The 54,579-nt window shown below is 70.3% G+C and carries 57 protein-coding genes and 1 pseudogene (1 of these 58 only partly in view); 31 read left to right on the top strand and 27 right to left on the bottom strand.

Features of this window, described 5'->3' with window-relative positions; all coding sequences use genetic code 11:
- A protein-coding gene (locus tag EPA64_RS06920) for an NAD(P)(+) transhydrogenase (Re/Si-specific) subunit beta (RefSeq protein ID WP_134725756.1) crosses the window boundary here: on the top strand, window positions 1-1,128 show its 3' portion. It extends 330 nt beyond the left edge of the window; only the last 1,128 of its 1,458 coding nucleotides appear in the window; its start codon lies off the left edge, out of view; it ends in the stop codon at window positions 1,126-1,128.
- Window positions 1,129-1,230: 102 nt separating this feature from the next.
- Here the strand turns inward: EPA64_RS06920 and EPA64_RS06915 are convergent, their stop codons facing one another.
- Window positions 1,231-1,740, bottom strand: coding sequence for a L,D-transpeptidase family protein (locus EPA64_RS06915; protein WP_134725552.1), 510 nt, complete (start codon window positions 1,738-1,740; stop codon window positions 1,231-1,233).
- A 240-nt stretch (window positions 1,741-1,980) separates the two neighbouring features.
- Here EPA64_RS06915 and EPA64_RS06910 point away from each other — a divergent pair, with 240 nt between their 5' ends.
- Window positions 1,981-3,291 carry a DUF3422 family protein gene (locus EPA64_RS06910; RefSeq protein ID WP_134725755.1) on the top strand — a complete coding sequence of 437 codons (1,311 nt, stop codon included), beginning with the start codon at window positions 1,981-1,983 and terminating at the stop codon, window positions 3,289-3,291.
- Between the two features lie 141 nt (window positions 3,292-3,432).
- Entirely contained in the window at window positions 3,433-3,786 is a 354-nt protein-coding gene (locus tag EPA64_RS06905; RefSeq protein ID WP_246026656.1) for an arsenate reductase family protein, read from the top strand.
- A 14-nt stretch (window positions 3,787-3,800) separates the two neighbouring features.
- Here the strand turns inward: EPA64_RS06905 and EPA64_RS06900 are convergent, their stop codons facing one another.
- The 6 genes from EPA64_RS06900 to EPA64_RS16675 all read right to left on the bottom strand — a co-directional run bounded on the left by EPA64_RS06900 (window position 3,801) and on the right by EPA64_RS16675 (window position 7,680).
- Window positions 3,801-4,418, bottom strand: coding sequence for a YitT family protein (locus EPA64_RS06900; protein ID WP_134725551.1), 618 nt, complete (start codon window positions 4,416-4,418; stop codon window positions 3,801-3,803).
- Between the two features lie 117 nt (window positions 4,419-4,535).
- Window positions 4,536-4,691 carry a hypothetical protein gene (locus EPA64_RS16265; RefSeq protein WP_167626614.1) on the bottom strand — a complete coding sequence of 52 codons (156 nt, stop codon included), beginning with the start codon at window positions 4,689-4,691 and terminating at the stop codon, window positions 4,536-4,538.
- A gap of 234 nt (window positions 4,692-4,925) precedes the next feature.
- A complete protein-coding gene (locus EPA64_RS06895; protein WP_134725550.1) occupies window positions 4,926-5,870 on the bottom strand; it encodes a nucleoside hydrolase in 945 nt (314 codons plus the stop codon).
- A gap of 40 nt (window positions 5,871-5,910) precedes the next feature.
- On the bottom strand, window positions 5,911-6,192 hold the full coding sequence (locus EPA64_RS06890; protein WP_134725549.1) for a DUF2218 domain-containing protein: 282 nt from the start codon (window positions 6,190-6,192) through the stop codon (window positions 5,911-5,913).
- Window positions 6,185-7,186: a Fe(3+) ABC transporter substrate-binding protein gene (locus tag EPA64_RS06885; RefSeq protein ID WP_134725548.1), complete on the bottom strand. Its 1,002-nt coding sequence runs from the start codon at window positions 7,184-7,186 to the stop codon at window positions 6,185-6,187. The genes EPA64_RS06890 and EPA64_RS06885 overlap by 8 nt, the downstream gene beginning before the upstream one ends.
- 20 nt (window positions 7,187-7,206) lie before the next feature.
- Complete coding sequence (locus EPA64_RS16675) at window positions 7,207-7,680, bottom strand: hypothetical protein (RefSeq protein WP_246026655.1); 474 nt, start codon at window positions 7,678-7,680, stop codon at window positions 7,207-7,209.
- Between EPA64_RS16675 and EPA64_RS06880 the strand changes: the two genes are divergently transcribed.
- From EPA64_RS06880 to EPA64_RS06855, 6 genes are all read left to right on the top strand, one after another.
- Window positions 7,598-8,365, top strand: coding sequence for a serine hydrolase domain-containing protein (locus EPA64_RS06880; RefSeq protein ID WP_342773360.1), 768 nt, complete (start codon window positions 7,598-7,600; stop codon window positions 8,363-8,365). The two genes, EPA64_RS16675 and EPA64_RS06880, sit on opposite strands and share 83 nt — an antisense overlap.
- A 9-nt stretch (window positions 8,366-8,374) precedes the next feature.
- Window positions 8,375-10,183, top strand: coding sequence for an ABC-F family ATP-binding cassette domain-containing protein (locus EPA64_RS06875; protein ID WP_134725547.1), 1,809 nt, complete (start codon window positions 8,375-8,377; stop codon window positions 10,181-10,183).
- A gap of 101 nt (window positions 10,184-10,284) precedes the next feature.
- Entirely contained in the window at window positions 10,285-11,352 is a 1,068-nt protein-coding gene (locus EPA64_RS06870; RefSeq protein WP_134725546.1) for a CaiB/BaiF CoA transferase family protein, read from the top strand.
- A gap of 193 nt (window positions 11,353-11,545) precedes the next feature.
- Window positions 11,546-11,995, top strand: a complete 450-nt coding sequence (rplU, locus tag EPA64_RS06865; RefSeq protein WP_134725753.1) for a 50S ribosomal protein L21 — start codon at window positions 11,546-11,548, stop codon at window positions 11,993-11,995.
- A 3-nt stretch (window positions 11,996-11,998) separates the two neighbouring features.
- Complete coding sequence (gene rpmA / locus EPA64_RS06860; RefSeq protein ID WP_134725545.1) at window positions 11,999-12,268, top strand: 50S ribosomal protein L27; 270 nt, start codon at window positions 11,999-12,001, stop codon at window positions 12,266-12,268.
- Between the two features lie 112 nt (window positions 12,269-12,380).
- Complete coding sequence (locus EPA64_RS06855) at window positions 12,381-12,980, top strand: GNAT family N-acetyltransferase (protein ID WP_246026654.1); 600 nt, start codon at window positions 12,381-12,383, stop codon at window positions 12,978-12,980.
- 176 nt (window positions 12,981-13,156) lie between these two features.
- On the opposite strand, the gene EPA64_RS06850 is transcribed toward EPA64_RS06855, so the two are convergent.
- Complete coding sequence (locus tag EPA64_RS06850) at window positions 13,157-13,687, bottom strand: hypothetical protein (protein WP_246026653.1); 531 nt, start codon at window positions 13,685-13,687, stop codon at window positions 13,157-13,159.
- 140 nt (window positions 13,688-13,827) lie between these two features.
- Here EPA64_RS06850 and EPA64_RS06845 point away from each other — a divergent pair, with 140 nt between their 5' ends.
- Window positions 13,828-14,235 (top strand): SufE family protein, encoded by a 408-nt coding sequence (locus tag EPA64_RS06845; RefSeq protein ID WP_134725544.1) that lies wholly within the window; start codon window positions 13,828-13,830, stop codon window positions 14,233-14,235.
- A gap of 74 nt (window positions 14,236-14,309) precedes the next feature.
- Here EPA64_RS06845 and EPA64_RS06840 read toward each other — a convergent pair whose 3' ends face one another.
- A complete protein-coding gene (locus EPA64_RS06840; protein WP_134725543.1) occupies window positions 14,310-14,861 on the bottom strand; it encodes a glutathione peroxidase in 552 nt (183 codons plus the stop codon).
- Complete coding sequence (gene mnmA / locus EPA64_RS06835; RefSeq protein ID WP_167626613.1) at window positions 14,858-16,021, bottom strand: tRNA 2-thiouridine(34) synthase MnmA; 1,164 nt, start codon at window positions 16,019-16,021, stop codon at window positions 14,858-14,860. The genes EPA64_RS06840 and mnmA overlap by 4 nt, the downstream gene beginning before the upstream one ends.
- 166 nt (window positions 16,022-16,187) lie before the next feature.
- Here mnmA and sciP point away from each other — a divergent pair, with 166 nt between their 5' ends.
- The 4 genes from sciP to recG all read left to right on the top strand — a co-directional run bounded on the left by sciP (window position 16,188) and on the right by recG (window position 21,727).
- On the top strand, window positions 16,188-16,472 hold the full coding sequence (sciP, locus tag EPA64_RS06830; RefSeq protein ID WP_134725542.1) for a CtrA inhibitor SciP: 285 nt from the start codon (window positions 16,188-16,190) through the stop codon (window positions 16,470-16,472).
- A gap of 84 nt (window positions 16,473-16,556) precedes the next feature.
- Window positions 16,557-17,276, top strand: a complete 720-nt coding sequence (gene ctrA / locus EPA64_RS06825; RefSeq protein WP_134725541.1) for a response regulator transcription factor CtrA — start codon at window positions 16,557-16,559, stop codon at window positions 17,274-17,276.
- A 267-nt stretch (window positions 17,277-17,543) separates the two neighbouring features.
- Window positions 17,544-19,637, top strand: a complete 2,094-nt coding sequence (gene ligA, locus EPA64_RS06820; protein ID WP_134725749.1) for an NAD-dependent DNA ligase LigA — start codon at window positions 17,544-17,546, stop codon at window positions 19,635-19,637.
- On the top strand, window positions 19,613-21,727 hold the full coding sequence (gene recG, locus EPA64_RS06815; RefSeq protein ID WP_134725540.1) for an ATP-dependent DNA helicase RecG: 2,115 nt from the start codon (window positions 19,613-19,615) through the stop codon (window positions 21,725-21,727). Before ligA ends, recG begins: the two co-directional genes overlap by 25 nt.
- Before the next feature lie 298 nt (window positions 21,728-22,025).
- On the opposite strand, the gene EPA64_RS06810 is transcribed toward recG, so the two are convergent.
- Window positions 22,026-22,454, bottom strand: a complete 429-nt coding sequence (locus EPA64_RS06810; RefSeq protein ID WP_134725539.1) for an iron-sulfur cluster assembly scaffold protein — start codon at window positions 22,452-22,454, stop codon at window positions 22,026-22,028.
- An 87-nt stretch (window positions 22,455-22,541) separates the two neighbouring features.
- Between EPA64_RS06810 and hisI the strand changes: the two genes are divergently transcribed.
- Window positions 22,542-22,898, top strand: a complete 357-nt coding sequence (hisI, locus tag EPA64_RS06805) for a phosphoribosyl-AMP cyclohydrolase (protein ID WP_134725538.1) — start codon at window positions 22,542-22,544, stop codon at window positions 22,896-22,898.
- On the opposite strand, the gene gluQRS is transcribed toward hisI, so the two are convergent.
- From gluQRS to EPA64_RS06790, 3 genes are all read right to left on the bottom strand, one after another.
- Window positions 22,895-23,731 carry a tRNA glutamyl-Q(34) synthetase GluQRS gene (gene gluQRS / locus EPA64_RS06800; protein WP_134725537.1) on the bottom strand — a complete coding sequence of 279 codons (837 nt, stop codon included), beginning with the start codon at window positions 23,729-23,731 and terminating at the stop codon, window positions 22,895-22,897. The genes hisI and gluQRS overlap by 4 nt on opposite strands.
- Window positions 23,728-25,080, bottom strand: a complete 1,353-nt coding sequence (trmFO, locus tag EPA64_RS06795; protein ID WP_134725536.1) for a methylenetetrahydrofolate--tRNA-(uracil(54)-C(5))-methyltransferase (FADH(2)-oxidizing) TrmFO — start codon at window positions 25,078-25,080, stop codon at window positions 23,728-23,730. Before trmFO ends, gluQRS begins: the two co-directional genes overlap by 4 nt.
- A gap of 119 nt (window positions 25,081-25,199) precedes the next feature.
- Window positions 25,200-25,823, bottom strand: a complete 624-nt coding sequence (locus EPA64_RS06790) for a 50S ribosomal protein L25/general stress protein Ctc (RefSeq protein WP_134725535.1) — start codon at window positions 25,821-25,823, stop codon at window positions 25,200-25,202.
- A gap of 157 nt (window positions 25,824-25,980) precedes the next feature.
- Here EPA64_RS06790 and EPA64_RS06785 point away from each other — a divergent pair, with 157 nt between their 5' ends.
- A complete protein-coding gene (locus EPA64_RS06785) occupies window positions 25,981-26,802 on the top strand; it encodes an alpha/beta fold hydrolase (protein WP_134725534.1) in 822 nt (273 codons plus the stop codon).
- Window positions 26,803-26,805: 3 nt separating this feature from the next.
- Here the strand turns inward: EPA64_RS06785 and EPA64_RS06780 are convergent.
- Window positions 26,806-27,967, bottom strand: a pseudogene (locus tag EPA64_RS06780) (alpha-hydroxy acid oxidase).
- 12 nt (window positions 27,968-27,979) lie between these two features.
- Complete coding sequence (locus tag EPA64_RS06775; RefSeq protein ID WP_134725533.1) at window positions 27,980-28,525, bottom strand: hypothetical protein; 546 nt, start codon at window positions 28,523-28,525, stop codon at window positions 27,980-27,982.
- Between the two features lie 220 nt (window positions 28,526-28,745).
- Here EPA64_RS06775 and EPA64_RS06770 point away from each other — a divergent pair, with 220 nt between their 5' ends.
- The 8 genes from EPA64_RS06770 (at window position 28,746) to ribD (ending at window position 37,416) form a co-directional block, all read left to right on the top strand.
- Window positions 28,746-29,333: a TetR/AcrR family transcriptional regulator gene (locus EPA64_RS06770; RefSeq protein ID WP_134725532.1), complete on the top strand. Its 588-nt coding sequence runs from the start codon at window positions 28,746-28,748 to the stop codon at window positions 29,331-29,333.
- Window positions 29,334-29,340: 7 nt separating this feature from the next.
- Window positions 29,341-31,254, top strand: a complete 1,914-nt coding sequence (gene dnaG / locus EPA64_RS06765; RefSeq protein ID WP_134725531.1) for a DNA primase — start codon at window positions 29,341-29,343, stop codon at window positions 31,252-31,254.
- Window positions 31,255-31,416: 162 nt separating this feature from the next.
- Complete coding sequence (gene rpoD, locus EPA64_RS06760; RefSeq protein WP_134725530.1) at window positions 31,417-33,408, top strand: RNA polymerase sigma factor RpoD; 1,992 nt, start codon at window positions 31,417-31,419, stop codon at window positions 33,406-33,408.
- A gap of 89 nt (window positions 33,409-33,497) precedes the next feature.
- Window positions 33,498-33,914, top strand: coding sequence for a BLUF domain-containing protein (locus tag EPA64_RS06755; RefSeq protein ID WP_134725529.1), 417 nt, complete (start codon window positions 33,498-33,500; stop codon window positions 33,912-33,914).
- Window positions 33,915-34,029: 115 nt separating this feature from the next.
- Window positions 34,030-35,421, top strand: coding sequence for a DNA recombination protein RmuC (locus tag EPA64_RS06750; protein WP_134725528.1), 1,392 nt, complete (start codon window positions 34,030-34,032; stop codon window positions 35,419-35,421).
- Between the two features lie 50 nt (window positions 35,422-35,471).
- The gene (locus tag EPA64_RS06745; RefSeq protein ID WP_134725527.1) at window positions 35,472-35,810 is read left to right on the top strand and encodes a hypothetical protein; all 339 of its coding nucleotides are present in this window, start codon (window positions 35,472-35,474) and stop codon (window positions 35,808-35,810) included.
- A gap of 131 nt (window positions 35,811-35,941) precedes the next feature.
- Window positions 35,942-36,406 carry a transcriptional regulator NrdR gene (gene nrdR / locus EPA64_RS06740; RefSeq protein ID WP_134725526.1) on the top strand — a complete coding sequence of 155 codons (465 nt, stop codon included), beginning with the start codon at window positions 35,942-35,944 and terminating at the stop codon, window positions 36,404-36,406.
- A gap of 32 nt (window positions 36,407-36,438) precedes the next feature.
- Entirely contained in the window at window positions 36,439-37,416 is a 978-nt protein-coding gene (gene ribD / locus EPA64_RS06735; RefSeq protein ID WP_134725748.1) for a bifunctional diaminohydroxyphosphoribosylaminopyrimidine deaminase/5-amino-6-(5-phosphoribosylamino)uracil reductase RibD, read from the top strand.
- A gap of 66 nt (window positions 37,417-37,482) precedes the next feature.
- On the opposite strand, the gene EPA64_RS06730 is transcribed toward ribD, so the two are convergent.
- From EPA64_RS06730 to EPA64_RS06720, 3 genes are all read right to left on the bottom strand, one after another.
- Window positions 37,483-39,483 (bottom strand): capsular polysaccharide biosynthesis protein, encoded by a 2,001-nt coding sequence (locus tag EPA64_RS06730; RefSeq protein ID WP_134725525.1) that lies wholly within the window; start codon window positions 39,481-39,483, stop codon window positions 37,483-37,485.
- Between the two features lie 4 nt (window positions 39,484-39,487).
- Window positions 39,488-40,585: a polysaccharide biosynthesis/export family protein gene (locus tag EPA64_RS06725; RefSeq protein WP_134725747.1), complete on the bottom strand. Its 1,098-nt coding sequence runs from the start codon at window positions 40,583-40,585 to the stop codon at window positions 39,488-39,490.
- A 167-nt stretch (window positions 40,586-40,752) separates the two neighbouring features.
- Complete coding sequence (locus EPA64_RS06720; RefSeq protein ID WP_342773355.1) at window positions 40,753-42,237, bottom strand: capsule biosynthesis protein; 1,485 nt, start codon at window positions 42,235-42,237, stop codon at window positions 40,753-40,755.
- A gap of 221 nt (window positions 42,238-42,458) precedes the next feature.
- Here EPA64_RS06720 and EPA64_RS06715 point away from each other — a divergent pair, with 221 nt between their 5' ends.
- The 7 genes from EPA64_RS06715 (at window position 42,459) to EPA64_RS06685 (ending at window position 47,999) form a co-directional block, all read left to right on the top strand.
- Window positions 42,459-43,052, top strand: coding sequence for a riboflavin synthase (locus EPA64_RS06715; protein ID WP_134725524.1), 594 nt, complete (start codon window positions 42,459-42,461; stop codon window positions 43,050-43,052).
- Between the two features lie 238 nt (window positions 43,053-43,290).
- Window positions 43,291-44,409, top strand: a complete 1,119-nt coding sequence (gene ribB, locus EPA64_RS06710; RefSeq protein ID WP_134725523.1) for a 3,4-dihydroxy-2-butanone-4-phosphate synthase — start codon at window positions 43,291-43,293, stop codon at window positions 44,407-44,409.
- 6 nt (window positions 44,410-44,415) lie between these two features.
- Window positions 44,416-44,976 (top strand): 6,7-dimethyl-8-ribityllumazine synthase, encoded by a 561-nt coding sequence (locus tag EPA64_RS06705; RefSeq protein ID WP_134725522.1) that lies wholly within the window; start codon window positions 44,416-44,418, stop codon window positions 44,974-44,976.
- Entirely contained in the window at window positions 44,973-45,488 is a 516-nt protein-coding gene (gene nusB / locus EPA64_RS06700) for a transcription antitermination factor NusB (protein ID WP_134725521.1), read from the top strand. The genes EPA64_RS06705 and nusB overlap by 4 nt, the downstream gene beginning before the upstream one ends.
- 75 nt (window positions 45,489-45,563) lie before the next feature.
- Entirely contained in the window at window positions 45,564-45,884 is a 321-nt protein-coding gene (locus EPA64_RS06695; protein ID WP_134725520.1) for a hypothetical protein, read from the top strand.
- A gap of 339 nt (window positions 45,885-46,223) precedes the next feature.
- Window positions 46,224-47,150, top strand: coding sequence for a DUF481 domain-containing protein (locus tag EPA64_RS06690; protein ID WP_134725519.1), 927 nt, complete (start codon window positions 46,224-46,226; stop codon window positions 47,148-47,150).
- A gap of 384 nt (window positions 47,151-47,534) precedes the next feature.
- The gene (locus EPA64_RS06685) at window positions 47,535-47,999 is read left to right on the top strand and encodes an MmcB family DNA repair protein (RefSeq protein ID WP_167626611.1); all 465 of its coding nucleotides are present in this window, start codon (window positions 47,535-47,537) and stop codon (window positions 47,997-47,999) included.
- A 2-nt stretch (window positions 48,000-48,001) separates the two neighbouring features.
- Here the strand turns inward: EPA64_RS06685 and EPA64_RS06680 are convergent, their stop codons facing one another.
- From EPA64_RS06680 to EPA64_RS06645, 8 genes are all read right to left on the bottom strand, one after another.
- The gene (locus EPA64_RS06680) at window positions 48,002-48,241 is read right to left on the bottom strand and encodes a hypothetical protein (protein WP_246026652.1); all 240 of its coding nucleotides are present in this window, start codon (window positions 48,239-48,241) and stop codon (window positions 48,002-48,004) included.
- Window positions 48,225-49,799, bottom strand: coding sequence for a nitrite reductase (locus EPA64_RS06675; protein ID WP_134725517.1), 1,575 nt, complete (start codon window positions 49,797-49,799; stop codon window positions 48,225-48,227). Before EPA64_RS06675 ends, EPA64_RS06680 begins: the two co-directional genes overlap by 17 nt.
- An 18-nt stretch (window positions 49,800-49,817) precedes the next feature.
- Window positions 49,818-51,041, bottom strand: a complete 1,224-nt coding sequence (nirJ, locus tag EPA64_RS06670) for a heme d1 biosynthesis radical SAM protein NirJ (protein ID WP_134725516.1) — start codon at window positions 51,039-51,041, stop codon at window positions 49,818-49,820.
- 11 nt (window positions 51,042-51,052) lie between these two features.
- A complete protein-coding gene (gene ahbB, locus EPA64_RS06665; protein ID WP_134725515.1) occupies window positions 51,053-51,565 on the bottom strand; it encodes a siroheme decarboxylase subunit beta in 513 nt (170 codons plus the stop codon).
- On the bottom strand, window positions 51,562-52,044 hold the full coding sequence (locus EPA64_RS06660; protein ID WP_134725514.1) for an Lrp/AsnC family transcriptional regulator: 483 nt from the start codon (window positions 52,042-52,044) through the stop codon (window positions 51,562-51,564). Before EPA64_RS06660 ends, ahbB (EPA64_RS06665) begins: the two co-directional genes overlap by 4 nt.
- Complete coding sequence (gene ahbB, locus EPA64_RS06655) at window positions 52,041-53,027, bottom strand: siroheme decarboxylase subunit beta (RefSeq protein ID WP_134725513.1); 987 nt, start codon at window positions 53,025-53,027, stop codon at window positions 52,041-52,043. Before ahbB (EPA64_RS06655) ends, EPA64_RS06660 begins: the two co-directional genes overlap by 4 nt.
- Entirely contained in the window at window positions 53,024-54,205 is a 1,182-nt protein-coding gene (locus tag EPA64_RS06650; RefSeq protein ID WP_134725512.1) for a cytochrome D1 domain-containing protein, read from the bottom strand. The genes ahbB (EPA64_RS06655) and EPA64_RS06650 overlap by 4 nt, the downstream gene beginning before the upstream one ends.
- The coding region (locus EPA64_RS06645) for a c-type cytochrome (protein ID WP_425467018.1) at window positions 54,202-54,579 on the bottom strand (378 nt) is incomplete at its 5' end. The genes EPA64_RS06650 and EPA64_RS06645, both read right to left, overlap by 4 nt.

Genomic DNA, 54,579 nt, shown 5'->3' with positions numbered 1-54,579 from the left:
CAGATCGAACTGGGCCGCGTCATCCGCGCCCGGCTGAACGACGCGACCGACGTGCTGACCGGCTTTGCCGCCGTGCTGGCGCACAAGACCCCGGCCGAAATCGCCATGCTCAAGGTCGAGGTGGGCTTGGGCGTGTTCATCGGCGCCGTGACCTTCACCGGGTCGGTCGTGGCCTATGGCAAGCTGGCCGGCAAGATCGACGGCAAGCCAAAGAAACTGCCCGGCGGGCACATGCTGAACCTGGGCGCGGCGATCCTGTCGCTGCTGCTGCTGGTTCTTTACGTGGCGGGTTGGGGTCCGGCGATGCTGTGGCTGCTGGTCCTGTTCCTGGTCGCCTGCTTCATCGGCTGGCACCTGATCATGGGCATCGGCGGGGCCGACATGCCGGTCGTGGTGTCGATGCTGAACAGCTATTCCGGCTGGGCGGCGGCGATGATCGGCTTTACCCTGTCCAACGACCTGTTGATCGTGACCGGCGCGCTGGTCGGTTCCTCGGGTGCGATCCTGTCCTATATCATGTGCCGCGCGATGAACCGCAATTTCATCAGCGTGATCCTGGGCGGGTTCGGTGGCGAGACGGGACCGGCGATGGAAATCACCGGCGAACAGGTCGCCATCGACGCCGAGGGCGTCGCCGCGGCCCTGAACGAGGCCGACAGCGTCATCATCGTGCCGGGATACGGCATGGCCGTGGCGCAGGCGCAGCAGTCGGTCAGTGAACTGACCCGCAAGCTGCGCGCCGCGGGGAAAGAGGTGCGCTTCGCCATCCACCCCGTCGCCGGCCGTCTGCCGGGCCACATGAACGTGCTGCTGGCCGAGGCGCGGGTGCCCTATGACATCGTGATGGAGATGGACGAGATCAACGACGACTTCCCGTCCACCGACGTGGTGATCGTCATCGGCTCGAACGACATCGTGAACCCTGCCGCGCAGGAAGACCCCAACAGCCCCATCGCCGGGATGCCGGTGCTGGAGGTCTGGAAGGCCAAGCACGTCTTCGTCAGCAAGCGCGGCCAGGGCACCGGTTATTCCGGGATCGAGAACCCGCTGTTCTACAAGGACAACACCCGGATGTTCTATGGCGACGCGAAAAAGTCGCTGGACGCGCTGCTGCCGATGATCGAGTGACCGGACGCGGTTGAAACGCAAAACCCCCGCCTGACCGGCGGGGGTTTTTTCATGGGCAGGGCTGCCGGACGTGCGGTGGTCCAGCTCACCCGGCCGCCGGCCTCAGGGATTGATCCTGATGGGCGTGCCGTCCTGGACCATCGCATAGATGTCCTCGATCTCGGCATCGTTGACGGCGATGCAGCCGGCGGTCCAGTCATGCTTGATCGGGGCAAGGACGCGCCCTTCCGGGCCCTGGCCGTGGATGAAGATGTCGTTGCCCGGATGCTGGCCGACGGACGCGGCGAACGCCATGTCCTGCGGGTTGGGATACGAGATCCCGATGGACAGGTGATAGCGGCTGTCGGGGTTGCGCCGGTCGATGAAATAATTCCCCTCGGGCGTCTTGCCGTCGCCGGAAAACTGCTTGTGACCCTGCGGCTCGTTCCCCAGCCCGACGTTATAGGCGCCGATGATGGAACTGCCGCTGAACAGCAGCATCTGGCGGGCCGACTTGTTGACCACCACCTGCGTCACCGGCGGCCCGGAATAATGCTTGAACTTGCCTGGACCGCAGGACGCGACCAGCGCCAGCAGCATCGCGGCCGACACGGCCCGCATGTGAAAGGTCATGATCCCGTCCCGCCTTTGCGCTTTTTCTGCGACAATGGCGCAGGCCCGCCGCCGGTGCAACGCGGGGGCGATCACAACTGCGGGTGGCGCCGGTGCCACGGGGTCCGACTGTCGGTGCAGGGCCGCGGTCGCGCCCTTGCGCGAGGGGGCGTTTGCGGCTTGGCTTTGCCGATGAGCGCCGACCCGCATCCCGCCGCACTGTCGCCCGACGATTCCGCCGCGGATGCCCTGTCCGGCGCGATGGACCCGGTCGATCATCCGCTGCGCTATGCGATGGTCAACGAATTGCACGCGCGGCCCTCGCCCCGGCTGGACGCGCCCGCGACCGCGGTGCTGGTGGCGTTCAAGGAACCGCGCGACGCCGCGAACCGCGACCGCGCGGCCGACATCGCGCATCTTGCGGCGCTGGCGGAACGGCACGGCGCGCCCGCGCCCCAGCATGGCGCCGGCCACTATGCCGCCATGCTGGGCCGCCATCAGCTGCGGTGGGAAGGCCACACCGAGTTCGTAAGCTATGCCTGCTTTGCCCCCGGCCTGCCCGACCGTCCGTTCGATCCGTCCGCCGCCGCCATCTTTTCCCGTGCGTGGCAGCGCGCCGCCCCCGGCCGCAGGGTCGTCGCGGCGATGATCCAGATCGACGTGCTGCCCGATGACGTGACGCGGGTGGACGACAGGCTGGCGTCGCTGTTCGCGGTCGACGGGCTGAGCGCGTCCAGCGTGCTGGACGGGCAGGGCGTGATCGCCACCGATTTCCGCATCGACGCCGCCGGCTGGATGCGCTTTGCGGTCTTTGTCCACCCCGAGGTCGGCCCGGGCCGCATCGGCCGGCTGGTCCAGCGGCTGCTGGAGCTGGAAACCTATCGCGCCATGTCGATGCTGGGCCTGCCCCGCGTGCTGTCGCTGACCGGGCGTCTGAACGCGCTGGAACCGCGGCTGACCGCGCTGACCGCCCCGGACGACACGCGCCCCCCCGACCTGGTGCTCGCCGACCTGCTGGCCGTCTCGTCCGAACTTGAGGCGGCGGCGAGCCAGCACCAGTTCCGCTTTGGCGCGACCGCCGCATACGAGGCGATTGCCGCCGACCGCATCGAGACACTGCGCGAGACGCGGTTCCAGGGCCGCCAGACGCTGAGCGAGTTCATGACCCGCCGGTTCGAACCCGCGATGCGGACCGTCCGGTCGGCCGAACGCAGGCTGGCCGAGATGCTGGACCGCGCCGCCCGCGCGGGCGAGCTGCTGCGCACCCGCGTCGATGTGCAGCGCAGCGCCCAGAACCAGGCGCTGCTGGAGCGCATGGACCGCCGCGCCGACCTGCAGCTGCGGCTGCAGCACACGGTCGAGGGGCTGTCGGTGGTGGCGATCAGCTATTACGCGGTCGGGCTGATCGGCTATGCCGCCTATCCGCTGGCCGAGGCGAGCGGCATCGACAAGGCGCTGCTGGTCGCCGGGGCGACGCCGCTGGTGGTGCTGGCGGTGTGGTGGGGGATGCGCCGGGTGCGCGCGGCCCTGCACCGGGCGGCCGGGGGCCACGCTGGACACGGCGATCTGTGACGGTTCGCGCGGGCGTGACTTGCCCGTCGCGCGCCGGGGCGTCAGGATGCCCCCGCACAATCACGAGGCCGCCGATGATCCGCTATATTTCCCTTGCCGCCCTGCTGGCGCTGTCCGCCTGCGGCGTCCCGCTGGTGCCGTTTGTCTGACGCGCCGCGCACGCTGCGGATGCTGGGGCTGGCCCATTGCTCGACCTGCCAAAAGGCGCAGGCCGCGCTGGAGGCCGAGGGCTGGACGGTCGAGTTCCGCGACGTCAAGGACGCCCCCTTGTCGGCGGACGAACGGCGCGCGCTGCTGGCCGATTTCGGCGACCGCGCCGTGAACCGCGCCAGCCTGACCTGGCGCGCCATGTCCGACGACGAACGCGCCGGCGATCCAGTGGCGATGCTGGGCGACCGCCCGTCGGTGATGAAGCGGCCGGCGATCATCGCGGGCGACCAGCGCCTGCTGGGCTGGACCGCGAACGTCAAGCGCGCCCTGGGCGTCCCGGTCTGAACGGGGCGCAGACGTCAGACGACATAGCGGTCGCGGCGGTGGTTGATCGCGATCACCATGTTGACCACGGCCGCCCCCAGCGCCGACCACAGCACCCGGTCCCACGGCAGGATGGCCGCGGCCGCCGCGAACAGCAGCGCGTCGAACCCCATCTGGACCCAGCCCGCCCTGATCCCCAGCCGGTCCTGCAGGTCCAGCGCGACGATTCCGATGCCGCCCAGGCTGGCGCGATGGCGAAACAGCGCCAGCAGCGCCGCGCCCGAGGTGAAGCCCGCCAGCACCGCCGCCGCGCCGGGGTGCAGCCGGTCGAACCCGACCAGCCCCGGCAACGCCATGCTGACCCCGACCATCACCAGCACGCAGGCCAGTGTCCGCAGCGTGAAGCCCGCGCCAAGCCGCCGATACGCAAAGCCGTAGAACGGCAGGCTGAGGACCAGATAGACCGGCCCGAATCCATGCCCGGTCAACTGCGCGACCAGCAGCGCCAGCCCGGCAAGCTGGCCGGTGATCAGCCCCGCGCTGCCCAGCAGGAACGCGCCGAACCCTGCCATCGCAGCGCCGAACACCATGCCCTGCACATCTTCGGCGGCGGAATGGGTGGCGGCGGGCAGGTCGGGGGCAGGGGGCTGCATCGGGCATCCGTCTTGCATGGGGCAGGCGGGCCATGCCGCGCGGGCGCGCGCTTGTCCAGCCCGGCGCCGCACGCAGACCGGCCCCCGCGCGGCCCCGCGACGATGGGACGCGGGGGTTCAGCGGGGGCGGACCAGCGACCCGATGCGCCGGGTCAGCAGGTCGACCAGCGCAGGCGCGTCCACGTCGCAGGAAAGGTGTGATGGGCGCGCCCGCAACGATGGGACGCTGGCGTTCAGCGGGCGGCGTTCAGCCGTGCCGGTCCAGCGATCCAATGCGCCGGGTCAGCAGGTCGAACCGGGGGGCGCGTCCACGTCGCAGGACAAGTGCGATGGGCGCGCCCGCCACGATGGGACGCTGGCGTTCAGCGGGCGGCGTTCAGCCGTGCCGGTCCAGCAACCCGATGCGCCGGGTCAGCAGGTCGAACAGTGCGGGCGCGTCCACGTCGCAGGAAAGGTGCGATGGGCGCGCGCCCGCGACGATGGGACGCGAGGGGCAGTGGGCGGCGTTCAGCCGTGCCGGTCCAGCGACCCGATGCGCCGGGTCAGCAGGTCGAACAGGGCGGGCGCCTCCACGTCGCGCAGGAAAAGCGCGTTGGGGGCCCGGCCGCTGACGCCCCACCAGTCGGCGACGGTCATGCCGGTGGTCCAGCGGCCTTGAGTCTCGATCTCGACGTTGATGCGGCGGCCAGAGAACAGTTCGGGCGCGACCAGCCATGCGACGGCGCAGGGGTCGTGCAGGGGGGCGCCCTCGTGACCGTATTTGGCCTTGTCGAAGCGTTCGAAGAAATCGGTCCAGCTGGCGACCGCGCGTCCGACCGGCCCGGTGGCGGCCATCGCGTCCACCCATGCGCGGCTGGTCAGCGCCCGGTGCGTGGCGTCCAGGGGCATCACCACCAGATCGACGCCGGCGGCAAAGACCTCGGCCGCGGCCTCGGGATCGACGAAGATGTTGAACTCGGCCGCGGGGGTGACGTTGCCGACCTCGAAATAGGTGCCGCCCATCAGGACGATCCGGTGGACGCGCGCAATAATGTCGGGGGCGCGGCGGAAGGCGGTGGCGATGTTGGTCAGCGGGCCGATGGGGACCAGCGTGACCGTGCCCGCGGGTTCCCGGCGCAGCGTGTCGATGATGAAATCGACCCCGTGCATGTCCTGCAACGTCATTGTCGGGTCCGGCAGGTCCACGCCGTCAAGCCCGGTCTTGCCGTGGACGTGTTCCGCCGTCACCAGCCCGCGCGACAGCGGCGCGTCGCACCCCGCAAAGACCGGCACGTCCGCGCGCCCTGCCAGTTCGCAGACGATGCGGGCGTTCCGCGCCGTCAGGGACAGCGGCACGTTGCCCGCGACCGCCGTGATGCCCAGAACCTGCAGTTCGGGCGAGGCCAGCGCCAGCAGGATCGCCACGGCGTCGTCCTGCCCCGGATCGGTGTCGATGATGATCTTGTGCGGCATCGGCGGCCCCCCGGGGATGGATGAGCCGCCTTGATAGACCTCAGGCCGCCCGCCAGTCAAAGGCCAGCGTTTCGCGGAAGGCAAAGCGGACGATGTGATCCTCGACCACCTGCTGCAGCCGCGCGGCATCGCCGGTGGACGAGATGCGCACCGTCAGCTGGTCCGGCGCGGCGGTCATGTCGACCGTCCGCCCCTCGCCCATGTCGATCCGGCCCCGGTCTGGGCCGAAGTCGGTGGCGAACTTGTGCGCCCAGTGCTTGCACAGCTGCTGAAGATAGCGGCTGGCATGCTCGGTGGACACGGTGGCAACGGCCTCAGCCATCGACATCGACCTGCTGGATCAGCTTCAGCGCCTCGGGGCGCAGGCGCGAAATCTCGGTCAGATCGACGCTGTCGGGCGTAAAGCTGCCCCAGCTTTCGACCACGGGCGACAGCGCCACGCCCTGCTTGATCGGAAACTCATAGTTCGTTTCGGCATAGATCTTCTGGGCGGCGTCGCTGGCCAGGAACTCCATCAGCTTCAGCGCCGCGTCCTTGTTGGGCGCCGAGGTGGTCATCGCCACGCCCGAGACGTTCACATGCGTGCCGCCGTCCTGGAAGGTCGGGAAGACGATGCGGACCGAGCCGGCCCATTCCTTCTGCTCGGGGTCTTCCAGCATCTTGCCCATGTAATAGGTGTTGCCCAGGCTGATGTCGCATTCGCCCGCCCAGATCGACTTGACCTGGTCGCGGTCGCCGCCGTCGGGCTTTTTCGCCAGGTTGGCCTTGATGCCCTCAAGCCAGGTGACCGTCGCCTCGGGGCCGTGATGGGCCAGGTGGGCGGCGGTCAGCGCGACGTTATAGTCGTTGGTAAAGGAACGGGTGCAGAGCCGGCCCTTCCACTTGGGGTCCGCCAGATCCTCATAGGTCGTGACCTCGCCATCGGCCACGCGGTCCTTGTTGGCATAGACGATGCGCGCGCGGGTGGTCAGGCCATACCAGTTGTGATCGGCGTCGCGCAGGTTGGCGGGGATCGCCGCGTCCAGCGCCGCGTCCTGCACGGGCTGCGTGACGCCCGCGTCCTTGACCTCGCCCAGGCGGGCCACGTCCACGGTCAGGATCAGGTCGGCGGGCGAGCGGTCGCCTTCGGCCTTGAGCTTTTCGACCAGGCCCTTTTCGACGAAGGCCACGTTCACCGGGATGCCGGTTTCCTGCGTGAACGCATCCAGCAGCGGCTGGATCAGTTCGGGCTGGCGGTGGGAATAGACGTTGACCTCTTCCGCCAGGGCGGGGATCGCGGTCGAGCCGATGAGGGCGGCCAGCATCAGTCGGGTCATGGCTGAGTCCTTTGCTCAAGTTATCGCCGGTTTGTGACGCGGCGGCAGCGTTGCGTCAATATCCGACCGATCTTGTCGGCAACATTCCCGGCGGGTGCGCCGCAGGTTGCGACCCGGCACAGCGACACCATATCCGTGCGATGCATCGACGTGATTTCATCCGTGTGTCCGCCGCCCTGCTGGCCGGTCCCGCAATCCTGCTGGGCGCGCGGCCCGCGCGCGCCGACACTGACGCGGTGAATGCCGTGCTGTCCGATCCCCCGGACGGCGAGCGGCTGCGCGCGGTTGCGGTCTGGCACGATGGCGCCGAGGTGGCGGCGCGCGGCTATGGCGGGTTCGACCCCGACCGGCGGACCAACATCAAGTCCGCATCCAAGTCGGTGATCTCGGCCTTGGCGGGTCGATCGCGGGCTGCTGCGCGGCGCGGACCAGCCGATCGCGCCGCTGCTGGCGGCGGACCTGCCGCCCGATCCCGACCCGCGGCTGGCGCGCATCACGCTGGGGCATCTGCTGTCCATGCAAGCCGGGCTGCAGCGGCAGTCGGGGCCGAACTATGGCGCGTGGGTCAGCAGCCGCAACTGGGTGCGCGCCGCGCTGGCCGCACCCTTTGACGCCGAGCCGGGGGGACGGATGCTGTATTCCACCGCCTCGTCGCATCTGGTGTCGGCCATTCTGGCGAAGGTTTCCGGTCGTTCGACGCTGGCGCTGGCGCGCGACTGGCTGGGCGGCATTCCCGGCTTTGCCATCGCGGACTGGGACCGCGATCCGCAGGGCATCCACCTTGGCGGCAACCAGATGGCGATGAGCACGCGGTCCCTGCTGACCTTTGGCGCGGCCTATGCGGCGGGTGGAGGGGGCGTGATCCCGCGGCCGTGGATCGCGGAAAGCTGGCGGCCGCGGACCGCGTCGTTCTTTACCGGCGAGGATTACGGGTATGGCTGGTTCCTGTCCCGCATCGCCGGGCGGCCGGTGCGCTATGGCTGGGGATACGGCGGGCAGATGATCTATGTCTTTCCGCCCGCGGGCGGGAGGGCCGCGGCGGCGGTGGCGATCACCAGCGACCCCGACCAGCCCTCGGCCCCGACCGGATACCGCGCCGACCTGCACCGCATGGCCGGGCGCATCGTCACGGCCCTGGCGGGCCGAGCCGCCGTTGACGCTGCGCCTTTGCCGCGATAACGGCCCGGCATGGCGCGCGCACCCCTTTTGCAACTGACCGGCATCTCGCTGACCTTTGGCGGCAATCCGGTATTCGACGCTTTGTCGCTGACCGTCCAGCCCGGCGACCGCGTCGCGCTGGTCGGGCGCAACGGGTCGGGCAAGTCGACGCTGATGAAGGTGATGGCCGGGCTGGTCGAGGCCGACCGGGGCGAGGTGATCGTCCCCGCGGGCGTCACCGTCGGCTATATGGAACAGGATCCCGACCTGTCGGGCTATGCCACGCTGGGCGATTTCGCCGCCGCCGGCCTGCCGCCGGGCGAGGAATACCGCGTCGAGATGGCCGCCGAGGGGCTGAAGTTCGACCCCGCGCGCCCCGTCGCCACCGCCTCGGGCGGCGAGCGCAGACGGGCGGCGCTGGCGCGGCTGCTGGCGCAGGCGCCGGAGCTGATGCTGCTGGACGAGCCGACGAACCACCTGGACATCGAGGCGATCGGCTGGCTGGAAGAGCAGCTGAACGACACCCGCGCGGCGTTCGTCCTGATCTCGCACGACCGCGCGTTCCTGCGCCGGCTGACGCGGGCGACGCTGTGGATCGACCGCAGCGAGGTGCGCCGCCAGGAACGGGGCTTCGACGCCTTCGAGGACTGGCGCGAGACGACCTGGGCGGCCGAGGACGAGGCCCGCCACAAGCTGGACCGCAAGATCAAGGCCGAGGCCCGCTGGGCCGTCGAGGGCATCAGTGCGCGCCGCAAGCGCAACCAGGGCCGCGTCCGCGCGCTGGCCGCGCTGCGCACCGAACGCGCGGGCCAGATCCGCCGGCAGGGCACGGCCGCGATGGCGCTGGAAACCGGGCAGCAGTCGGGCAAGCGGGTGGTCGAGGCGAAAGGGATTTCCAAGACGTTCGGCGACCGGGTGATCCTGCGGCCCTTTGACCTGCGCGTGATGCGCGGCGACCGCATCGCCTTTGTCGGACCGAACGGCGCCGGCAAGACGACGCTGATCAAGATGCTGACCGGGGAAATTGCGCCTGACACCGGCACCGTCACCCACGGCACCAATCTGGAGATCGCGGTCTTCGACCAGGCCCGCGCCGCCATCGACGACAGCGTGTCGCTGTGGGACGCGCTGACGGGCGATCCGGCGATGCGGGTCAGCGGGCGGTCCGATCAGGTGATGGTCCGCGGCCAGCCCAGGCATGTAGTGGCCTATCTCAAGGACTTCCTGTTCGACGACGCGCAGGCCCGCGCGCCGGTCGGCAGCCTGTCGGGCGGCGAAAAGGCCCGGCTGCTGCTGGCCCGGATCATGGCCCAGCCGTCGAACCTGCTGGTGCTGGACGAGCCGACCAACGACCTGGACATCGAGACGCTGGACCTGCTGCAGGACATCCTGGGCGACTATGACGGCACGGTGCTGCTGGTCAGCCACGACCGCGACTTCATCGACCGCGTGGCGGATACGACCGTCGCGATGGAGGGTGACGGGCGCGCCGTGATCTATGCCGGCGGGTGGAGCGATTATCGCGCCCAACGTGGCGAGGACGCGCCGGACCCCGTCGCGACCGCCGCCCCGCCCAGGCCCGCGCCGCAATCCGCGCCCGTGCGGGCGGCCCGCGGGCTGAGCTTTACCGAGCGGCACCGGCTGGACGCGCTGCCCGGGGCCATCGCCCGGCTGGAGGCCGAGATTGCGAAGCTGGTTGGGTTCCTTGCCGATCCGCAGCTGTTCGCCACCGCGCCCGCGCGCTTTGCCAAGGCGTCCGAGGCGTTGGCCGAGCGCCAGCAGGCGCTGTCCGCCGCCGAGGAGGAGTGGCTGGCGCTGGCCGAGCGGGCCGAGGCCTGATCGGCAAGGCCCGGGGGCCAACCCCCGGACCCCCGGGATATTTGCGCAAGGAAGAACGATGCAAGGCGCGTTCGCGTCTTGGGGCACAGCGGGAGGGCTGGATGGGCGCGCTTGACGGAATCCGGGTCGTGGAGATCGCCGGGCTGGGGCCGACGCCCTTTGCCGCGATGTGGCTGGCCGAGCACGGGGCGCAGGTGGTCCGCATCACGCGCCCCGGCGCGCGCCATGTGCTGGGGCTGGACCGCGACGTGCTGGACCGGGGCCGCGACTGGGTCGAGCTGGATCTGAAATCCGACGCCGGCCGCGCCGCTGCCCGCGGGCTGATCGCGCGGGCCGACGCGCTGATCGAAGGGATGCGCCCGGGCACGATGGAGCGGCTGGGCCTTGGTCCGGCGGATTTTCCCGGCAATCCGCGGCTGGTCTATGGCCGCATGACGGGCTGGGGGCAGTCGGGGCCGCTGGCCCATTCGGCGGGGCATGACCTGACCTATCTGGCAATCACCGGCGCCTTGCACGCGATCGGGCCGGCGGATCATCCGGTGCCACCCTTGAACCTGCTGGGCGATTTCGCGGGCGGGTCGATGTATCTGGTGGCAGGGATGCTGGCCGCCATGCTGTCCGCCGCCCGCACCGGGCGGGGGCAGGTGGTCGATGCCGCGATCAGCGACGGGGTCGCGCATCTGATGGCGATGATCTCGGGGATGCGGCTTGCGGGGCTGTGGCACGACGCCCGCCAGGCGAACCTGCTGGACGGCGGATGCCCGTTCTATGCCTGCTATCCCTGCGCCGACGGCCGCCATCTGGCCGTGGCCGCCATCGAGCCGCAGTTCTGGGCCGAGCTGGTCACGCGGCTGGGCCTTGATGCGGGCGCGCTGCCCGACCGCATGGACGCGGCGAACTGGCCTGCGCTGCGCGGGACGCTGGGCGCGGCCATCGCCGCGCGCACCCGCGACGACTGGGCGGCGCGGCTGGAGGGGACGGACGCCTGCGCCGCGCCCGTGCTGTCGATCGACGAGGCGGCCGCGCATCCCCACAATGCCGCGCGCCGGACCTTTGCCGCGGGCGAACCTGCGCCCGCGCCGCGCCTGTCGGCTACGCCCGCCGTGCTGCGTCCCGGCCGCGCCCTCGATCCCGCCGAGATGCTGGCGCGCTGGGGTCCGCCGGGCTGATTGCCCGTCGCGGATGTTGACTTTGCCCGCCCGATGCGCCATCAACGCCGGACCGGCCGGGCATCCGCCTTTGGCCGGACATTCATTTTCCACATCACCCCGGCAAAGGGGTGCGCTGTTCGAGGCGGGCGACAGCCCGGAACACCCGGCGACGGGCGGCCACAGGACGCGGCAGAAGAAAGAGAACGACACGATGTTCGCAGTCCTCAAGACGGGCGGCAAGCAGTACCGGGTTCAATCCGGCGACGTGCTGCGCGTCGAGAAACTGGCCGCCGAAGCCGGCGACAAGGTCCAGTTCAACGATATCCTGATGATCGGCTCGACCATCGGCGCGCCGATGGTGGCCGGGGCCGGCGTGGTGGCCGAGGTCATCGACAGCATCAAGGCCGACAAGGTCATCACCTTCCACAAGCGCCGCCGCAAGCATTCGTCGCAGCGCACCCGCGGCCACCGCCAGCAGCTGACCCTGCTGCGCGTGACCGAGCTGCTGGAAACCGGCGCCGACACGTCGAACGTCAAGGCCGCCGTCGGCGCGCGCCTGGCCCGCGTGGCCGAGCATGGCACCGCCGCTGCTGCCGCGGCCCCGGCCAAGCCGGTCAAGAAACAGCAGGCGAACACCGTCGCCGAAGCCAAGGAGGCCTGAGTCATGGCTCACAAGAAAGCAGGCGGCTCGTCCCGCAACGGCCGCGATTCCGCCGGTCGCCGTCTGGGCGTCAAGCTGTTCGGCGGCCAGGCGGCCGTCGCCGGCAACATCATCGTCCGCCAGCGCGGCACGACCTGGTGGCCGGGCCAGAACGTCGGCATGGGTCGCGACCATACGCTGTTCGCGCTGGCCGACGGTCAGGTGACGTTCCGCAAGGGCCTGAAAGGCCGGACCTTCATTTCGGTCCAGCCCGCCGCGATCGCGGCAGAATAAGCCGGTCTCGCACAGCACGGGCGCAGGGGGATCGGTTCGGCCGGTCCCCCTGACCATTTCCGGCGACCGTCCGCCGTCGCCGACCCAGCCGCGTTCCCGGAGGAGGAGACCGATGGCACCCATGACATCCGCGCAGGCGAGGGGGCCGCGCGCCGCAGGCGTTGCGGCCGCCGACGAAGGCCCCGTCCACGCCCCCCAGCCCGAGATCCGCGCGGGCCGTTTCACCCTGCGCCCGCTGCGCCGGTCGGACGAGGGGCTGATCGCGCATTACACCGCCGACCGCCGCGTGGCGCAGGGCACCCGCGCCATTCCCCATCCGCTGCCGCCGGGCGCTGCCGCCGCCTATGTCGCGCGCGCGCAGGCCGCCGACCGGGGCGAGGACGTCTGGGCCATCGACGGCAGCGAATCCGGCCTGGGCGAGCTGGTCGGCGTCGTTTCGCTGACCCGGCTGGAGGATGACCAGTCCGAGCTGGGGTTCTGGATCGGCGCGGGTTTCTGGAACACCGGTTTCGCCACCGAGGCGGTGCAGGCGCTTGTCGACGCCAACCCGCATGGCGCGCGGACGCTGTTCGCCGAGGCGTTCCAGGACAACCCCAGCTCGGCCAAGGTGCTGACGAACGCGGGTTTTTCGTATCTGGGCGACGCGGAAAGCTGGTCGGTCGCGCGGGATGCGCGGGTGCCGACCTGGACCTATCTGCGGCTGATGGGCTGAGGCAGGCCGGGCAGCCCCGCGCGGGGCAACGATGCCGTCGGGACAAGGGCGCTAGGCTTGGAACGTGGCCTCAACCATCCCCGGCACGACAGGCCGACGGTCGCTGACAAGGCGTCCACCCGCGCCGCCACCCACGTCGCCGCCTGCGCAGGCAAGCGGACGCATCAGCCGCCCGATCAGTTCCCCAGCGTGATCGCGTTCGTGGCCCCCGCGACCGTCACGCTTGCAATGCCGGCAAGCTCGGCGTGGCTGACCGCAACCGCCGCGGTCAGCGTGTCCGCCGCAGGCTGCGCCGCCATCGCGGCGGCGCGCGAATCGCGCAGCGGGGGCGAGGCCACGAGCCGCAGGCGCAGCACCCCATCGGGATCGGCGCGCAGCTGCCCTTCGGGTTGCGGCGTTTCGGTCAGCAGGGCGGCGTTCCACCAGCCCTTGGTCGGCGGGATCGCGGTGACGACCAGCAGGCGGCCCTCGACCAGCGGCTCCCACCGGGCGGACAGGATCTGCGCCACCGGCTCGCGCGGGTCTTCGCGGCCATAACCCTGGCGCGGCTCAAGCGTCTGGGGGCCGCGCGCCGCACCGCTGCCGCCGAACCATGTCCGGGGGTTCCAGCCGCTGTCGCCGCGGCCACAGCCGGACACGGCCAGCGCCGCCGCGCAGACGATCAGCAGGGCCCGTGCGGCGGTTCGGTTCGGCGCGGTTCTGGACATGCGTGCGGCCTTTCCAATGGCTTCGCCGCCCGTGATAGGCGATAGGGGCCGCGCCCGGAAGGGGGCGCTTTGACGTTGCGGCGCCAAGGCGTTATCCCCGGCATCTGCGACGCGCCGCCGCAAGGATGAAAGGACGCGAGATGGCCACCCCCGCCTTCGAGGATATCGCCGATACCTTTGCCTTTCTGGACGATTGGGAGGATCGCTACCGCCACGTCATCGAACTGGGCCGCGCGATGGCGCCGATGGACCCGGCGCTGCAGGTGCCCGCCACCAAGGTCGAGGGTTGCGCAAGCCAGGTCTGGATCATGCCCCGGATCGAGGGCGGCAGGTTCGATTTCCAGGGCGACAGCGACGCGCTGATCGTGCGCGGGCTGATCGCGGTGCTGCACGCGCTGTATTCCGGCCTGCCGGTCGAACAGGTGGCCGACGTGGACGCCCCCGCGGAACTGGCGCGGCTGGGACTGGACGCGCATCTGTCGGCGCAGCGGTCGAACGGGGTCCGGGCGATGGTGGGGCGCATCCGCGACGTGGCGGCTGCGGCCTGACCCCGGACGCCAGACGCCGCGTTGCGGGCCGCTGGTGCGGATGACTGCGCCGCCGTTTCAACGGGTGGTCGCTGCTATCCTGCGGATGCGGCCAGCGCCTCGTCGATGGCGGACAGCAGCCGCGGGTCGTCTGCCGTGACCTCGGGCGCAAAGCGGCCCATCACCCGGCCATCGCGCCCGATCAGGAACTTCTCAAAGTTCCACAGCACCTCGGGCGCCGAGGTCGTGGCATAGCCGCGATCGGCCATCCGCTTGCGCATGGGACCATCGCCCTCGGCCTGCGGGCGGGCGGCGATCAGCGTGGCGTAAAGCGGATGCTTGTCCGTGCCCGTGACAGGCGTCTTGGCGGCAAGCGGAAAGGTGACGTCATAGGTCGTGGCGCAGAAATCCGCGATCTCGGCATCGGTGCCGGGTTCCTGGCCCAGAAAATCGTTCGACGGCACGCCGATGACGCGCAACCCGGCAGCCTGCCGGTCCCGCCACAGCCGTTCGAGGCCCGCATATTGCGGCGTCAGGCCGCATTTCGACGCCACGTTGACCAGCAGCACGACCTGGCCCCGCAGATCGGCCAGCGTCAGGTCCGCCCCGTCGTTCATCCGCAGGGGGATGCTGTCCGCCTTGCTCATCGCCGCACCTCTTTCGCCGTGATCCAGCCGCCGCCAAGAACGCGCGTGGCGCCGGGTTCATAGAAGACGCAGGCCTGGCCGGGGCTGACGCCTTCCTCGGGGGTCAACAGCTCGACATGCGCGGTCGCCGGGCCGGTCGGCCGCAGCAGGGCGGGGACCGGCGGGCGGGTCGAGCGGACCCGGACCGCGATGCTGCGTTCGGTCGCGTCGGTCAGCGCGCCGTCGCCCAGCCAGTTGACCTCGGCCACGGGGATCACGCGCGTCGCCAGCGCCTCGCGCGGGCCGACGACGACGTGGCGCGCGTCGGGGTCAAGGCGCACGACGTAAAGCGGCGTGTCCAGCCCGCCGATGCCCAGGCCCCGGCGCTGGCCGATGGTATAGTGGATGACGCCGCGATGGGTGCCCAGCACGCGCCCGTCCATGTCCACGATCTCGCCCGGATCGGCCGCGCCGGGTCGCAGCTTTTCGATCACCGCCGCATAATCGCCGTCGGGGACGAAGCAGATGTCTTGGCTGTCGGGCTTGTCGGCCACCGCCAGCCCGTGGGCGCCCGCAAGGGCGCGGGTCTCGGCCTTGCTGGCCAGTCCGCCCAGCGGAAAGCGCAGGAACTCCAGCTGTTCGCGGGTGGTCGAGAACAGGAAATAGCTTTGATCGCGGTTGGGATCGGCGGCGGAATGCAGTTCCGCGCCGTCCGGCCCGTCCAGCCGGCGGATATAATGTCCCGTGGCCATGCAGTCGGCGTCCAGCTCGCGCGCGGTTTGCAGCAGGTCGCGGAACTTTACGCGTTCGTTGCAGCGGATGCAGGGCACCGGCGTCGCGCCCGCCAGATAGGCGTCGGCGAATTCGTCGATCACCGATTCGCGAAAGCGGTTTTCGTAATCAAGAACGTAATGCGGGATGCCGATCCGTTCGGCCACGCGGCGCGCGTCGTGGATGTCCTGCCCGGCGCAGCAGGCACCCTTTTTCTTCAGCGCCGCGCCGTGGTCGTAAAGCTGCAGCGTGACGCCGATGACGTCATAGCCCTCGGCCTTCAGCATCGCGGCCACGACAGAGCTGTCGACGCCGCCCGACATGGCCACGACGACGCGGGTTTCTGCGGCGGGCTTGGCAAAGCCCAGCGAGTTGACGGCAAAAGCCGCCGGAGGGGTCTGAACGGTCACGGGCGATCCAGCCTTGCGGCAGTGGCGGCGCGGGGTTTGCGCGGCAATTGCCGAAAAATATAGGAAAACAGGGGCAAAACACAAGCCGCGGGCGACCGGCCGTTGACCGGGGGTTAAGCCGTTTGTGGCAAACGGTTTTCGTGGTCTATGCCTGAAGGGGGTGGAAATGTTCGTCAGGAAAACAGCAGGTCCGCGGACGGCGACGCTGCCCGACGGCACGATCCTGACGCTGGCCGATCTGCCCGCGGTGGACGCGCGCTGGATCGCGCGCCGCAAGGCGATCGTCGTGCGCGCCATCCAGCACGGCCTGCTGACGCGTGAACAGGCGCTGCAACGATACGGGCTGACCGACGAGGAGTTGGACGGCTGGGCCGACGCCGTGCAGCGCCACGGGCTGGCCGGGCTGAAGGTGACGGCCCTGCAACGCTTTCGCGCGCCCGCACAACTGTAACGCGAATTATGTTGACCCGTTCACCAGATGTTAACCAATCGTCCGCAAAGGTCGGAAGCACAACGACTATCGGAGGGACGACCCATGCGGATCTTGCTGGTCGAGGATGATCCGACCACCGCGCGCAGCATCGAATTGATGCTGCTGCACGCCAGTTTCAACGTCTATCTGACCGACATGGGCGAGGAAGGCGTCGATCTGGCCAAGCTTTACGACTATGACCTGATCCTGCTGGATCTGGACCTGCCCGACATGAACGGGATGGAGGTGCTGCGCCAGATCCGCATGTCGCGCATCGACACGCCGACCCTGATCCTGACGGGCGCGGACGACACCGAGATCAAGCTGCGCGGTTTCGGCTTTGGCGCGGACGACTACATGACCAAGCCCTTCCATCGCGAGGAGCTGGTCGCCCGCATCCAGGCCATCATCCGCCGGTCCAAGGGCCACAGCCAGGCCGTCATCCGCACGGGCCGCATGCTGGTCAACATCGACGCCCGCTCGGTCGAGGTGGACGGGCGCGCGGTCAACCTGACGGGCAAGGAATACCAGATCCTCGAACTGCTCAGCCTGCGCAAGGGCACGACCCTGACGAAAGAGATGTTCCTGAACCATCTTTACGGCGGCATGGACGAGCCGGAACTGAAGATCATCGACGTGTTCATCTGCAAGCTGCGCAAGAAACTGGCCGAGGCGATGGGCGGGGAAAGCCACATCGAGACGGTCTGGGGCCGCGGCTATGTCCTGCGCGATCCGCAGGACACGCCCGCGATCCATGCCGAGCGGCTTGCCGTCGGGGCCTGAGCGGAGCCGACCGGACGGCGGCGACTTGAGGGCGGCGGCTGGACAAGCGCAGCCGCCGCTCGCTATCACCGCGGTGACGGCGCGCCGCGTGCCGCACGGCAACGTACCCGGCAGGTGAACGGCAGGACGATGGGCAGGACAGCAGACGACCGCGATCAGCCCGGTCCGGCAGCGGACGGCCAGGCCGGGCCACGTGTTGCCGAAAGCCTCACGGTGCCTGACCTGCGCGCGCCTCTGCCGCAGGACGCCGCCGCGGCCGCAACCGAGATGGCGCGGTTGGCAGGCACGGTCGCCACGGCCGACATCGATTACCACACGCTGGACGCGCCGCGGCTGAGCGATGCGGATTACGACGCGATCAAGCAGCGGCTGCGCGCCATCGAGGAGCTGTTTCCCGACCTTGCCGCCGCGGACAGCCCCACCCGCCGGGTCGGCGCCGCGCCCTCCGAGGGGTTCGGCAAGGTGCGTCATGCCCGCCCGATGCTGTCGCTGGAAAATGCCTTTGCCGCGCAGCACGTGGCCGCGTTCGTCGGCCGCATCCGCAATTTCCTGAACCTGCCCGCCGACGCGCCGCTTTGGTTCACGGCCGAGCCCAAGATCGACGGGCTGTCGCTGTCGCTGCGCTACGAACGCGGCGATCTGGTCCAGGCCGCCACCCGCGGCGACGGCACCACCGGCGAAAACGTCACGGCGAACGCCCTGACCATCGCCGATATCCCCCGCCGCCTGACCGGCGCCCCCGATCTGATCGAGGTGCGCGGAGAGGTCTATATGGCGCACGACGATTTTGCCCGCCTGAACGCCTCGGGCACCGACCGCGTCTTTGCCAACCCCCGCAACGCCGCCGCGGGATCGCTGCGCCAGCTTGACGCGCAGGTGACGCGCCGCCGGCCGCTGCGGTTCTTTGCCTATGGCTGGGGAGAGCTTTCCGCGCCCTTGGCCGACACGCAATCGGGCGCCGTGGCCCGGCTGGCGGCGCTGGGGTTTCCCGTCAATCCGCTGACCAGCGTCGCCGCGAGCCTCGACCAGATGCTGGCCGCCTGGGCCGACATCGAGCAGCGCAGGGCGACGCTGGGCTATGACATCGATGGTGTCGTCTACAAGCTGGACGATCTGGCGCTGCAGGCGCGGCTGGGGTTCCGGTCCACCACGCCCCGCTGGGCACTGGCGCACAAGTTCCCGGCCGAACTGGCGTGGACGCGCCTTGACCGGATCGAGATCCAGGTCGGCCGCACCGGCGCGCTGTCGCCGGTCGCGCGCCTCGCGCCGGTGACGGTCGGCGGCGTCGTGGTGTCGAACGCCACCCTGCACAACGAGGATTACATCGCCGGCCGCGATTCCCGCGGCAGCCTCATCCGCGAGGGGCGTGACATCCGCGAAGGCGACTGGGTGCAGATCTATCGCGCGGGCGACGTCATTCCCAAGATCGCCGACGTCGACCCGGCGCGGCGTCCCGCCGGTGCGCTGCCCTTCGCCTTTCCGACGCGCTGCCCCGACTGCGGCAGCGACGCGATCCGCGAGCCGGGCGATTCGGTGCGCCGCTGCACGGGGGGGCTGGCCTGCCCGGCGCAGGCGGTCGAAAGGCTGCGCCATTTCGTTTCGCGCAACGCCTTTGACATCGAAGGGCTGGGAACCCGGCAGGTCGAGGCGTTCTGGTCCGCCGGCTGGCTGCGCGAACCTGCCGACATCTTTACCCTTGCCCGCGACCACGAAGGCGACCTGCGCGCGGCCGAGGGCTGGGGTGATAAATCGGTCGCGAACCTGCTGGCCGCGATCGAGGATCGGCGCGCCATCCCGTTGGCACGATTGATCTTTGCCTTGGGTATCCGTCACGTGGGCGAGGTCGCGGCCGCCGTCCTCGCGCGTCATTTCGGCAGCTGGCCCGCCTTCCTGGCCGCCGTAGACGGCGCCGGCGCCGAACCCGCCACCCACGCGCCCGACGACCGGACGCGGCGCGCGGCACTGGCGGCCAGCCCGTGCTGGGCGGAACTGTCCAGCATCGACGGCATCGGCCCGGTCCTCGTGCGCGAACTGGTCACCGCCTTTCAGCAGCCGGGCGAACGGGCGCTGATCGACCGGCTGATCGCGCAGCTCGACATCCAGCCGGACGCCGGCCCGGTGCAGGCCGACACCGCCATCGCCGGGCTGACGATCGTGTTCACCGGCACGCTGGAACGCATGACGCGGGCCGAGGCCAAGGCCCGCGCCGAGGCGATGGGGGCCCGCGTCGCAGGGTCCGTCTCGGCGAAAACCGACATCGTCGTGGCCGGGCCGGGGGCGGGGTCCAAGGCGAAAAAGGCGGCCGACCTGGGGGTGCGCGTCATCGACGAAGACGAATGGCTGGCGATCGCGACGGGCTGACCCCGCCGCGGGGCCGGCCGCCGGTGCTGTTTCCGCTGTTTGCGGCGGCCGACACCTTGCCTGGCGTCGGTGCCAAGGCGGCGGAATCGCTGGCCGCGCTGGGGATCACCCGGCCGCGCGATTTGCTGTTCCACCTTCCCGCCGCGGGCATCCCCCGGCGGGCCGTCGCGCGGCTGGCCGACCTGCGCCCGCCCGAGACCGCGACCGCGACCGTGACCGTCCAGCGCCACATCGCGCCCGCGCAACGCGGCCGACCTTGGCGCGTCGTCTGCACCGACGGCACCGGCGATCTGACGCTGGTCTTTTTCCACGCCCGCCAGCAGTGGATCGAATCGCAGCTGCCGCTGGGGCAGTCCTGCGTCGTGTCGGGCAAGGTCGAGCTGTTCGACGGCATGGCCCAGATGGTGCATCCCGACCATATCCTGCGGCCCGCCGACCCGCCGCCCCCGGCGTTCGAGCCGGTGTATCCGCTGGCCGGGACGCTGACCCAGCGCATTCTGTCGCGTGCCGCCGCCGCCGCCCTTGACCGCGCCCCCGCGTTGCCCGAATGGATCGACCCCGCCCTGAAGTCACGCGAAGGCTGGCCCGACTGGACCGTGGCGCTGGCTGCCGCGCACGCGCCTGCGGGGCTGGACGACCTGTCGCCGCATGCGCCGGTCCGGGCGCGGCTGGCCTATGACGAGCTGCTGGCCCATCAGCTGACCCTTGCCCTTGTCCGCCGCGACCGGCGGCGCGCGGCGGGCCGCGTCTCGGCCGGCGACGGACGGTTGCGCGACCGCGTGCTTGCCGCGCTGCCCTGGCCGCCGACGGGCGCGCAACGCCGCGCGGTGGACGAGATCGCGGCCGACATGGGGACGCCCCACCGCATGAACCGCCTGCTGCAGGGGGACGTCGGGTCGGGCAAGACGCTGGTCGCCATGTTGGCGCTGTCGATCGCGGTCGAGGCAGGCGGTCAGGGCGTCCTGATGGCGCCGACCGAAATCCTCGCCCGGCAGCATCTGGCGGCGCTGCTGCCGTTGGCCGAGGCGGCGGGCATCCGCGTCGCCCTGCTGACCGGCCGCGACAAGGGCGACGGGCGCGAGCAGGTGCTGGCCGATCTGGCGGCCGGGCTGATTCACATCCTGGTCGGCACCCATTCCGTTTTCCAGCCCGGCGTGGTCTTCGACGACCTGCGGCTGGCGGTGATTGACGAACAGCACCGCTTCGGCGTGGCCCAAAGGGTCGAGCTGGGCGCCAAAGGCGACCGGCCCGACATGCTGGTCATGACCGCGACGCCCATCCCGCGCAGCCTGGCGCTGGCGCAATACGGCGACATGGACCTGTCGGTGCTGGATGAAAAGCCGCCGGGGCGGCAGCCGATCGTGACCACCGCGCTGCCGGACGGGCGGATGGATGACGTGGTGGCGCGGCTGGATGCTGCGTTGTCGCGCGGCGCGCGCGCCTATTGGGTCTGCCCCCTGGTCGAGGAAAGCGAAGCCGTCGATCTGACCGCCGCCGAGGCGCGTTTTCAGGCGCTGCGCGCGCGGTTCGGCGACAGGGTCCGGCTGATCCACGGCCAGATGCCGCCCGATCAGCGCGACGCCGCGATGGCCGATTTCGCCGCGGGCCGCGCGCAGCTGCTGGTGGCGACCACCGTGATCGAGGTCGGCGTGAACGTCCCCGAGGCGACGATCATGGTGATCGAGCGGGCCGAAAGCTTTGGCCTCGCGCAGTTGCACCAGCTGCGCGGCCGGGTGGGCCGGGGCAGCGCGCCGTCCAACTGCCTGCTGCTGTATCACGAGCCGCTGTCGGACGCGGGCCGCCGCCGCCTGCAGATCCTGCGCGACAGCGACGACGGGTTCCGCATCGCCGAGGAGGATCTGGCGATGCGGGGCGCGGGCGACGTGATCGGCACGGCGCAATCGGGGCTGCCCCGGTTCCGCGTCGCGGACCTGGAACGGCAGGCCGACCTGATGGAACTGGCCCGGCAGGATGCCCGCGCGCTGCTGGAAACCGACCCGCAGCTGGCGTCGGATCGCGGCCGCGCCGTGCGGACGCTGCTGTGGCTGATGGAACAGGACCGCGCGATTCGCCTTATGTCGGCAGGCTGACGTGAATGTTCTTAAAAAGTTCTTTACTCCAGTCGCCCGTTGTGAGAACAAAATGGCAACAGCATTCAAGAGGCCGCGCCATGAACCCTCTCTCACCCTTGCCCGATGCGCTTGCCGACGTGCTTGGCGTCGCGGCCATTTGCGCCGCGACCATTGCCGCGCTGTGGCTGCCGGCGCTGGTCGGCGCCTGAACCCGTTCTGCCCCGCGTTGCCCCCGCGATCCCGCCTGGTCGCGAACCGCCGTTCCCCGGCAATGGTCACGCGCAACTGGCCGGCCCGTCCCCCGGGCCGGCCTTTTTCATGCGCCGGCGGCCTCGGCCGCGGCCTCCCACGCCAGCATGATCGAGGCGTGGCGATTGGGGAAATCACGTGCGGGCGTCAGCGCCTCGGCCCCGGCAAAGGGGCCGCCCGGCGCCGGGCCGCCCTCGCGCAGCATGGACTGCAGGCTGTTGCGGGCGGCGGCAAGTTCGGCGGGCGTGCGTCCGATCACAGCCGCCCCCAGCACCGCGGCCGAGGCCTGACCCAGGGCGCAGGCCCGCACCTCTTGCGCGAAATCCGTGACACGTCCGTCCTGCAGCGTGACATGGGCCGTAATCGTGGACCCGCATTGCGGCGACCGCCGCGTGGCGACGCCCGTCGGCTGCGCCAGCCGGCCCAGATGCGGAATGTCCGCCGCCAGCGCCAGCAGGCGGCGCGAATACAGCGCCATCAGGTCGTCGTCGGCCATTGCGGTTCCTTCGGCTTGGTCGCGCCGCTGCTTTCCCGGCGCGCCTTGCCCCGTTAGATAGGTGCGACGTCACGAAAGGAAAACCCGATGTTCGACCTCGCCAGCCTGCGTTTCGATGGCAATGGCCTGATCCCGGCCATCGCGCAGGACCATGCCACGGGCGAGGTGCTGATGATGGCGTGGATGAACATCGACGCGGTGCGGAAAACGCTGGAAGGGCCGTTCGTAACCTATTGGTCCAGATCGAGACAATCGTTCTGGGTCAAGGGCGAAACCTCGGGCCACACCCAGCGGCTGGTCGAGATGCGGGTCGATTGCGACCGCGACTGCCTGCTGCTGCGGGTCGATCAGGCGGGCCCCGCGTGCCACACCAACCGGCGGACCTGCTTTTATACCGCCATCCGCCAGGGGGCCGAGGTCGTGTTGATGGCGCCGGAAGCCTAAAGCCCCACCATTGCGGCCACGTCGGCAGGCGTGGCGCCCTGGGTCCGATACAGGCTGATGGCGCGGGCGTCGTCGCGCTTGGCCAGGCGCTTGCCCGCAGCGTCGCGGATCAGCCGATGATGATGATAAAGCGGCCGACCGTATCCGAGAAGGCTTTGAAGAAGAGCGTGGATATAGGTTGAGTCGAAAAGATCTTTCCCCCTTGTCACAAGGGTGATCCCCTGTGCGGCGTCGTCCACGACCACCGACAGATGATAGCTTGTGCCGATGCCGCGGCGCGCCAGAACCACGTCGCCGATACCGCCGAGAAAGTCGTCGGCACCCAGACGGTGTTCGTAACCCGGCATGACCGCCTGATCGAAGAAACCCACGCCGTCGGCGCCCAGATGGTGGAACGCCCGCGCGACGTCCAGCCTGATCGCGTCGTCCGGCCCCGCATCGGCCATCGCGCGCCCGCGGCAGGTGCCGGGATAGACTGGACCGTCCGGGCCCGTCGCGCCTTCTTGCGGGGCGGACAGCGCCGCGGCGATGTCGGCGCGCCGGCAGCGGCAGGGATAGGTCAGGCCCACGTCCGCCAGCCGGTCCAGCGCCGCGCGATAGGCGGGCAGCCGGTCGGACTGGCGCATCACCGGCTGCGGCCAGTCCAGCCCCAGCCAGCGCAGGTCATCCATGATCGCGGCCTCCCACTCCGGGCGGCAGCGGCTGCGGTCGATGTCCTCGATCCGCAGCAGGAACTGGCCGGGGTCGGCCAGTCGCGCGGCGGTCAGCGCCGCAAAAGCATGGCCCAGGTGCAGCGGCCCGGTGGGCGAGGGCGCAAACCGCGTGCGGATCACGCCTGCAGCGTCGCTTGGGCGGCGAGCCACGCGCTGAAATCCTGCTTGGCGCGGTCGGTATAGGCCGGATAGCGCGCGGCGCGGCCGCGGCGGCCGCCCTTGGCCTCGACCGGGGGGAACAGGCCGAAGTTCACGTTCATCGGCTGAAAGGTCTTTGCCTCGGCGCCGCCGGTGATGTGGTGGACCAGCGCCCCCATTGCGGTCGTGCCGGCGGGGGGCGGCAGGTCGCGCCCCAGTGCCTCGGCCGCGGCCATCCGGCCGGCCAGCAGGCCCATCGCGGCGCTTTCGACATAACCTTCCACCCCAGTGACTTGCCCGGCAAAGCTGAGGTTCTGTCTGGACCGCAGGCGCAGCCGTTCGTCCAGCAGCGTGGGCGAGTTCAGGAAGGTGTTGCGGTGGATGCCCCCCAGTCGGGCAAAGCTGGCGTTCTGCAGGCCCGGTATCATGCGGAACACCTGGGTCTGCGCCCCGTATTTCATCTTGGTCTGGAAGCCGACGATATTGTACAGCGTCCCCAGCGCGTTATCGCGGCGAAGTTGCACCACTGCATAAGGTTTCCGGGCCGGGTCGTGGGCGTTCGTCAGTCCCACCGGCTTCATCGGGCCGTGGCGCAGGGTCTCGCGGCCGCGCTCGGCCATGACCTCGATGGGCAGGCAGCCGTCGAAATAGCCGGCGGTCTCGCCCTCGCGGAACTCGGTCTTGTCGGCGGCCAGCAGCGCGTCGATGAACGCATCGTATTCGGCGCGCGTCATCGGGCAGTTGATATAGGCGGTCCGCTCGTCCTCGGTCTCGCCCTTGTCATAGCGCGACTGCCGCCAGGCCACGCCCATGTCGATCGTCTCGGCGTGGACGATGGGGGCGATCGCGTCAAAGAACGCCAGCGCCTCGGCCCCCGTGGCCGCGCGGATCGACTGCGCCAGCGCGTCCGACGTCAGCGGGCCGGTCGCCACGATCCAGCGCCCCGCGGTCGGCAGGTCGGTGATTTCGCCGGGGACGATCGTGACCAGCGGCTCGGCCCGCAAGGCAGCGGTCACGTCGGCGGAGAATGCGTCGCGGTCCACGGCCAGCGCTCCGCCCGCGGGCAGCTTGTGGCGGTCGGCCATCGCCATGATCAGCCCGCCCGCCGCGCGCATTTCCCAGTGCAGCTGGCCCACGGCGTTCATCACGTCGTCATCGGACCGGAAGCTGTTGGAACAGACCATCTCGGCGCAGTCGCCGGTGCGGTGGGCAAAGGTGCCGACGGCGGGGCGCATCTCGTGCAGGATGGCGGGAACGCCCGCGCGGGCGAGCTGCCAGGCGGCCTCGGACCCGGCAAGGCCGGCGCCGATGATATGGACGGGTTCGGTCATCGGGGCGGTCTAGCAGCCCGGCGCGGCGCGCGAAAGGGCGGGCGCCACGGTCAGGAGCGGCACGGAAAAGGGCGGCGCCCTGCGGCGCCGCCCCGATCATGTCGGCACATGCGGCCGGATCACGCCTCGGCGGGTGCGGCCTCGGCCTCATCCTCGTTGTCGGCCGACCGCAGGCCCGAGGGCGCGGCGATGTTGGCGATGACGAAGTTGCGGTCGATGGTCGGCTTGGCGCCGGCCGGCAGCTGGACGTCCTGGATGTGGATCACGTCGCCGATCTTCTTGCCGGCCAGGTCCACCGTGATGTGGTCGGGGATGTCCGACGCGGTCACCATCAGCTCGACCTCGGGGCGGACGACGACCAGCGTGCCGCCGCGCTTGAGGCCGGGGGCATCCTCGTGGTTGACGAAGTCCACGTGGATGAACAGGTTCACCCGCGTGTTGCGGTGCAGGCGCATGAAGTCGATGTGCGTCGGCAGGTCTTTCACCACGTCACGCTGGACGCCGCGGCAGACGACGCGGACATCGTCCTGGCCGTCCATCTTCAGGTTGAACAGCGTCGACATGAACCGGCCTGCGCGCAGGCGGGTCAGCAGCGGGTTGAAGTCGAGCTGGATCGGCGTCGGCTCTTTGCCGTCGCCGTAAACGATGCCGGGCACCTTGCCATTGCGGCGAGCTTGACGGGCGGCCCCCTTGCCTGTCCCCGTGCGTGCCTCGGCCACCAGATCTGGGATCTCTTTGGCCATGTTGTATTCCTTTCAGGTTGCGACCGGCCATCCTCCAAGGGTGCATGACCGGAAGCGTGGCCCATAGCCGAAAGCGGCGCATTTGTGAAGGGGGCGGGGATGGACCCCGTCGGCCGCCTGCGGCGTTGGCCGGGCAGCGAACGAACAGGAGGTGGCGATGACCCGCGTGACGACCAGCGACGATGTGGAACTGTATGTCAAGGACTGGGGGCAGGGGCGGCCGGTGGTGCTGATCCATGGCTGGCCCCTGAACGCCGACGCATGGGAAGAGCAGGCCCAGGCGCTGGTCGAGGCCGGTTACCGCGTCGTCAGCTATGACCGGCGCGGGTTCGGACGCTCGGCGCAGCCTGCGGCGGGCTATGACTATGACACGCTGGCCGACGACATGGCCGCCGTGATGAACGCCCGCGGCCTGACCGACGCGGCGCTGGTCGGGTTTTCAATGGGCGGGGGCGAGGTCGCCCGCTATATGTCGCGGCACGGGGGCCGGGGCGTGTCGCGGGTGGCGTTCATCTCGTCGGTGGTGCCGGGGGTGGTGCAGTCCGACGCCAACCCTGACGGGGCGCCGGGCGCCGTGCTGGACGAGATGAAGGCCGGCATCCGCGCCGACCGGCCGGCGTTCTTTCGCGATTTCATTCCCGGTTTTTATGGGATGGGATGGGTGAAAAAGCCGGTCAGCCAGGCGGTGGTGGACTGGACATGGGGCATGGCGATGATGGCCAGCCCCATTGCCACCATCGCCTGCGTGGATGCGTTCGGGCGCACGGATTTCACCGGCGATGTCGGCGCCATCGGGTGCCCGGCGCTGATCGTGCACGGGACCGCCGACCAGAACGTGCCGATCAAGGCCACCGGCGCGCGGCTGGCCGGGATGCTGCCGCAGGCCACCTATCGGGAATACGACGGCGCGCCGCATGGCATCCCGGCGACCCATGCGCAGGATCTGAACCGCGACCTGCTGGAGTTCCTGCGCGCCTAGGCGTCAGGCGTATTCGGTGGCCCATTCGGTCGGCACCAGCACATTGTGCCGGCCGACATTGCCGATGTCGCGTTCGCCGCACAGCGCCATCGAGACGTCCAGCTCCTTGCGGATCACCTCGATCGCGGCGGTGACGCCCGCCTCGCCCATCGCGCCCAGGCCGTGGATATAGGCGCGGCCGATCCAGGTCGCATGCGCCCCAAGTGCGATGGCCTTCAGCACGTCCTGACCCGACCGGATGCCGCTGTCGAGGTGGATTTCCACCCGGTCGCCGACCGCCGCCACGATCTCGGGCAGCATGCGGATCGACGACAGCGCCCCGTCCAGCTGGCGGCCGCCGTGGTTGCTGACCACGATGGCGTCGGCCCCGAAATCGGCCGCGATGCGCGCGTCCTCGGCGTCAAGGATGCCTTTCAGGATCAGCTTGCCGCCCCACAGGTCGCGGATGCGGGCGATCTTGGTCCAGTCAAGCTGCGGGTCGAACTGCTCGGCCGTCCAGCTGGCAAGGTTCGCGGTATCCGTTACGCCCTTGGCGTGGCCCACGATGTTGCCGAAGAACCGACGCTTGGTCTGCAGCATCTCGATGCCCCAGCGCCAGCGGGTGGCAAGGTCGGCGATGGACGAGGGCGTCAGCTTGGGCGGCGCGGACAGGCCGTTCTTCAGATCCTTGTGGCGCTGGCCAAGGATCTGCAGGTCCAGTGTCAGCACCAGCGCGGAGCAGTTGATCGCGCGCGCGCGCGATGATCCCCTCAAGAAAGTCCTGATCCTTCATGACGTAAAGCTGGAACATGAAGGGCTGGGTGGTGTGGGCCGCCACATCCTCCAGCGAACAGATCGACATCGTGGACAGGCAGAAGGGAATGCCCGCCTTTTCCGCCGCCCGCGCCGCCTTGATCTCGCCGTCCGCGTTCTGCATCCCGGTCAGCCCGACCGGTGCCAGCGCGACCGGCATGGACACCGGCATCCCGACCATCTCGCTGGCCAGTGTCCTGCCTGACATGTCGACCGCAACCTTCTGGCGCAGGCGGATTTTCTGGAAATCCGTCGTGTTCTCGCGGAAGGTCTGCTCGGTATAGCTGCCGGATTCCGCATAGTCATAGAACATCCGCGGCGTGCGCGCGCGGTGCATGCGCTTCAGATCCTCGATGCAGGTGATGACGGGCATGGTCTGAACTCCCTAGGGCGCGCGGGGATTTGGCTGATCCGTCCCCGGATTGCAACGGCTTGCCGCGGCGTCCGCGGTGCCCGGCGGGCAGGCTGGCTGGCCCGCGACGGGGCGTTCCGACAGTGCCCGCGCGCGGTCCCGCAGCGCCTGCGCGCGGGCGGCGGTCGCGGCCTCTGGCGGGGCCACGGGCGTCGCGGCGGATGTCGCGGCAGAGGTCGGGCCTTGCGGCAGTTCGGTCGCGGCCAGCGCATCCGCCCGCGTCCGCAGCGCGCGGGCGCGCCCGGCCAGCGCGTCCGCGTCCGCCACCGGTCCCCGCGCATCCCCGGCGCGGGCCGCCGCCTCAGCCCGGCGGGCCTGCAGCGCCGCGCCCACCGCCTGCGGATCGGCGGCGGCGTCCTGGGCATGGGCGGGGATCGCGGGGGGGCGGTTCAGTTCCGACAGCGGCAGCAGGCGGGGATAGGCGGCGTCGTCCTGCCCGCAGCCCGACAGCGCCAGCACCGCCGCCGCCACGGCGCAGGACAGGAACGGCAGGGCGCGGCGGGGTCGGGTGGGACGCATGGCGCGACGATAGGTCCGCCGGAGTGCGCGGGCAAGCGCCACGCCGGGAGTCGCAAAGATAGTCCGAAGCGGGGTCCGCCGCCTTGCGTGGGCAAGCGCCCACAGACGGACCGGCCGGCCGGAAAACACAGCGACCCCGCCGCCGGTCGGGACGCCCGCCTCGCAAACCGTCCCCCTCGGGCCTTTCGCCTTGCGGCGCGCTGCCCTAGAACCCCGCGGCATGGCCCGCACCACAGGTTCCCGCGCCGACATCACCGGCCCGCTCGTCCGTCAGGCGGCGCGGGGGCTGTTCGCGCGCCACGGCTATGCGGCCGTCACCATGCGCCAGATCGCGGCCGCCGTGGGGGTGCAGGCCGGCACGCTTTACGCCTATACCCCCGACAAGCAGGGGCTGCTGGCGGGCCTGCTGATCGAGCATATGGACCTGCTGCTGGCGGCCTGGGACGACCGTCCCGGCGATCCGCCGCTGGTCCGGCTGGAACGCTTTGCGCGCTTTCACATCGCCTATTCGCTGGACCACCCCGACGAGGTCTTCCTCAGCTATATGGAGCTTCGCAGCCTGACCCCCGAAAACCACGCCGCCGTCACCGCGCTGCGCCGCCGTTACGAGGATGCGCTGACCGCGATCCTGCGCGATGGCGCGCGCGCGGGCGTGATGCGGGTGGCCGACGCGCGACTGACGGCGATGGCGCTGATCGCCATGCTGACCGGCGTCACCAACTGGTTTCGCCAGGGCGGGCGGCTGGACCGCACGGCGGTCGCGGACCATTATTGGGGGCTTGTGCGGGGCGCGGTCGGGGCGGGATGATCGCCGCATGAGCCTGCCGCCCGGATTCCTCGACGACCTGCGCACCCGCGTTCCGATCAGCCGGATCGTGGGCCGCCGCGTGACGTGGGATCTGCGCAAGTCCAACCAGGCCAAGGGCGACTGGTGGGCCCCCTGTCCGTTCCATGCCGAGAAATCGGCGTCCTTCCATGTCGATGATCAGAAGGGATTTTATTACTGCTTCGGCTGCCAGGCCAAGGGCGACGCCTTCGGCTTTTTGCGCGAGGCCGAGGGCCTTGGCTTCATCGAGGCCGTGGCGCTGATGGCGTCCGAGGCGGGCGTGCCGATGCCCGAACGCTCGCCCCGCGAACAGGCCGCGACCGACCGCCGCGCGCAGCTGGTCGAGGTGATGGACCGGGCCGTGCGCTGGTTCCGGCTGCAGTTGCAGACCGGCGGCGGGGCTGCGGCGCGCGATTACCTGTCGGGGCGCGGGCTGGACGCCTCGGCGCTGGACCGGTTCGAGATCGGCTTTGCCCCCGACCAGCGCCAGGGGCTGCTGCGCCACTTGCTTGACGCGGGCGTCCCCGAACGGCTGGTGGTCGAGGCCGGGCTTGCCGCCAAGCCCGACGCCAACACCGGGCGCGCGGGGCGCGACGGCGGCGCGGCCTATGACCGCTTTCGCGGCCGCATCATCTTTCCCATCCGCGACGCGCGCGGGCGCTGCATTTCCTTCGGCGGGCGGGCGATGGACCCGAATGCGCGGGCCAAATACCTCAACGGCCCGGAAACGGCGCTCTTCGACAAGGGGCGCAATCTCTACAATCTCGGACCTGCCCGGTCGGCGGTCGCCAAGGGCCAGCCGCTGGTGGTGGCCGAGGGCTATATGGATGTGATCGCGCTGGTCCGCGCGGGCGTCGAGGGCGCGGTGGCCCCCCTGGGCACCGCCATCACCGAGGACCAGCTGCGCCTGATGTGGCGCGTCTCGCCGGAACCGGTCATTGCGCTGGACGGCGACGCGGCGGGGCTGCGCGCGGCGATGCGGCTGATCGACATGGCGCTGCCGCTGACCGGGCCCGGGCAGGCGCTGCGATTCGCGCTGTTGCCGGCCGGGCAAGACCCCGACGATCTGATCCGGGCGGGCGGGCCGGCCGCGATCCGTGCCGTGCTGGACCAGGCGCAACCGCTGGTGGACCTGCTGTGGCGGCGCGAGACCGAGGGGCGCGACTTCGACAGCCCCGAACGCAAGGCGGCGTTGGACCACGCGCTGGCCGAGGCGGTGGCGCGCATCCCCGACCCCGCCACGCGCGACCACTACACCCGCGAGATCAAGTCCCGCCGCTGGGCGCATTTCGCCCCCGCGCGGACGGAACGCGGCCGCTTCGTGCGCCGCGACGCGCCGCAGCCGGCGCGGCCGCAGACCCGCGCCTCGAACCTCGCCGCCGGGGACGGGGGGGAATCGCTGATCGAGGCGATGATCCTCGCGATCTGCGCCGCCCACCCCGATCTGATCGGGCAGGTCGAATCGCGGCTGGAACGGCTGGACCCGGCCGACACCGGACGCGCGGCGCTGGTCCATGACCTGCTGGCGGGCGCGTCCAGCCCCGCCGGGCGCGCCGCCCTTGACGCGATCATGGCCGATCCCCATGTCCGCGCAGCACCGGCGATCACCCGCCTGGGGGCCGGCGCGGCGGCCGCCCGGCCGATGCTGTTGAACGCGCTGGACCGGATCGAGGCGCATCGCGCCGCCCGCGACGAGATCGCCCGCGCCGAGACCGAGATCGAGGGGCTGGCCGACGAGGGCCTGACCTGGCGGGTGTCGCAGTCGGCCCGCGCGCGCCAGCAGGCCGACCACCCCGACCTGGGCGGCGACAGCGGCGTCGTGGGCGACCAGCGCTCGCTGGCCGACCAGTTCGCCGCCGCCCGCGCCCGGGCCGAGGCGCTGATGCGCAACCGCAAGGGCTGACGGGCGGCTCGGCCGTTCGACGGGGGCCGCCACGGCCCGCCCGAATCACCCGGCCCCCGCGCTTTGACCGCGGGTGCCGCCTGCACTAAAACATCCGTCAGACCGGCCCTGATTCGCGGCGAATCACCCGTGCTGCGAATCATCTTTGGAAGGACGAGCCCGATGGCCAAGGACGACGACGACAAGCCGGACGCCAAGGATGAAGACCCCTCGCTGGACATGAGCCAGGCGGCGGTCAAGCGCATGATCGCCGACGCGCGCGAGCGTGGCTATATCACCTATGACCAGCTGAACACCGTCCTGCCGCCCGAACAGGTCTCGTCCGAGCAGATCGAGGATGTGATGTCGATGCTGTCCGAAATGGGCATCAACGTCATCGAGGACGACGAGGCCGAGGAAGGCCCCGAGACCGGCGGCGAGATCGTGCCCGCCTCCACCAGCCGCGAAATCGCCGTGTCGACCACCGAGACGGAGAAGCTGGACCGCACCGATGACCCGGTGCGGATGTATCTGCGCGAGATGGGCAGCGTCGAGCTGTTGTCGCGCGAGGGCGAGATCGCCATCGCCAAGCGGATCGAGGCCGGGCGCAACACGATGATCGCGGGCCTGTGCGAAAGCCCGCTGACCTTCAAGGCCATCACCATGTGGCGCCAGGAGCTGTTGAACGAAGACATCCTGCTGCGCGACGTCATCGACCTGGAAACGACCTTTGGCCGGGCCATGGGCGAGGACGAGGACGACGAACTGCCCGTCGACCTGCCGCTGGGCGTCGCCGCCCCGTCCGATGCCGCCGAAAAGCCCGGCTGGCAGGGCGACGAGGTTGACGCGGACGGGAACCCCCTGCGCCGCGACGGCGACGAGGACGAGGACGACGACGGCCAGAACCTGTCGCTGGCCGCGATGGAGGCGAGCCTGAAGCCGCGCGTTCTTGAAACGCTGGAGGCGATCGCGCGCGACTATGAAGACCTGGCCCACATGCAGGACAACCGCATGTCGGCCACGCTGAACGAGGACGCGAGCTTTTCGGCCACCGACGAGGCCGCCTATCAGAAGCTGCGGTCCGAGATCGTCGCGCTGGTCAACGAACTGCACCTGCACAACAACCGCATCGAGGCGCTGGTCGACCAGATCTATGGCATCAACCGCCGTATCGTCACCATCGATTCCGGCATGGTCAAGCTGGCCGACGCCGCGCGGATCAATCGGCGCGAGTTCATCGACGCCTATCGCGGTTCGGAACTGGACCCGACCTGGGTCGACCGCATGGGCGGCAACAAGGGCCGGGGCTGGCAGGCGCTGTTCGACCGCTCGCGCCCCCAGGTCGAGACCCTGCGCAGCGAGATGGCGATGGTCGGCCAGCACGTCGGCGTCGATATCGAGGAGTTCCGCCGGATCGTGAACCAGGTCCAGCGCGGCGAGAAAGAGGCGCGTCAGGCCAAGAAGGAGATGGTCGAGGCGAACCTGCGGCTGGTGATCTCCATCGCCAAGAAATACACGAACCGCGGCCTGCAGTTCCTTGATCTCATTCAGGAAGGCAACATCGGCCTGATGAAGGCGGTGGACAAGTTCGAGTATCGCCGCGGCTACAAGTTCTCGACCTATGCGACCTGGTGGATCCGGCAGGCGATCACGCGCAGCATCGCGGATCAGGCGCGCACCATCCGCATCCCGGTCCACATGATCGAGACGATCAACAAGCTGGTCCGCACCGGCCGCCAGATGCTGCACGAGATCGGACGGGAACCGACGCCCGAGGAGCTGGCCGAGAAGCTGCAGATGCCGCTGGAAAAGGTTCGCAAGGTGATGAAGATCGCCAAGGAGCCGATCAGCCTTGAAACCCCCATCGGGGACGAGGAGGACAGCCAGCTTGGCGATTTCATCGAGGACAAGAACGCCGTCCTGCCGCTGGACTCGGCCATTCAGGAGAACCTGAAGGAAACCACGACGCGGGTTCTGTCGTCGCTGACCCCGCGCGAGGAACGGGTGCTGCGGATGCGTTTCGGCATAGGCATGAACACCGATCACACGCTGGAAGAGGTGGGCCAGCAGTTCAGCGTCACCCGCGAACGCATCCGCCAGATCGAAGCCAAGGCGCTGCGCAAGCTAAAGCACCCCTCGCGTTCGCGCAAGCTGCGCAGTTTCCTCGACCAGTAAGGGGACCGTCCCCCGCGTCGCGGAATCGCCGCGGCGCGGGTCATCAGGAAAGCTGTGCGAACGCCCGGTCGGGCTGGTGGGACGTGTGGATGACGGAACTGGCGCACTTCCTGTATCGCAGCGAAAGCGAGATGCCGCCCAACAGCGACGCCGCCCGCGACCTGATGGCGCAGGCGGCGCGGATCAATGGCGAACTGCACCTGACCGGCTTCCTGCACCACGAGGACGGGTTTTTCTTCCAGTGGCTCGAGGGGCCGCTGGAACCGTTGGACCTGATCGCGGGACGCCTGATGCGCGACCCGCGCCATTATGGGGTGACGACGCTTTCGCGGGACCAGCAGGCCGAACGCCGGTTCAACGGCTGGGACATGGGCTATTCCACCCGCGCGGATCGTTCGATCCTGGCATGGCTGGCCGATCACGGGGTCGCCCCCTGGGACCGGCGCGCCTATGCCGCCGGCGTCCTGTCGTTTCTGCGCGAACGCAGCGGGCAGCCCGAGGGCTGAAAGCGCCCTTGCAGCGGGCGTTGCGGTTTCGGACCAAATCAGGAACAATGCCGAAAACGGGGAAGGCTGCGGTGAAATCGGGACAGGCGAGGCAGGCTGCGGCAGGGTCCGGCGCATGACGGGGGGCGAACTGGCCGCGTTCCTGCCCGCGCAGGCGTGGGCCTTGGGTCTGGCGGCGCTGGTGCTGGCCCTGATGCTGCGGGGCATCGCGCTGCGTCGCCGCCTTGGCGGCGCGCGGGCGGGGCTGGACCAGCTGCGCATCGAGCAGGCCGCCGCGCGCGAACGGCTGGCCGCTCAGGCCACGCGCCTTGCCGAGCTGGCCGAAGAGCGCGACGGCCTGAGCGACGCGCTGCACCAGTCCCGCCAGCACGCGGGCGCCGTCGAACGCGCGCTCGACGCCGCCCGGCTCAGCGCCGCCCGCGACGCCGATCTGGCCGCGCGCGAGACCGCGGTGCTGCAAAATTTGCGCGACGACATGGCCGCCCAGTTCCGGCAGCTGGCCGACGACAGCCTGCGCCGTCAGGGTGCCGATCTGGAACGCGCCCATGCCGACCGGCTGGGCGCGCTGCTGACCCCCTTTCGCGATCAGGTCGCCCGGTTCCAGGACGAAATGCAGGCCGGCCAGCGCGCCGGGGCCGCGGCCGAGGCGGCGCTGCGCGAACAGATCGCGGGACTCGCCCGCCGGTCCGAAGAGATCGGCCGCGACGCCGTGGCGCTGACCCGCGCGCTGAAAGGCGACAAGCAGCGGCAGGGCGCCTGGGGCGAGATGATCCTGGCGCGGGTTCTGGAAACCGCCGGGCTTGTGGCGGGACAGCATTTTCGCACCCAGTCAGCCGCCCGCGACGCTGATGGCAGGCTGTGGCGGCCCGACGTTGTGGTCGACATGCCCGGCGGCCGGTCCCTGGTGATCGACGCCAAATGCTCGCTGAACGCCTATGCCGACGCCAGCGCGGCCGAGGACGACGACACCCGCGCCGCCGCCCTGCGCCGCCATGTCGCGGCGGTCCGCGCCCATGTCACGGAACTGTCGGGCCGCGGCTATCAGGCGCTGGACGCGGGCACGGTCGATTATGTCCTGATGTTCCTGCCGGTCGAGGCGGCCTTTGCCGAGGCGCTGCGCGCCGATCCCGCCCTGACCGCCTTCGCGCTGGAACGCCGGGTGGGGCTGGCCACGCCGTCCACCCTGCTGCTGGCGCTGCGGACCGTCGAACATCTGTGGACGGTCGAGCGGCGCGACCGCAACGCGGCCGAGATCGCGGCCCGCGCGGGCGCGATTTACGACAAGCTGGCGGGCGTCGTCGCCGCGCTGGACGAGGCCGGTGCCGCGCTGGACGCCGCCGCCCGCGCCCACGCCACGGCGATGGGCCGGTTGTCGCGCGGCCCCGGCAACGTCATCCGCCAGGCCGAGATGCTGCGCGAGCTGGGCGCGCGCACGACGCGGCAGATCGCGCTGGCCCATGACGATGCCCCCGCCGACGTCCCGGCCGACGCGACCGCCGCCGAGTGACGGAACCCGCGCGTCCTCTCGGCATTGGAGTGTCCAGAGCGGAGGCATCCATGAAACTGACCGATTTCCAGAAACATGCGCTGGTCGCGCTGGTCCGCAGCCGTGCGGACGGCGGCAAGCTGCACCTGACGCACGACGAGCTGGCAGAGCTGGTGGGGCAGGGCGCGAGCGCCCGCACGGTGGGCAAGGCAATGGGGCGGCTCAGCGAATGGTTCGCCAGCACCGGCCTGCCGGACGCGACGACCACCGTCATCCCGCCGGACAACGCCGGGCGTTTCCTGATGCTGCCCGCGCAGGACATCGTCGACCGCTTTGGCGGCGAGGCGGGCGCGCGCGCCGAACAGGACCGGGTGCGCGATTTCGACTGGCACGGCTGGTTGCAGTCCTGAGCAGGCAAGGCATGCTGCCCGCCGGGTATAGCAGCCCGGCCACAGCGCATATAGGGGCCGCACAGGCCCGCTACCCAAGGACGCGGCGCGATGTATAGTGGCTGTGGATCAATCGGGGGCGGGAACAACCCATGCGCTGTCCGTTCTGCGGAAACGTCGATACCCAGGTCAAGGACTCGCGCCCGGCCGAGGATAACGTGGCCATCCGCCGCCGCCGCTTTTGCCCGGCGTGCGGCGGGCGGTTCACCACCTATGAACGGGTGCAGCTGCGCGATCTGGTGGTGATCAAGTCGTCCGGCCGGCGCGAGGATTTCGAGCGTGACAAGCTTGCCCGCTCGATCCGCATCGCCATGCAGAAACGCCCGGTCGAGCCCGAGCGCATCGACCAGATGATCTCGGGCATCGTGCGGCGGCTGGAGAGCATGGGCGAAACCGACATCTCATCCAAAGTCATCGGAGAGATCGTGATGGAGACGCTGGCCCGGATCGACACCGTGGCCTATGTGCGGTTCGCCAGCGTCTACAAGAACTTCCAGACGGCGGACGACTTCGACGGCTTCGTGTCCGAACTGCGCCCCGCCGGCACTGAAGATTGAGCGCCGGGGCTGTGGCGGACGACCTGCGCCACATGGACCACGCGCTGGTGTTGGCGCGGCGGGGCTTGGGAAATGTCTGGCCCAACCCCGCGGTCGGATGCGTGATCGTGCGCGACGGCCGTGTCGTCGGCCGCGGCTGGACCATGCCCGGCGGGCGCCCGCATGCCGAACGGATGGCGCTTGATCAGGCCGGACCGGCAGCCCGCGGGGCCACGGCCTTTGTCACGCTGGAACCGTGCGCCCACCATGGCCGGACGCCCCCCTGCGCGCAGGGGCTGATCGACGCGGGGATCTCGCGCGTGGTCAGCGCGATGACCGATCCCGATGCGCGTGTCGCGGGCCGGGGCCACGCCATGCTGCGCGCCGCCGGCGTCGCCGTGACCGAGGGGCTGCGCGCGACGCGCGCGGCGGCCTTGCAGCGCGGCTTCCTGACACGGGTCACGCAGGGCCGGCCGATGGTCACGCTCAAGCTCGCGACCAGCTTTGACGGGCGGATCGCCACGGCGGCCGGCGAAAGCCGCTGGATTACCGGGCCGGCGGCGCGCCGGCACGTCCATCTGCTGCGGCTGACGCATGACGCGGTGATGGTCGGGGCCGGGACGGCGCGCGCGGATCGTCCGGCGCTGAACGTGCGCGGGCTGGGCAGCGTGCGCCAGCCGGCGCGGGTGGTCATCGCCAACGGCGACATCCCTGCCCTGCCGCCCGAGGACGCCGACCACGGGCCGCTGTGGATCCTGCCCGGCCCCCTGCCGGAGGCGCTGGCGGAACTGGGACGGCGCGGGCTGACGCGGGTGTTCTGCGAGGGCGGCGGGCAGCTTGCCGCGGCGCTGCTGTCCGCGGGGCTGGTGGACGAGCTGGTCGGCCACACGGCGGGGCTTGCACTGGGGGCCGACGGCCGCGCGTCCGTGGGGCCGCTGCACCTGACCGCGCTGGCCGACGCCCCGCGCTTTGCCTTGGCCGAGACGCGGCCCATCGCCGGCGACCTGTTCCACCGCTGGGTGCGCCTGTGACGACCCGCAGTTGCCGGGCCGCTGACCCGCATCTTCTTGGCCCAAATACTCATGCGGCGGCGCGGCTCAGCGCCGCCAGATCCAGCTTTGACCCGCCAGCGCGCCCTGGGCCTTGGCCAGCCAGCGCAGCCGGATCGTGGCGACCTGCGTCGCCGGATCGGCCAGCCGGTCCAGCGCCAGTTCCACCGGACAGGGCAGGCCGGTGACCGGATCGACATACCGCGGATACGCGATCAGCGCCGCATGGACCAGCGCCGCAAGGTCCGGGCGCGCCACCCGGCGCGCGGGTATCGGCCCCAGGTCGCGGGTCAGCCCCCAGCCCGCATAGAACGGCGCGCCCAGCGTCGTGACCGGCGTGGCCCGCACCAGCGCCTCGAACCCCAGGGTCGAGGTCATGGTCCAGACCTCATCCGCGCGGTCGATCAGCGCGGCTGCCGGCGCGCGGGTGGCGGTCACATCGGCCAGCCCTGCCACGTCGCCCACCGCGCCGGGGCGCAGCCCGGCCTCGACATCGGGGTGCGGTTTCCAGACGATCAGCGCGTCGGGGTTCTCGGCGCGGACCCGTTCCAGCAGCGCAAGGTTCGTCCGCTCGGCCCCCGCGCCCAGCCGGATCGAGGCGTCGTCCTCGACCTGCCCCGGAACCAGGATCACCCGCCGCCCGTCCGCCGGGATCGGGGGCAGGGCGCCGGACAGGTTGTATTTCGTCACCGCCTGCGCCCGCAGCCGCGCGATCAGCGCCACCGCGCGGTCGCGCCCGCCCGGCGGCGGCCCGGCGGCGATCAGCGCCTCAAGCTGGCTTGGCCGCGTCGGGTCGTAATAGATGCCCAGGTCGTCTGCGACCAGCGACAGCGGCGGCACCAGCGCCGCCCCCAGCCCGCGCGAGCGCAGAAACCCGTCCTCGACCCGCATCGCCTGCGGCACCGCGTCGGCGCGATTGGCCCAGGCCAGCGTCACGGCCGCCGAAGGCTTGCCGGTGAACCGCACCCCGCGCCCGCTGCCGAACGCCCGCGCGATGGCCGGGCGCTTCCACAGCCGCATGCCATAGGCCAGATGCCCGTCGCGATCCTCGCCAAAGGCGCGCGCTTCCGCCTCGATCTGGCGCAGGGCGCCGTCGAAATCGGTCAGCTGGTCGCGGCAGGGGTCATACCAGACCGGCGCCAGCAGGTGGCTTGCCGCGAACAGCGTCTCGACCGTGGCGCGGCCCCACCGGCGCGGCACCGGGGTTTCGTCCACGGTCAGGCCCCAGCCGGCATAAAAGGGCTGGCCGAACAGCCGCGTGCGGCGGCCGGCCAGCAGCGCCTCGTATCCCAGTTGCGAGCTGACGGCGTAGACGGCGCCGGCCTCGGCCACCAGCCGCCAGGGCGAGACGGCGGCGTCGGACCAGATTTCGCCCCCGCGCAGATCGGCGGGCGTCAGATGCCCGGCGCGCAGGCCGGCGGCAGTTTCGGGATGGCTGCGGACCACGATGGTCGCGCCGGGATTTTCATCCCGCGCTGCCTGCAGCATCCGCAGGAAGGTCGCGCGCCCGGCCCCCATCAGCGAGGCGTCGCCGCGGGTCTGGTCCACCACCAGCACCGCGCCGGGCGCAGGCGCCGCGGCGCCCGCGCGATGGGCGGTGTATTTCGACAGATCCGCCGCGCGCAGCCGCGCCAGGGCCGCCGCCGCCACGCCGGTCATGGCCGCCGCCTCGGCCGAGGCGGCCAGCGTTTCCAGCAGCGACGGCCGCGCGGGGTCGAAATGCAGCCCCTGCGGGTCGATCAGCAGGCCGACCGGGCCGCGCCGGCCCACGCGCGTGCGGTCGCGTCCGGGCAGGACGGACCGCAGGAACGCATCCTCGACCGTGACCAGCCCCGCCCCGCGCCGTGCCGCCAAGGCCCGCCCGCGCCAGGCGGTGGGGCTGTTGCCCCAGACCCCGACCGCGTCGCCCGGCCCCGGCAGGCCCAGCGTCAGCCGCCAGCCGGCCAGGGCCAGGATGCGGCGGATGCGCGGCCCGGCCCAGAACCCGCCGTTCAGGACGTAAAGCCGCCGGGGCAGGGGCGCGTCGGCCGCGCTGCCGGCGGCGGTCATGCCATCAGCCGCCGCCCAGCGTGCTCAGCGAGTTGGCCGTGGCCGCGCCGCCGGTGATCGCGCCCAGCGTCTTTTGCCACTGAACATAAGGCGCCTCGGTGACATAGACGGTGTCGCCGTCGCGGATCATGAAGTCGCGGGCCAGGAACAGCCCGTTGGGCCGGGTCAGGTCCAGCACATAGGCCATGCGCTGGTCGCCATAAAGCTCCCGGCCCAGAACGTTGCGCGCAACGGACTGCGGCTCGTCGCGCAGGACGAACACGCCGGTCGGGTCGGCCAGCCCGGAACTGAGGCCGCCCACCATCGCGATGGCCTCGATGGCGTTGATCTCCTCGGACCCCAGGGGAACCTTGGTCTGCCCGCCCAGCGCGCCCAGCGCGGTAAAGCTGCGCTGGTCCTCCTCGACCAGGATGACGTCGCCGGGGCGCAGCGCCACGTCGTTGCGGGGGTTGGCGTAAAGGTCGCGCAGCCAGACCTTGCCGGTGTTGCGCCCGCGCTTGACCGTGACGACGGCGATCTCGGGGTCGATGGACACGCCGCCCGCGCGGGCCAGCATCGCGGACAGCGACCGCGTGGGGCGTTCGATCGGGAACACGCCCTGTCCGTTGACCTTGCCCATGACCGACACGGTCGCGCCGTCGCCCGCCACGCGCGTCACGGTGACCTGCGGGTCGGGGGTCTGGCTTTCCAGCCGCGTGGTGATGATCTGGCGCAGCGCGTCGGGGCTGTTGCCTGCGGCGCGGATGCGGCCGGCATAGGGCACGAAGATATAACCGGCGCTGTCCACCTGCAGTTCGGTCAGCGGCGTGTTGGAACTGCCCATCGAGGCGAGGAGCCCGTCATCGACGTTTTCCCAGATCGTCAGGCCCAGCACGTCGCCGGGCCGGATCTCGTCCGCGCCGACCTGGCCCGCGCCGATGAAATCCGCGCCAAAGCCATAGCTGGCCGCGAAATTGGCCGTGCGGGTCACGTGATCGTTGACATAGATGACGTTGGTGTTGCCGCCCCGGTCAACCGAGCCCTTGTAGATCTCGTTCTTGTTGGGACCGGACCGCGGCAGGCCGCAGGCGGCCAGTCCGGCAAGCGCCACGATGGCCAGCATTCGGATCGCCCGCCGGGCAGGCGGCCGCGCCGTCGTGGCGCGGGGTTGGGTGAGGTCTGCCAAGGTCCGGTCTCCTGTCCATCGTCGCGGGCGAATCTGCGCCGCCGGCTTTCTTGTGTTTCGGGAAAGTCTATCGGGTCCGAAACGTCATTTCCATCATTACCCCGTCATCGGTCGCCGCGGTCCATCTGCTGTCGCAACCCTGCACGCCCGCCCGCCAGCGCCTGATAGGGATCGTCGGGGTCCAGCATCATGTCGACGACCAGGCGCAGCGCGTGGCCGCGCGATCTTGCCGCGTAAAATCCGCCCGGCACCTGGCATGTATCCAGAAGATAGTCGCGATAGTCGCGGTAAAGCGCGACCGAGGGGCGCTGCGGATCGCGCAGGAAATCGGGCAGGGACTGGTCGCTGACCAGCCCCGGCTTGTCATAGACCGACCGTCCCATCGCCTTGACCGGCAGCCCGCGCCACAGCGCCTGCTGGGCGGCGGTCGAATTGATCGTCACCGCCGCGCGGGCCTGCGACAGCAGCCGCGCCAGCTTGCCGCCCTGCACCAGATGGACCCGGCCTTCGATGCCAAGGGCGCGGGCGCGCGCGCGGATCGCGCCGGCGATGCGGCCGCGCCCGTCTTCCAGCGGGTGGGCCTTGAAGACGATGTGGTGGTGGCGCGGGGCGGCGGCCGCGAAGGCGTCCAGCACCTCGTCGGTGAACTGGGACATGGTGCGATAGGGCGAATGGGCCAGAAAGCTGGAATCGTGTTCCAGCTGCATCAGCACCAGCACGAACGGAAACCCGCCGCCCTGGATCGCGCGGGCCTGCCGCCGGCGGCGCAGGGCCAGCGCGGGCGACAGGATCAGGCGGCGGAAGTTCAGCCGGAACTCGCGCCCCAGGGTGATGTCGCGGTGCGAGGTGAACCCCGGATAGCGGCGGTTCGCCACCAGCACCATCAGGTGATACAGCGCGCCATAGAACTTGTGCTGCCGCATGTCGCCCCAGTGCGACGGCGGGCGGCTGATCTCGGTCCCGTGGTCGCGCATGATCCGGCGCATCGCATCCAGCGAGATGTCCATCAGCGGCGAATGGCCGTTCGATCCGCCGCGTTCATAGGTGATCCAGTAGGGGCGCAGATACCCTTCCTCGAACACGTGCAGCATCAGCCCGCGGGCGGCGGCGGCGGCGCGGGCGGCGGCGTGGATCGGGCGCACGTCGCCATACAGCACGATGTCGGTGACACCCTTTTCGTCGATCAGCCGGTCCAGATGCGCGGGCCAGTCGCCGGGCGGGCCGTCGTGGGGGATGAACCGGGCGCGGTCGCGCCAGAACCATTCGTCGCCGGCGTTGAACCCCACGCGCCAGACCTGCGCACCTGCCGCCCGGATCAGTCGTCCCAGGCGATCGAAGAACGGGCCGTGCGGACCCTGCAGCATCAGGAAGACCCGCCGTTCGGGCGGAAGGTCGGCGATGGCTGCGCCCGGCGCTGCGGGAACAGTGCCCGGCCGCGCGGTCGGGGCGACGTCCACGGGTTGGCCGCGGCCGGGCGCATCCGGTCCGGGCCGCCCCGAAACGGGTTCGACCGCGACCGACGGCCCGCCTGCGGCCGGCGGCCGGGCGGGCAGGGTGGTATCATGCGGTATTCGGTCGGCTCGGGTCATCGGCGCCTCAACCCCGCCGCCTTGGCCATCGGGCGGGAATCATCCCGCCGGATGACACGCTGCCGCCCCGATAGAAAGCGTATTCTCGCCGCATGGCCAACCCAGGGTTAACCGTGACGCCTCATGCGGCCGCCACCGTCGCGCCGGACCGCAGTCGCTTGCGCCCGTCCGCTCGCCAAGGCATCGTGGCGCCAACGCCACACCAGCCTTGAAGGACGGGCATGTTCACCGGCATCATCACCGACATCGGCCGCGTCACCCGCGTCGCGCTGCAAGGCGACCTGCGGGCGCGGATCGCCTGCGGCTATGACATGGACGGGGTGGACCTTGGCGCGTCCATCGCCTGCGACGGGATCTGCCTGACGGTGGTGGACAAGGGGGCCGACTGGTTCGACGTCGACATCTCGGCCGAGACGCTGGACAAGACCAACATCGGCGCGTCGGGCTGGGCCGAGGGCAAGCCCGTCAACCTGGAACGCGCGCTGCGCGTGGGCGACGAGCTGGGCGGGCACATCGTGTCGGGGCACGTGGACGGCGTCGCCACCATCGTCGAGGCGCACCGCGAGGGCGGCAGCCTGCGCCTGACGTTCGAGGCGCCGGCGCATCTGGCGCGATTCATCGCACCCAAGGGGTCGGTGGCGCTGAACGGCACCTCGCTGACCGTGAACGAGGTCGCGGGCGACCGCTTCGGCGTGAACCTGATCCCGCACACGCAGGCGGCGACGACATGGGGCGCGGCCCGGACCGGGGACGCGGTGAACCTGGAAATCGACACGCTGGCCCGCTATGTCGCGCGGCTGGCCGAGGCGGGCTGAGGGGGCAGCGGACCGACGGCGCGGCGGCGCCTGCGCCCCGGTTCGCAGGCCCGGACAGCGCGGATGAGGGCGGCGTTGCATCTTTCACCCGCGGCGCGGCTGGGGTATGGCCACGGCATGACCGCGCGCCCCACCCCGGCCTCCGACCTGATCGGCCAGACCCTGCGGGAACGCGGGACAGTGAACGCCGGCCGCAGATCCGGCCCGACAGCGGACAGCATCCTTGCAGGAACGCCACATGCAGTATGAACAGCCCGGACCCGTCGAACGCGACTGGTCGGACGCCATCTCGGGCATCGAGGACATCATCGAGGACGCGCGCAACGGCCGCATGTTCATCCTTGTCGATCACGAGGACCGCGAGAACGAGGGCGACCTGGTCATCCCCGCGCAGATGGCCACGCCCGACGCCGTCAACTTCATGGCGACCCACGGGCGCGGGCTGATCTGCCTGGCGATGCCCGCCGCGCGCATCGACGCGCTGGGGCTGCAGCTGATGTCGCCCAAGAACTCCAGCCGCCACGAGACGGCGTTCACCATGTCGATCGAGGCGCGCGAGGGCGTGACCACCGGCATCAGCGCCCATGACCGCGCCCGCACCATCAGCGTCGCCATCGACCCGACCCGCGGCGCGGCCGACATCGCAACGCCGGGCCACGTGTTCCCCCTGCGCGCCCGCGACGGCGGCGTGCTGGTGCGCGCGGGCCATACCGAGGCCGCGGTGGACGTGGCGCGGCTGGCCGGGCTGAACCCCGCGGGTGTGATCTGCGAGATCATGAACGAGGACGGGACGATGGCCCGGCTGCCGGACCTGATCGCCTTTGCCCAGAAACACGGGCTGAAGATCGGCACGATCAGCGACCTGATCGCCTATCGCCGCCGCCACGACAACCTGATCGCGGAACGCGACCAGATGCCCGTCACCTCGGCCCACGGCGGCCAGTGGATGATGCGGATATTCGCCGACGAGACGCAGGGCGCCGAACACATCGTCCTGACCAAGGGCGACCTGACAGCGCCCGGGCCGGTCATGGTGCGGATGCACGCGCTGGACCCGCTGCACGACGCGCTGGCGATCCAGCGCGACGGCGCGGGCGACCTGACCGGCGCCATGCGGATGATCGCGGCCGAGGGGCGCGGCGCGGTCGTCCTGCTGCGCGACCTGTCGCCGATCCTGCCGCGGCCGGGTGAACATTCGCCCCACACGCTGCGCCAGTATGGGCTGGGCGCGCAGATCCTGTCCTCGCTGGGCCTGTCCGAGCTGATCCTGCTGACGAACTCGGCGCCGCTGAGGGTCGTCGGGCTTGACGGCTATGGGCTTTCGATCCATTCCACCCGTCCCATCCCGCAGGACTGACCCGACATGGCCGCGCTGACCGAACACACCATTCTGCCGACGCCCCGGTTCGACGCCCCGGTGCGGCTGCTGATCGTCGTCGCGCCCTATTACCGCGCCATCGCCGACGGGCTGGTCGCGGGCGCGCGGGCGGTGGCCGCCGACGCCGGTGCCACGGTCGATCTGGTCGAGGTGCCGGGCGCGCTGGAAATCCCCACCGCCATCGCGATGGCCGGGCGGCTGGCCGATCATGACGGCTTTGTCGCGCTGGGCTGCGTGATCCGGGGCGAGACGACGCATTACGACACCGTCTGCAACGACAGCTCGCGCGGGTTGACGCTGCTGGGGCTGCAGGGGCTGTGCATCGGCAACGGCATCCTGACGGTGGAAAACATGGATCAGGCCGCCGTGCGCGCGGACCCCGCCGGGATGAACAAGGGCGGCGGGGCCGCCGCCGCCGCGCTGCACCTGATCGCGCTGAACCGGCGCTGGGCCGGAACGCGCCGCCCCGTGGGCTTTGCCCGCGACGAGGCGCCGCGCGACGTGATCCGCATGCCGGGCGAACTGGACGGGACGGGCGGCGCATGAGCGGACAGACGCCGGGCGGAAGCCGCCCCCGCAACGATGCCCGCAATGATGCCCGCCGCGACGCGCGCCGCGCGGCCAGCGCGGCCGCCCGCGTCTATGCCGTGCAGGCGCTGTTCCAGATGGAGGCCGCGAACCAGTCCGCCGACCGCGTCCTGAAGGAGTTCCGCAACTGGCGCATCGGCGTGGACTATGACGAGGGCACCTCGCCCGAGGCGGACGAGGATCTGTTCGCCCGCATTCTGGACGGGGCGGTGGACCGGCAGGCGCGCATCGACCAGATGACCGACCGCGCGCTGGTGGCGAAATGGCCCATCGCGCGCATCGACCCGGTGCTGCGGGCGGTGTTCCGGGCGGCCGGGTCGGAACTCGTGTCCGCCGACACGCCGCCGCGGGTGGTGATCACGGAATACGTGGCCGTCGCCGACGCGTTCTTTCCCGAAGGGCGCGAGGCGCGGTTCGTCAACGCCGTGCTGGACCACATGGCCCGCGAGGCGCGCCCCGAGGCGTTCTGACCGGCGACGGCTGTCGCGGCAGGTGACAGGCCGCCCCCGCGCGTCTAGACTGGCCGGGCGCGTCAGGAGGCTGCAATGCCCGAGCTTGTCCGTCTGTATATCCGCAACATCGTCATCGGCGGGATGCTGTCCGTCGTCTTCACCACGGCGCTGATCGCGCTGGACGTGGCGCATCTGCGCCACCTGGTCATGGCGACGCAGGGCGGGTTCATCGCCGCCGCGCTGCTGCTGCTGTTCAACGCGCTGGTGTTCGCGGGGGTGCAGTTCGCCATTGCGGTGATGCGCATGGGCGACCGTCCCCGCAGGCCGGGCGGCGGCTTGCGCGCGCCGGTGGCGACGGGCCGTCCGGCGGCGGCCAAGGCGTCGGTCCCGCACGGACGCGGGCGCAATCGCTGAGTGTGTTGTGCGGCTTTTCTGCAACAGAGTCACCACCCTTGCCGGCAAAGCCGTGAGCGCGCGCGCTGAAACAGTCCGAAACCTTCGCATTATCCCTGTATTCTCCGCATCCGCTAGGTGCCGGAACTGAACGCGTTTTCCCGGCCCCACGGTGGCACGCCGCGTTCACGAACAACCCTCGCACAGCATCCCGGCCAAGGTTCCCGCACATTCAGTCACGACCGCGTGATCGGGCGTGATGCGCAGCGTGCCCTTAAACAAGGCATCTTTCGGCCTAGTTTCTTGTTCACAGAAGACCGCGTGACCCCAAACGGGCGCGCACAGGATCGAGAGGCTATGATGAAACAGATTTCCCTGCTGGCCGGTGCAACGGCCCTTGCCACCATCCTCGGGTCGGCAGCGTTCGCCCAGTCCGAAATCTCGGCGGGTGCGAACGTGACCGGCGTCACCGGGATCAACGAACGCCTGGACGACGTTCAGGACGACGTGATGGACGACTTTGCCCGGTCCGAGGACGCTGCCCGCTTTGGCCCGGCGGACCGCCGCACCGGCACCTTCGGTTCGGTCGCGCTGAGCTATACCGGCCGCACCGGCAACACCGAGAACCAGGACTTCAGCCTGGCCGGCCGGCTGTCGCACAATGTCGGCCAGTTCCAGCAGTCGGTCGGCATCCTGCTGGAATATGGCGAAGATGACGACGGCGACACGGACACTGAAGAAACCTCGGTCATCTACGAAGGCAACTACTACTTCAACGACCGCTTCTATGCCTTTGCGCTGGGGCGTGCGGCAACCGACGGGTTGGCCAACGACTACGACGGGCTGACCGCCGAGGAATATGCCGACCGCGACGGCCGGCTGAAGCGTGACGCGCTGCTGGCGTTCGGTCCGGGTTACCGGATCATCAACAACGACACGACCGCGTGGCGCGTGCAGGCGGGTGCCGGCATCCGCTATACCCAGACCATCGACACGATCGATGACGCGGGCGTGCCGATCGTGGGCGATACCGTCGATTCGGACACCTCGATCGGCTATATCGTGTCGTCGCGGTTCTATCACAAGTTCAACGACCAGTTCTTCCTGACCAACGACACCGACTTCCTGTCGTCGGACGCCAACGACCTGGCGACGAACGAACTGGGCCTGAACGTCCGCATGACCGACGCGTTCTCGACCCGCGTGTCCTACAAGACCGAATACGTGTCGGACCGCGAGATCCGCACCGACAACACCGTCGGCATCTCGCTGGTGTACGGCTTCTGATCTTTCCCTCGGATCAGCGGCTCTCTGGAAGGGGCGGTCTTCGGGCCGCCCCTTTTGGCATGGTGCGGGCATGGAAAAAGGCCGTCCCTGTGCAAGGACGGCCTTTGTCGGGTGGCGGGAACCGCAGCGACCGTGTCGGCACAGGTTTCCCCGAAAGCCTGGATATCCAGGTGGGCGCCGGGTAACGGGACCAGGGTCCAGTCAGAGCCGGCTCCCTCGGAAGAGTTATAGGCCAGTGGAAAAGATGGCCGCGCACGAGAAGAGCAGAAACCCGCCGCTGATCGAGATAAGGCGGGGGTCTGCCGGTCGCAAGGGCCTCGCCCGGCCTTGCGCGATGTTTACGGTTCGTTCATGCTGGACCGGCCACCTCAGGGACTTGCCGTCATGGACCAGCCGACCGACCCCCTTTTGCCCGCGATGCCCGGCCAGCGGCTGGCGCGCGGCGTCACGCGGCATCTGATCGCGCTGGGGCACGCGCCGCTGGCCGAGTTCGTGCCCGCGCCGGGGCTGCGGGTGGACGTCATATCGGTCACGCCGCAGGGCGAGATCTGGATCGTCGAATGCAAAAGCTGCCGCGCGGATTTCACCGCCGACCGCAAGTGGCAGGGCTATCTGGATTTCTGCGACCGTTTCTTCTGGGCGACCGACTGCGATTTCCCGGTCGAGCTGCTGCCCGACGACAGCGGGCTGTTCGTGGCCGACCCTTACGGCGCCGAACTGGCCCGGATGGCGCCGCTGGCGAGGCTGGCCGCCGCGCGCCGGTCGCGCGTCCTGCGCGACGTGGCGCGGGTGGCGGCCTGCCGGCTGGCGCGCGTCAACGACCCCGCCGCCTTTACCGAGGCCGCCTGAGCCTATTCCGCCGCCTCGTCCAGCAAGCGGCGCACCCAGCGGCCGCAGGCCCAGGCGGCAGGCACGCCCAGGCCCACCGACAGCAGCAGCGCCATTTCCGGCGACAGGTTCGGCCAGTCCAGCGCCCGCGCCATCAGCGCCAGCATGAACAGGTTGATCGCCACCGCCGCCGCCGCGAAGGGATACAGCAGCAGGGCCAGTTTCCAAACCGGCCAGCGTCCGGGGTCAGTGGCTGGTGCCATCGGAGAACGTGATCTTGTTCCAGACATTGTATTTTCCCGACGGCTTCCTCATCGGCAGTCGCCGCATCTCTTCCAGCGTTTGCGCGTCATAGACGACGACCGCGCCGTCATCCTCCCATATCGACACCAGCGCGTATCTGCCGTCTCGGGTGAACTCGGTGTGCGCGACCGTCTTGCCGGGGGCGGGGTTCAGGGTCTTCACGATCTCCAGCGTCTCTTTGTCGATGATATGCACCTCGTCCTTGTGGGGGCCGAAGAACACGTCGGCCCAGACATGGGGGCTTGTCTCGTGGCTGCGCAGGAAAAAGCCGGGGCCGTTCGTCTTGATCGCCTTGACCAGCGACCAGTCGGTCATGTCGATGACGGACAGCACGCCCTCGTTCAGGTGCGGGGTCGCCATGACCTTGTGGCCGTTCCTGTCCCAGGTGATCCCGGACCCCAGATGCGGCATCCCCGGCAGCGGCAGTTCGGCCACCTTGCCGCCGCTGGTCAGGTTGATGACCACGCCCTTGGTGCCCTCGCGGTTGGTGCCGATCAGGTTCTTGTAGCCGGGATCGAAGAAGAAATCGTCCAGCGGTTCTTCGGTGCGGATGCGGCGGCGGGCGAACAGCCCTTCCTGGGCGCCGAAGGCTTCGACGGCATCCTTTTCGTAGCTGTGGACATAGCCGTCGTAATAGGGCCCGGCCTCGGGATCGGTCGCCACCTCCCAGATCTCGGGCGCGTCCTTCAGGGCGAGGATGAAGCTTTTCCGCTCGGGCGCCTGATAGACGGCGCTGACCCGGCTGGGGGTGCCGTCCTTCGCCGCCACGTCGATGACGCGGACGGGTTCCAGCGTCCGGGTGGACAGGATCGTCAGCGTCTGCGGCAGATAGTTGGCGACGGCCAGCCACTGGCCGTCATGGCTCATGGCGATGTTGCGGCTGTTCAGGCCGGCGCGGACGCGGCCGACTTCCTTCAGCGACCAGATGTCGTATTTCTGCACCCAGCCATCGCGCGACATGATGAAGACATAGCGGCCGTCGGGGCTGAACTTCGGCCCGCCGTGGACGGCATAGGGCGTGGCGAAACGGTCCAGCACGTCAAAGCTGTCGCCGTCCAGCACGCTGACGTGGTGGTCGCCGGTTTCCACGACCAGCGTGATGTTCATGGGGTCGGCCTTGAACACCGGGGCCGCGGCGGGGGTGTAATCGGCCAGCATCTCGCGGCTGGCCTCGATCTGGGCGGCGTCCCAGTGCGGGATCTCGGCGACCGGGGCCTTGATGAAATCGACCAGCGCGGCGATCCGGTCGGGCGACAGCTCTTCCGAAAAGCCCGCCATCTGCGTCGCCGGACGGCCGTGTGCGATCACCTCGTCCAGCCCCTTGACCCGCCCCAGCGTTTCCGGGATCAGCGCCGGCCCGGTGCCGCCCAGCCGGTCCTCGGCGTGGCAGCTTGCGCAATGGGTGGCGAAATCGGCGGCCGCGTCGGCGTGCGCAATGGCCGGCAGGGCCAAGGCCAGCGCGGCGACCTGCGCCAGGAATATCCGTCCGGTCACGGCCGCACCTCGTTCATCTTTCATCAATCCTGCCGCCGCCCGTCAAAAGAACTGGTGCGCCGGATCGCGGCTTTTGCCCCGGAACGGCGTCACGGTCAGGCGGTCGCGATCATCCTCGACCCCGATCTCGGCGTTGGTCATATAGCAGGCGGGATCCTCGGCCCACGGGTCGCCGGTCAGTTGCAGCGCGCGGATGCGGGTGTTGCCGCCGCAGACCTCGCGGAACGCGCAGGCGCCGCAGCGCCCTTTCAGCGGACGCGGCCGGGTGCGCAGCGTGGCCAGCATCGCGTCGTCCCCGGTCCACCACTGGCTGAACGGCTTTTCCTTGACGCTGCCGATCGTGTAATCCGACCAATAGGTGTCGGGATGGACCTTGCCCTGGGGATCGATGTTGGCGACGCCGAGGCCGGACGAGTTGCCGCCCCACGCCACCAGATGCTCGCGCATCGCCGCCACCCGGCCGGCGTCGAAGTTGCGTTCCGCCCAGCGCATGAACCAGACCGCGTCCGCATCGTTGTTGCCGGTCACGATCTCGAACGGACGGCCGTTCGCGACCGCGTCCCAGCCGCGTTCGATCAGCAGGTCCATCGCGGCGCGGGTGTGGGCGTGTTCCTGATCCTCGCCCCGGTGCTTGTCGCCGCGCCCGGCATAGACCAGATGCGACAGATAGAACTTGTCCACCCCTTCGCTGTCGCACAAATCCAGCATCGCGGGCAGCTGATGGGCATTGTCGCGGGTGATGGTAAAGCGCAGCCCGACCTTGACGCCGCGCGCCTTGCAGGCCCTGACGCCCGCCAGCGCGTTGTCGAACGCGCCCTCGACCCCCCGGAACCAGTCGTTCGTGGCCCCGATCCCGTCAAGGCTGATGCCGACATAGTCAAAGCCCAAAGCCGCCACGCGGTCGGCCACGCCCGGCTCGCCCAGCTTGGTGCCGTTGGTGGACAGCGACAGATGCCGGAAATCCAGCGCCCGCGCGCGTTCGGCCAGTTCCCAGAAATCAAAGCGGCTCAGCGGCTCGCCCCCCGACAGGATCAGCGCCGGGATGCGGAACGCCGACAAATCGTCCAGCACGCCCATCGCCTGATCGTGCGTCAGCTCGCCCGGAAACACGTTGTCGGACGACACCGTATAGCAGTGGCGGCATTTCAGGTTGCAGGTCCGCGTCAGGTTCCAGATCACCACCGGCTTGACGGACCCCGGCGTGCCGCGGCGGCGGACGGGGGTCGGCTCGACCAACTGGTGCATATACTGGGTCAGACGGAACATCTTTGGCCCTTTCAGTCGTCGCGCAGGCGCAGCCCGGTCTTTTTCAGGATGCGCGTGGAATAGAGGATGTCAGAGGCCGCGCAGGCGTCGCCGAGGATCGCGGCGACCTCGGCGCGCTGCGCCTCGACCTGATCGCGGTTGGACCCGTGCAGCATGGCGAACAGGTTATAGGGCCAGACCGGGCGCGCGCGCGGCCGCAGATAGCAGTGGGTGACAAAGGGCAGGGCGCCGATCCGCGCGCCCAGGCCGCTGGCGCGGTCGTCGACCACGTCCCAGACGCTCATCCCGTTGGCGGTCATGCCCAGCGCATAGTGGTTGGGCGCGATGGCGATGCGCCGGACGATGCCCCGGTCCTGCAGTGACCCCAAGCGGGCGATCACCTCTTCCTCGGTCAGGTGCAGCCAGCTTGCGATGGTCGCATAGGGGCGCGGCACCAGCGGCAGCCCGGCCTGGGTCGCGGCGACCAGGCTGCGGTCCACCGGGTCAAGCCCCGCAGACGGTTCAGGCTGCGCCTGCACCCTCATGCGTGGACCCGGAACCCGATGAAGAATTCTTCCAGCTTGGGAAACTGCATCACCTTCAACCCCGTCTCGGCCTCGATCGCGCGTGCGGTGCGGCCGATGCCCGCGGGCGTGTCGGTCGCCAGCACGAACCACATGTTCAACTCGTGCGTGCGTTCATAGTTATGCGCGACCTCGGGGTGGGCATTGACCTTTGTCAGGACGGCATCGAAATCCTGCGCGGGCACGGCCATCGCGCACAGGCAGAACGCCCCCCCCATCGCGGCCGCGTCGAAGAACGGGCCAAAGCGGGTGATCGCGCCCAGTTCCCGCAGCCGGGCCAGGCGGGCGATCAGCTGGTCGCCGGCGATGCCCAGCCCCTGGGCAGCGTCGTCAAAGGGCCGCGGGGTCAGGGGAAACCCCTCTTGCAGGGCGTTCAGGATGGCGCGGTCGGTGTCGTCCAGCGTGCCGTCGGGCAGCACGGCGCGGGTCGGTCGGGTCATGCGCGTTCCTTCACGATGCGGGCCCCGGTCTGCTTGAAGCAGCGGGTCGAGAACAGGATCTTGTGGTCCGCGCCCGCCAGTTCCAGCAGCGCGCGGGCGCGGGTGATGACCTCGGCCGCCTCGGGGCGCGAGCGGGCGTGGACCATGCAGAACAGCGGCCAGTCCCAGACGCCGGGCACGGTGCGGCGCTGATAGCACAGCGTGACGCCCGGCACCTGCGCCAGCGCCCGGCCCGCCGGTTCGATCGCGTCCTCGGGCAGGCGCCAGACCACCATCGCATTGGCCGCCCAGCCCAGCGCGCGGTGGCGCACGATGACGCCGACGCGGGTCAGCAGCCGCGCGCGGGCCAGCGCGCCGATGCGGGCGATGATGTCGCCCTCGGTCCGGTTCAGGTCGGCGGCCAGCACGGCAAAGGGCCGCGGCACCAGCGCCAGCCCGGCCGACAGCGCCTGCATCAGCGGGCGGTCGTCGTCGCGCAGCACGTCCAGGTCGGCGGCGCGGTCCAGCCCCAGCGCCGTGCGCGGGCCGGTCAGCGGAAAGCCCAGGTCGATGTTGAACGGGCGCAACAGCGGCAGCGACAGGACGCGCAGGCCCGTGTCCGCCCCGATCCGCGCCAGCGACGCGTCCAGCGCGGCGGGGTCGGGCGCGGTCGCCACGAACCACAGGTTCCAGTCGTCCTCGCGCAGATAGGAATGGTTGACGCCCGGCTCGGCGCCCACGATGGCGGCGACCTCGTCGATGCGGGCCTCGGGGATCGCCAGCGCGGCAAGCGTGGACGCGCCGGCGGTGTTGGGCCGGCAGGTCGCGCCGACGCGGGTGATCCGCCCGTCGGCCTGCGCGGCGGCCAGCCGGGCGATCACCTCGGATTCCGTCAGATCCAGCGCCGCGCCCATCGCCGCAAAGGGGCGCGGCACCAGCGGCAGGTCGCGCTGGAACCCGTCCAGCAGGCGGGTGTCGGGACAGGCCGGGGACAGCGCGTTCACAGCCCGCCCCGATGCGCGCGCGCGGTAAAGAAGATGCCGGACGGGGCCCGCGCCGCGATCTCGCCCAGCTTTTCATAGGTGCGGGCGTCGTGGATCACGATTTTGTCGTCGTCGCGGGCCGACAGCCAGACCTCGCGCCCGCGGGGCGTGAACTCCATGTGCAGGATGCCCTTGCCCGGTTGCAGCGTCTGTTTCACCTCGCGGGTCACGGCGTCGATCACCTGCACCGTGCCGTTGTCGGGGGTGGCGAAGTTCACCCACAGCTCGCGCCCGTCGGGGCGGGCGGTGACGAAGATGGGCTGGCCCGCGACCTCGGTGCGGCCGGTTTCCTCGCCGCTCGCGGCGTCGGCCCACAGCACCTGATGCAGCCCGACGGCGGGCAGGGCATAGGTCGCCCCGGCCAGTGTCCATCCCTGCAGATGCGGCATCTTGTAGACCGGCAGGTCGGGTTCGTTCTTGCCATAGTCGGGCAGGATGCGGCGCACCTCGGGCGGGTCGGCCCACAGGTCGATGGTGGTCAGCCCCTTTTCGCCGAAAAGGCCCACGATATAGGTCCGCCCGTCCGGCGTGATCAGCGCGTCATAGGGGTTGGCGCCCACCCCCTCGATCCGGGTGATCTGCGGATTGGCGGGGTCGGCCGCGTGGTCCAGCACCCAGACCTCGCCGGTGTCCCAGGTGGCCACGACGAACCGCGAACCGGGCGCGTCGGCAAGGCCCACGGTCTTTGACCCCATCGGAATGTCGGCGACCTGCGCCAGCGTGTCGGCATCAAAAACCTTGACCCCGCCCGGCTCATAGTTCGACACAGCGACCAGCCGGCCGTCGTCGGAAATCGCCCCGCCGATGGCGTTCCCCGCCTGGATGACGCGGTTTTCCAGCGTGCAGGTCAGGATGTCGACCTTGGACAGCCCGCCGTCGCGGCCGAAGACATAGGCGAAACGTTCGTCGGGCGAAAAGGTCAGCGAGGCGTGGGACAGATCGCCCAGACCCTCGACCCGGCACAGGGCGGCGCGTTCGGACCGGTCCACGACCAGCACCGACCCGGTCGCCCGCTCGATCACCACGCCCAGATCGCCGGTTGCGCGCAATTCGCCCGCGGGCTTGGCGCCTGCGGGTTGCTGCGCGGCGGCCGCCAGCGGCAGGATCAGGGCCAGCGCGGTCAGTGTCGCACGGATCATTCGGTCGTTCCTTCCATCGGTCCGCCGGTCAGCAGCCGGTTGGCGATCCACAGCGCCTCGGGCTCCGAGATCAGCGGCCGCCACGGCGGCATGGCGGTGCCCGGCACGCCGTCCAGGATGATCGCGGCCAGCCCCTCGGGGTCGGCGCCGTCCAGCGCCTGCGGGGTCAGGGGCTTGCCCAGGCCCCCTTTCATCGTCAGCCCGTGGCATGACCCGCAGTCCTGCACGACCATGTGTTCCAGTTCGGCGACGCGCGCCTGCGGGATCGGCGCCGCCAGCAGGGCGGCGGCCGCGGCCGCGCCGCAGGCCAGCGCCACCAGCCCGCCGTCAGCCATGCCCCACCACCCGCAACTGCGGCGCCCGTGCGGCGGCGG

Source organism: Paracoccus luteus, from assembly GCF_004522155.1.
Lineage (GTDB): Bacteria > Pseudomonadota > Alphaproteobacteria > Rhodobacterales > Rhodobacteraceae > Paracoccus > Paracoccus luteus.
This window is presented reverse-complemented; position numbering and strand designations above follow the sequence as displayed.

Excerpts from the sequence above, each read along its gene's own strand:
- EPA64_RS06875 (WP_134725547.1), top strand. The coding sequence starts at position 8,375 with ATGGCGCGCGCACCCCTTTTGCAACTGACCGGCATCTCGCTGACCTTT.
- EPA64_RS06650 (WP_134725512.1), bottom strand. The coding sequence starts at position 54,205 with ATGATCCGTGCGACACTGACCGCGCTGGCCCTGATCCTGCCGCTGGCG.
- EPA64_RS06910 (WP_134725755.1), top strand. The coding sequence starts at position 1,981 with ATGGACCCGGTCGATCATCCGCTGCGCTATGCGATGGTCAACGAATTG.
- EPA64_RS06705 (WP_134725522.1), top strand. The coding sequence starts at position 44,416 with ATGGCCGCGCTGACCGAACACACCATTCTGCCGACGCCCCGGTTCGAC.
- EPA64_RS06915 (WP_134725552.1), bottom strand. The coding sequence starts at position 1,740 with ATGACCTTTCACATGCGGGCCGTGTCGGCCGCGATGCTGCTGGCGCTG.
- trmFO (WP_134725536.1), bottom strand. The coding sequence starts at position 25,080 with ATGACCGAACCCGTCCATATCATCGGCGCCGGCCTTGCCGGGTCCGAG.
- EPA64_RS06785 (WP_134725534.1), top strand. The coding sequence starts at position 25,981 with ATGACCCGCGTGACGACCAGCGACGATGTGGAACTGTATGTCAAGGAC.
- EPA64_RS06715 (WP_134725524.1), top strand. The coding sequence starts at position 42,459 with ATGTTCACCGGCATCATCACCGACATCGGCCGCGTCACCCGCGTCGCG.
- EPA64_RS06885 (WP_134725548.1), bottom strand. The coding sequence starts at position 7,186 with ATGACCCGACTGATGCTGGCCGCCCTCATCGGCTCGACCGCGATCCCC.
- EPA64_RS06730 (WP_134725525.1), bottom strand. The coding sequence starts at position 39,483 with ATGACCGCCGCCGGCAGCGCGGCCGACGCGCCCCTGCCCCGGCGGCTT.
- recG (WP_134725540.1), top strand. The coding sequence starts at position 19,613 with ATGGCTGGCGATCGCGACGGGCTGACCCCGCCGCGGGGCCGGCCGCCG.
- EPA64_RS06900 (WP_134725551.1), bottom strand. The coding sequence starts at position 4,418 with ATGCAGCCCCCTGCCCCCGACCTGCCCGCCGCCACCCATTCCGCCGCC.
- EPA64_RS06775 (WP_134725533.1), bottom strand. The coding sequence starts at position 28,525 with ATGCGTCCCACCCGACCCCGCCGCGCCCTGCCGTTCCTGTCCTGCGCC.
- EPA64_RS06790 (WP_134725535.1), bottom strand. The coding sequence starts at position 25,823 with ATGGCCAAAGAGATCCCAGATCTGGTGGCCGAGGCACGCACGGGGACA.
- EPA64_RS06750 (WP_134725528.1), top strand. The coding sequence starts at position 34,030 with ATGACGGGGGGCGAACTGGCCGCGTTCCTGCCCGCGCAGGCGTGGGCC.
- dnaG (WP_134725531.1), top strand. The coding sequence starts at position 29,341 with ATGAGCCTGCCGCCCGGATTCCTCGACGACCTGCGCACCCGCGTTCCG.
- nrdR (WP_134725526.1), top strand. The coding sequence starts at position 35,942 with ATGCGCTGTCCGTTCTGCGGAAACGTCGATACCCAGGTCAAGGACTCG.
- EPA64_RS06685 (WP_167626611.1), top strand. The coding sequence starts at position 47,535 with ATGGACCAGCCGACCGACCCCCTTTTGCCCGCGATGCCCGGCCAGCGG.
- ribD (WP_134725748.1), top strand. The coding sequence starts at position 36,439 with ATGGACCACGCGCTGGTGTTGGCGCGGCGGGGCTTGGGAAATGTCTGG.
- EPA64_RS06840 (WP_134725543.1), bottom strand. The coding sequence starts at position 14,861 with ATGAGCAAGGCGGACAGCATCCCCCTGCGGATGAACGACGGGGCGGAC.
- EPA64_RS06770 (WP_134725532.1), top strand. The coding sequence starts at position 28,746 with ATGGCCCGCACCACAGGTTCCCGCGCCGACATCACCGGCCCGCTCGTC.
- ribB (WP_134725523.1), top strand. The coding sequence starts at position 43,291 with ATGCAGTATGAACAGCCCGGACCCGTCGAACGCGACTGGTCGGACGCC.
- rplU (WP_134725753.1), top strand. The coding sequence starts at position 11,546 with ATGTTCGCAGTCCTCAAGACGGGCGGCAAGCAGTACCGGGTTCAATCC.
- EPA64_RS06695 (WP_134725520.1), top strand. The coding sequence starts at position 45,564 with ATGCCCGAGCTTGTCCGTCTGTATATCCGCAACATCGTCATCGGCGGG.
- EPA64_RS06850 (WP_246026653.1), bottom strand. The coding sequence starts at position 13,687 with ATGTCCAGAACCGCGCCGAACCGAACCGCCGCACGGGCCCTGCTGATC.
- EPA64_RS06720 (WP_342773355.1), bottom strand. The coding sequence starts at position 42,237 with ATGACCCGAGCCGACCGAATACCGCATGATACCACCCTGCCCGCCCGG.
- rpmA (WP_134725545.1), top strand. The coding sequence starts at position 11,999 with ATGGCTCACAAGAAAGCAGGCGGCTCGTCCCGCAACGGCCGCGATTCC.
- nusB (WP_134725521.1), top strand. The coding sequence starts at position 44,973 with ATGAGCGGACAGACGCCGGGCGGAAGCCGCCCCCGCAACGATGCCCGC.
- EPA64_RS06690 (WP_134725519.1), top strand. The coding sequence starts at position 46,224 with ATGAAACAGATTTCCCTGCTGGCCGGTGCAACGGCCCTTGCCACCATC.
- EPA64_RS06660 (WP_134725514.1), bottom strand. The coding sequence starts at position 52,044 with ATGACCCGACCGACCCGCGCCGTGCTGCCCGACGGCACGCTGGACGAC.
- EPA64_RS06870 (WP_134725546.1), top strand. The coding sequence starts at position 10,285 with ATGGGCGCGCTTGACGGAATCCGGGTCGTGGAGATCGCCGGGCTGGGG.
- EPA64_RS06675 (WP_134725517.1), bottom strand. The coding sequence starts at position 49,799 with ATGAAAGATGAACGAGGTGCGGCCGTGACCGGACGGATATTCCTGGCG.
- EPA64_RS06755 (WP_134725529.1), top strand. The coding sequence starts at position 33,498 with ATGACGGAACTGGCGCACTTCCTGTATCGCAGCGAAAGCGAGATGCCG.
- EPA64_RS06845 (WP_134725544.1), top strand. The coding sequence starts at position 13,828 with ATGGCCACCCCCGCCTTCGAGGATATCGCCGATACCTTTGCCTTTCTG.
- ctrA (WP_134725541.1), top strand. The coding sequence starts at position 16,557 with ATGCGGATCTTGCTGGTCGAGGATGATCCGACCACCGCGCGCAGCATC.
- EPA64_RS06890 (WP_134725549.1), bottom strand. The coding sequence starts at position 6,192 with ATGGCTGAGGCCGTTGCCACCGTGTCCACCGAGCATGCCAGCCGCTAT.
- EPA64_RS06745 (WP_134725527.1), top strand. The coding sequence starts at position 35,472 with ATGAAACTGACCGATTTCCAGAAACATGCGCTGGTCGCGCTGGTCCGC.
- EPA64_RS06895 (WP_134725550.1), bottom strand. The coding sequence starts at position 5,870 with ATGCCGCACAAGATCATCATCGACACCGATCCGGGGCAGGACGACGCC.
- EPA64_RS06810 (WP_134725539.1), bottom strand. The coding sequence starts at position 22,454 with ATGGCCGACGACGACCTGATGGCGCTGTATTCGCGCCGCCTGCTGGCG.
- hisI (WP_134725538.1), top strand. The coding sequence starts at position 22,542 with ATGTTCGACCTCGCCAGCCTGCGTTTCGATGGCAATGGCCTGATCCCG.
- EPA64_RS06725 (WP_134725747.1), bottom strand. The coding sequence starts at position 40,585 with ATGCTGGCCATCGTGGCGCTTGCCGGACTGGCCGCCTGCGGCCTGCCG.
- ahbB (WP_134725515.1), bottom strand. The coding sequence starts at position 51,565 with ATGAGGGTGCAGGCGCAGCCTGAACCGTCTGCGGGGCTTGACCCGGTG.
- ligA (WP_134725749.1), top strand. The coding sequence starts at position 17,544 with ATGGCGCGGTTGGCAGGCACGGTCGCCACGGCCGACATCGATTACCAC.
- sciP (WP_134725542.1), top strand. The coding sequence starts at position 16,188 with ATGTTCGTCAGGAAAACAGCAGGTCCGCGGACGGCGACGCTGCCCGAC.
- EPA64_RS06855 (WP_246026654.1), top strand. The coding sequence starts at position 12,381 with ATGGCACCCATGACATCCGCGCAGGCGAGGGGGCCGCGCGCCGCAGGC.
- EPA64_RS06680 (WP_246026652.1), bottom strand. The coding sequence starts at position 48,241 with ATGGCACCAGCCACTGACCCCGGACGCTGGCCGGTTTGGAAACTGGCC.
- nirJ (WP_134725516.1), bottom strand. The coding sequence starts at position 51,041 with ATGTTCCGTCTGACCCAGTATATGCACCAGTTGGTCGAGCCGACCCCC.
- EPA64_RS16675 (WP_246026655.1), bottom strand. The coding sequence starts at position 7,680 with ATGCGCGCCAGCCGCGGGTCGGGATCGGGCGGCAGGTCCGCCGCCAGC.
- rpoD (WP_134725530.1), top strand. The coding sequence starts at position 31,417 with ATGGCCAAGGACGACGACGACAAGCCGGACGCCAAGGATGAAGACCCC.